Raw genomic sequence first — 55,348 nt, 5'->3', positions numbered from 1 at the left:
ACGCGCTTGCGCGTGAGCAGCTCGGGCGATTGCAGCTGGGCCAGCACGGTGGCCGCGCCGGGAAAGCCGCCTTCGCGCTCGCCACCTGCGCGGCGGACCTTCTGCACGGCCCAGTTCAGGGCGGCCTCGGCCGGGGTGGTGGTCGTGTCCAGATCGTTGCCGTACAGGCACAGGCCGGCTTCCAGGCGCAGCGAATTGCGCGCGCCCAGGCCCACGGGCCTGACTTCGGGCTGGGCCAGCAGGGCACGGGCAAAGGCCTCGGCGTGGCTGGCGGGCAAGGAGATCTCGAAGCCGTCCTCGCCGGTATAGCCGCTGCGCGTGATGTACAGCTCGGCCCCCTCCCAGTCGAAGTGGCCGCCTGTCATGAACACCAGGCCGGCCGTGTCGGGCAGCAGGCGCTCCATGGCGGCTGCGGCCTGCGGGCCCTGCAGCGCCAGCAGGCCCCGGTCGAACTGGGGCTCGATTTCACAGCGCTGGCCGATGCGGGCCTGGATGTGCGCCAGGTCTTCGTGCTTGCAGGCGCCGTTGACGATCAGGAACAGGTCGTCCTCGCGGCGCACGAACATCAGGTCGTCCAGAATGCCGCCCGCCTCATTGAGCAGCAGGCCGTAGCGCTGGCGGTGTTCGCCCAGGCCCAGCACGTCCATGGGCATCAGCGACTCCAGCGCGGCCCCGGCGTCGGCACCGCGCAGGCTGATCTGGCCCATGTGCGAGACATCGAACAGGCCTGCCGCCTCGCGGGTGTGCAGGTGCTCGGCCATCAGCCCCTGCGGGTATTGCACGGGCATGGAGTAGCCGGCAAACGGCACCATGCGCGCGCCCAGTTCCTGGTGCAGGTCGAACAGCGGGGTCCTGAGCAGATCGGTGGTGGAGGCAGCGGACAAGGAGGGCTCTCTTTCAGGCAAGGAACAAGGCATAACGCCATCCCGGTCCTCCGGGATGTGCTGCCCTGCTGTCCGCTTTACCTGAGAGATTCACCCGCACCTTCCATGCGTGGGGCTTGCTCCTTCGGTGGATGGGGCACACCGCCGTGCCCTGCATCTCTCTCCAGCTAGGAACGCCTGCGGCCGTGGCGGCAGGCGGTGCCAGTCCTTTTGCCTGAGCGTTCGGGGCGAACCCTGCGCCTTCGGCGGTGCCGCTGCCTGCGACCGTTGCGGCCGGGCGGGCACTCTCTCCTGACCGGCGCATTCTAGCTGCGGCCAGCGTCCGCGCGGCTTCGGGATTTCCGCGGGCCGGCTGCAACTCCATGCGCTTGCCTGCATGGATGCATTTGCAAATTGCATAACTGTCTAAAAAATCTCCTACATTGAGGTGCATCGATATATGAAATCTCGTGAGCGAGAAGGAAGAAGCGCACATGCAGCAGACGCTGGGAGACACATTGGCCTGGCCGGCACGTTACCTGCCGAACAAGGAAGCCCTGGTCGCGTGGGAGGGCGGCGAGCGCCGCGCCTGGACCTACGCCCAGCTCGATGCCGAAGTCAACCGCCACGCCCACGGCCTGGCCGAGCTGGGCATAGGCCATGGCGACGTGGTCGCGGCCTTTCTCTACAACACGCCGGCCTTTGTTTTCACCATGCTGGCGGCCGCGCGCCTGGGCGCCATCTTCAACCCCATCAACTACCGGCTGGCGGCGCAGGAGCTGGCCTTCATCCTCAAGGACGGCGCAGCGCGCGCCCTGGTCTTCGAGCACGAGGGCGGCGAGGTGGCCGCACGCGCCCAGGCCCTGCTCAAGGCCGAAGGCGGCGGCACTGGCGCAGGCATCGAGCACTGGATCTTTGCCGACGATGCCCCGGCCGACCCGCTGCCGGTCTGGGCCACGCAGCGCCTGTCCGCCCTGGCCAGGGGCCGCAGCAGCGCGCCGCCCCAGGCCCATGTGCGCGAGAGCGACCCCTGCATCCTCATGTACACCAGCGGCACCACGGGCCGGCCCAAGGGCGTGCTGCATACGCACCGCAGCAAGCTGGCGCACAACGCCCTCATGCACCAGACCATGCAGTTCACGCGCGACGACGTGGGCCTGGCCATGGCGCCGCTCAACCACACGGCCGAGCTGCACACCAGCTTTCTGCCGCGCCTGCAGGCCGGCGCCACCCAGGTGCTGCTGCGCCGCTTCGACGTGGCCGAGGCCTGGCGCCTGATCCGCGAAGAGCGCGTGAGCTTCTTCTTCGCGGCGCCCACCATGATCACCATGCTGCTGGCCGACCCCATCGCCTCGCCTGAGCAGGCGCCCGCGCTGAGGCTGGTGGAGTACGGCGGCGCCTCCATGGCGCCGCACCTGATCCGCGAATGGACGCGCAAGGTCGGCAGCGATCTGGTCCAGGTCTACGGCACCACCGAAATGGGGCCCTGCATGTCCGTCCTGCTGCCGCGAGAGCAACTCTCGCACGCGGGCTCGGCCGGGCTGCCCTCCATGGGCCATGACCTCATCGTGGCCCGCTTGCGCGAAGACAACGCCCCCACCGACCCGGCCGAGGCCTGCCTGCCCGGCGAGGTGGGCGAAATCCTCGTGCGCGGCCCCTGCATGATGGCCGGCTACCTCAACCGCCCCGACGCCAACACCCGCGCCCTGGCGCACGGCTGGTACCACACGGGCGACCTGGGCCACATCGACGACGACGGCTATCTCTGGATCCGCGACCGCATCGACTACATGATCAATTCGGGTGCCGAGAACGTCTATCCGCGTGAGGTGGAAGACGCGCTGGTCGAACACGCCGATGTGCTCGAGGTCGCCGTCATCGGCGAGGCCGACGAGCGCTGGGGCCAGATCGTCGCCGCCCACGTGGTTGCCAAGCCGGGCGCCACACCCACGGCCGAGGCGCTGGACGCCTTCCTGGTCCACGGCGACCGCCTGGCTGCCTACAAGCGCCCGCGCCGCTACCACTTCCGCGAGGCCCTGCCCAAGACGGCCAGCGGGAAGATACAGAAGCAGTTGCTGAGGGTGGTGGTGGCAGCCTGAGGCTGCGGCCTGCACTTACTTCTGTGTTTGCCCCTGCGCAGTACAGCACTGCGCCATCGAGTTGCGCAGCCACCGATGCATGGCATCCCCCTGCTTGCGCACATGCCAGGCCTGCTGGTAGGCGAACCGGGGCAGCTCCAGCGGAGGAGTGAAGCGGCGCAGCGTTTTGTGGCGGCGCAGGTCGCCAATGGCGCGGCTGCCCACGGTCAGCACGAGGTCGGTGCCTGCCAGCACCTCCAGCGCCGCGCTCCAGTGGGGCAGGGCCAGCACCACGCGGCGGCTCAGGCCTTGGGCGGCCAGCGCCCGTTCGATCTCCTCGCTGGCGTCGGGCCGCATGGCCAGCATGACGTGCGGGCGCTGCAGCCAGTCCTGCAGTGACAGCCCGCCGCGTGCCGGCAGCACGGCCTGGTCGGCCACGCTCACGAACTGTTCCTGGAACAGATCCTGCACCTCGATGCCCTCGGGCAGGTCGGGTACGTCGGGGAAGGGCCCCAGGGCCAGGTCCAGTTCGCCATCGGCCAGCTGGGCCAGCATCACCTCGCGCGTGGACTGGCTGATGGCCAGGTCCAGCCCGGGTGCGTGCTGGCGCAGATGCCGCATCAGCGGCGGGAGCACGATGCGCGATGCGTAGTCCGACAGCGCCAGCCGCAGCCGTCCGCGTGCGTGGGCCGGGTCGAACTCCGCCTGTGCCAGCAAGCCGTTGAGGCTGCCCAGCGCATCCGCCAGCGGTTGCACCAGGCCTTGTGCGCGTGCCGTCAGCGCCATGCGGCCGCCGCGCCGCACCAGCAACGGGTCGCCCAGATGTTCGCGCAGCTGCGCCAGCGAATGGCTCATGGCCGGCTGGCTCTTGTGCAGACGCAGGGCCGCACGCGTCACATGTTTTTCGGCCAGCAGGGCGTGCAGGGCCAGCAGCAGGTTGAGGTCGATCCGGCGCAGTTCATCCATGCCATGAATATAGACCGTGCACACAAACAATTTCCATCAACATGCTGGATGCGAGAGCATGCAGGCATCGATTGACAGAAGAAGAAAGGTCTTGCCGCATGACAGGTAAAAGCACATTCACCGCCCTTGCTCCCGTGGCCCTGGCGCTGCTGGCGGGGGCCATCCTGCCATTCCAGGCCGCCAGCAATGCCCTGGTGGGCCGTCTGCTGGGCCACCCGCTGTGGGGCGCGCTGGTCTCGCTGGCCGTGAGCGTCATGGTCGTGGTGCCTGCACTGTGGGTGCTGCGCGCGCCCGCTCCGGCCATGGCCCAGGCGGCAGCGGGGCCATGGTGGCTATGGATAGGCGGCGTGCTGGGTGCCATCTATGTGGCCAGTGCGGCGGCCGTTACACCCAAGCTGGGCGCAGGCGGCTTCCTGGTTTGCGTGGTGGCGGGGCAGATCGTGGTCTCGGTGCTGGTGGACCACTTCGGCCTGATGGGCCTGGGCGCACGGCCGGTCAATGCGACGCGCCTGGCCGGCGTGGCCTTGATCCTGGGTGGCGTGCTGCTGGTGGTGCAGGGCGGGACGGCCCGTGCAGCGGCGGCCCCATGAGCGCCACGAGCACGCACTGCTTCAGGGGCAAAGGCCCCGGCCTTGCCCGCGTCAGGCGGGCATGCCCGGCGGCACGGCGGCCGGCCTTGCCGCTGGCGGACATTCCTGGCAGGCATCTGCCGTGCCGGGCGGGAGCCGGCCCAGCCGGATGACAAAGCAGGCCCCGCCTCCGGCAGCCGGCTGGAAGAACGCGTCGCCTGCGTGCAGCCTGGCGATGCGCCTGACCACGGACAGGCCCAGGCCATGCCCGTTGACATGCCGGGTGGCGCTTGCGCGTTCATAGGGCTCGAAAACCTGTCCTGCCGCTTCGGGCGCAAGGCCCGGTCCCTGGTCGCTGACGGAAATCAGCAGGTCACCGGACGCATCGCAGCGGGCGGCCAGGGTGATGTCGCCCGCCTTGGCATATTTGATGGCGTTGCCGACAAGGTTGGAGATGGCGATGCGCACCAGGACAGGGTCGCATTGCCATTGCTGCGGGCCGTGTTCCAGATCCAGTTTCAGGCGATGCCGCCGGGACCAGCCGACGAGCTCTGCAGACTCCTCCAGGAGTTCATCCAATGGCGTCTGCTCCAGTTGCAGCCGGAACGCGCCCGCGTCCAGCCGGTCGTTGATCAGGCAGGTGTCCACCAGGGTCATCAGCCGGCGCGAGGCCCTGCGTATCTGGGACGCCTGCTCGATGAGGGAGTCCGCGTCCGTCGTCGGGAACGTCTGCAGCTCGGTCGCGGCGCCGTCCACGATGGTGAGCGGGGTGCGGAACTCGTGGTTGATCATGTTGAAGAACTGGCGCTGTTCCAGCCGCATCTCCCGCTCGCTGTGCAAGGCCGTCTGCAGGGCCTGCTGGGCCGTTTGCAGCTGTGCGGTGCGCTGCAGGACCTTGGACTCCAGCTCGCGCTCGGCCGCCTGGGCGCGTGACAGGGCCTGCATCCGCTCACTGCGCAGGGCGCGCTCCGCCACCCGCGTGCGGTTGGTCACCGCCATTCCCAGCAGGATGGCCTCGGAAACACGCCCGGCAAACCACAGCATCTGGGCCGATGGCAGCGCGACATCGGGCAGCAGGCCCTGGGTTCTCAGCAGGTTCAGGATGCCCAGGGCGGATGGCACGGCAAACGCCAGCGCGCCCGGCAGGTATTGCCACTGCCTTCGAACCACCAGCAGGTACAGCACGAAGACCGCACCGAACGATGTGGACACCAGGGCCGTGAACACCACGGCACGCGAGATCTGCGCATAGCCACCCAACAGTGCCATGCCCAGTGCGATGGCATTCAGCCAGGCCACCACGCTGAAGAGGTGCGCAGCCCAGATCCAATGGCGGCGGAACTCGAACAATTGGCTGAAAAACACCGTCGCCACCACACAGAAGCTGCAGTAGGCGATGGACAGCGCATGCTGGGGCTGGTCGGCGCCGGGCAGCCACAGGCCTTCGGGCCGGTAACGGAAAGCAGCGTAGGCAAAACCGGCTGCCAGGAGCGCGGCGCAAAGAATGTAGAGCCTTTCCCTGAGCCAGCACCACAGGATCAGGCTCATCAGCGTGATGGCCAGGGCCGAGCCCATGTACGCGTAAAGCAGCATGGCGGCCGGCGCCATGCTCCTGCCGGGAAAGACCGCGATGCCCTGGGCTGCCTGGGGGTTGGGCAGCCAGCGGGTGAGCAGTGCCAGAAGCGCTGCGGCTGCCAGGGCTTGCGCCAGCCATCGCATTGCAGAATCCGTTGGCCAGTGCCTCCGGCGGCCTTCGGTGGGATTGTCTTGGGTGTGGATCAAGGGGCCGATTGGTTGATGTGGCGAGCGCCCATGCATGCCCGACGTCAGGGTCAGTGCATGGGCGTGCACGTTTGCGGGAGGCATTGTGCACCGGCCGCCGTTGCGGGAAAGCGCTGCCGGGTGTCTGCGGATGCCTGCCGGGTGCCCCAATGCAACAGGCCGCCCCACTGCGGATAAGCGGGGCGGCCTGTAACGGGTTCCTGAGGGGATCACGCATCCGGGCGCTGGCGGTAGTCGGCGGGGCTGGGTGAATGGTTTTGCTGCGCCGGTAAGCGTGCTCCCATGCAGACAAGTGTGCGCGTTTGGCCTCAGAAAATGCTGCTTTATTTCTTCAAAACAGGCGTTGCTACAGAAAATTATTCTGCACCTGCCTGTTTTGCAGTAGATTGCCGGCCATGGACATCCTCGACAGAAAGATTCTTTCCGCCCTGCAGGCCAACGCGCGCGCCAGCCTGCAGGAAATCGGCGCGGCCGTGGGCCTGAGCGCCTCGCCCTGCTGGGCACGCATCAAGAAGCTGGAAGAGGCGGGGGTGATCGAGGGCTATACCGTGCGCCTGAACCCGCTGGCGCTGGGCCTGGGCGATACGGTGCTGGTGCAGGTCACGCTGGACAGCCATTCGGACAACACGCTGGAGAAATTCGGCGAGATGCTGGCGACCATTCCCGAGGTGGTGGAGGCGCACTTGGTCTCGGGCGAGTACGACTACCTGCTGCGCGTCGTCGTCAAGGACACGCGCGACTACGAGCGCCTGCTGCGCGAGAAGCTCTACAAGATCAAGGGCATTCGCCACAGCCAGTCCAGCTTTGTGCTGCGCACGCTGAAGAAGGCGGACCTGCCGCTGGGGGTCTGAAGTCCATGCCCTCTGGCCAGGCGCCGCCGCCCGCTCCCTACCGCGAACACTCCCCGCCGCCCGCCCTGCAGCCGCACTTCCAGTGCCTGTGGAGCAGCATCGTGGCCCCGGACTATGCCGGCGGTTTTCTCGTGGTGCCCGATGGCTGCGTGGACATCGTCTGCAAAGGCGGGCGGCTGCTGGCCGTGGGGCCTGACAGGGTGGCTGCGCGGCCCGCGCTCGTGCCGGGGTCCGAGGTATGGGGGGCGCGCTTCGGCCCCGGTGCGGCCAGCGCCTGGCTGGGCCTGCCCATGGACGAGATCGTGGGGCAGGCGGTGGAACTGGGCGATCTGCTGGGGCCGCGCGCGCGGGAGTGGTTGCATCGCATCAACGATGCGCAGCCGGGCGCAGGGCAGGCCGTGTTCATCCATGGACTGGTGCAAATGGGCCGCGACGCCCCGGAGCCCGACCGGCAGGCCATGGAGCTGTTCAATGTGGCGGCTGCAGACGGGCGGGACGAATCCGGTGTGCTGGCCGCGATGCGCGCGCAGCTGGACATGTCCGAGCGCAGCCTGCGCCGCCTGTGCCACGCGCAGTTTGGCTACGGCCCCAAGACGCTGGAGCGCGTGCTGCGCTTTCAGCGCCTGCTGGCCCTGGCACGGTCTGACCGGCAGGCAGGTCTTGCGGCCCTGGCGGCGGAGGCCGGCTATGCGGACCAGGCGCATCTGTCGCGCGAGGTGAGGGCGCTGTGCGGCATCACGCCCCGCGCTGCCCTGCAGCAACTGCTGGATTGAGCGGCCCGGCTGGCCGTTTTGTTCAAGATGCCCTGCCCCTGCGTGGCCGATGATGGCGGCCTACCGACATTCAATGGAGCATCACATGGGCATCAGGGGCAACAACCACCAGATCGACAACATCGAATTCAACGTGGCCGACATCGCACGCAGCAAGGCGTTCTACGGCGAGGCCTTCGGCTGGACCTTCACAGACTACGGGCCGAGCTACACCGAGTTCAGCGACGGCCGGCTGACGGGCGGCTTCACCACGGGCGAGGAGGTGCGGCCCGGCGGCCCGCTGGTCATCCTCTACGCCGACGATCTGGCCGAGGCGCAGCGCCGCGTGCAGGCGGCCGGTGCCGTGATCAGCCGCGCGGTGTTCGCGTTCCCGGGTGGCCGCAGGTTCCACTTCACCGATCCGGACGGCTACGAGCTGGCCGTGTGGTCGGCCGATGCCTGAAAGACGACAGCCCGCATCTGCGGGCTGTTTTCATGGGGACTGGGAGGGCGTCAGTCGACGTTGGAGCCCAGCTGCATGTCCTTGTACTTCACGATGTGCGTGCCCTTGACCAGGCGGTAGCCGCCCCAGATCAGCAGGAACAACGGCAGGCCGATATAGGTGGCGACCACGCCGGTCCAGTCGATGCGGTCGGCCATGAAGGCCTCGTAGTTCTGGCCCAGCGTGATCACCATGCACAGCACGAAGGCGAAGATGGGGCCGAACGGGAACCACGATGCACGGTAGGGCAGCCGGTTCAGGTCCAGGCCCTGGGCCTCGTAGCCCTTGCGGAAGCGGTAGTGGCTGATGGCGATGCCCAGCCAGGCGATGAAGCCCGTCATGCCCGACAGATTCAGCAGCCAGATGTAGACCAGCTGGGGGCTGAAGATGTTGGTCAGAAAGCACAGAGCAGCCACGACCGTGGTGGCCAGCAGGGCCATCGTGGGCACGCCGCGCTTGTTGACGTACGAGAACATGCGCGGCGCCATGCGCTGGCAGGCCAGCGTGTAGAGCATGCGCGTGGAGGCGTACATGCCCGAGTTGCCGGCCGACAGCACCGAGGTCAGCACCACGGCGTTCATCACGGCGGCGGCCGACAGCAGGCCCGCGCGCTCGAAGACCAGGGTGAAGGGGCTCACGCTGATGTCGCCCAGGTCGTTCTTGAGCAGTTGCGGATCGGTGTAGGGGATCAGCAGGCTGATGACCAGGATGGCCAGGACGTAGAACAGCAAAATGCGCCAGAACACCTGGCGCACGGCGCGGGGCACGTTCTTGGCGGGGTTCTCGGATTCGCCAGCGGCAATGCCGATCAGCTCCGTGCCCTGGAAGGAAAAGCCCACGATCATGGCCACGCCGATCAGCGCCGAGAAACCGCCTGCAAAGGGCGCATCGCCCTGGCTCCACAGGGCAAAGTTGCCCCAGATGCCTTCAGGCGCGCCGCCCCGCACGATGCCCAGGATCATGAGCACGCCCACGCCGATGAAGAGGATGACGGTGGTCACCTTGATGGCGGCGAACCAGTACTCGGCCTCGCCGAAGCCTTTGACCGAGATGGCGTTGAGGCCGAACATGATGGCCAGGAACAGGGCGCTCCACAGCATGCCGTTGCCGTCGGGGAACCAGTAGGCCATGACCAGCTGGGCGGCCACCAGGTCCACGGCAATGGTGACGGCCCAGTTGTACCAGTAGTTCCAGCCCAGCGCGAAGCCGAAGCCTTCGTCCACGTAGCGCGCGCCGTAGGTGGCGAACGAGCCCGAGACGGGCAGGTTCGCGGCCATTTCGCCGAGGCTGGTCATGAGGAAGTAGACCATCAGGCCCACGATCATGTAGGCCAGCAGGGCGCCGCCGGGGCCGGCCTGCGAGATGGTGGCGCCCGAGGCAACGAAGAGGCCGGTGCCGATGGAGCCGCCGATGGCGATCATGGACAGATGCCGCGCCTTGAGTTCGCGCCTGAGTGCGGTGGGAGCGGCGTTCTTGGAGTTGTCTGCTGCCATGGATGTGTCGATGGTTGGATCAGATCCCGCGTGGCCGCTGGCCGGCGCGGGGGCAGGAATGCAAAACAGGTGAAAACAAAAGAGCCGCGCTGTCGCGGCCCCATCAAGGTGCATGCACCACGAAAAGGCGTGATTGTCCGAGAACGCAGCCATCGTGGAAAGGCAGCAGTTTAATCTCCCTTCACCCGCATAAGCCGATCTGAATCAGCACCCACTGTGTGTGCGGCGCCACGCCAGCTCGGCTGGCCGCTGCCGCCTCACCACTGTGTCTGCGCCAGCAGCAGTTGTGCCAGTGCCTTGATGCGCGGCGAAGCCTGGCGCGTGCGCGGGTAGACCAGGGACAGCTCGCGGGTGCGGCCTTCGTGCTGGGGCAGCAGCCGCACCAGCCTGCCCGCCTGCAGGTGCTCGCGCACCGCGAACTCCATGACCTGGGCCACGCCCAGGCCGCCCAGCGAGCCTTCCACCAGCGGATCGCCGCTGTCGAAGGTCACGGTCTGCGGCGCCGGCCAGTCCAGCATCTCGCCGTTGCCCGCCAGGAACTGCCAGGGCACGCGCCGGCCCAGGTAGTGGTTGTAGACGGCCATGCAGCTGTGCTGTGCCAGCTCCTGCAGCGTCTGCGGCGTGCCGCGCGCCGCCAGGTAGGCGGGCGAGGCCACGGTCACCCAGCGCAGCGGCGGCAGGGCGCGGGCGATCATGCGGCTGTCTGCCAGCGGGCCGATGCGCACGGCCGCGTCAAAGCCTTCTTCCACCATGTCCACCATGCGGTCGGTGAAGCTGGTGTCGATCTGCAATTGCGGATGCTCGCGCAGCAACTGCCCCAGCAGCGGCACCAGCACGATGCGGCCCAGCATGGACGGCGCCGTCATGCGCAGCACGCCGCTGGGCGCGCAGCGCCGGTCGCTGACCAGCTGGCGCGCCTCCTCCAGCCCGGCGATCAGCGGGGCGCAGCGGTCCACCAGCGCGCAGCCGTCTGGCGTGAGCGACACGCTGCGCGTATTGCGGTGCAGCAGCCGCGTGCCCAGGTCTTTCTCCAGCTGCGCCACGGCGCGCGATATGCGGGACTGGCTGGTGCCCAGCAGGCTTGCCGCCTGGGTGAAGCTGCGGCTTTCGGCCACCTTGATGAGCAATTGAACGGCGTTGAGGTCCATGGCGATGGCAAGTTTGATTGATTCGATTTTGCATAAGAAAAATGAATATCTGATGTTTATCTTCAGAAATGCATTAATTAGGATCGCTCCCATGCTTGTGAACGACTCCCCCGCTGGCGCCCTGCGCCACCCGCGCGCCGCGCTGGCGCTGCTGTCCCTGTCCCAGTTGCTGATTGCGCTGGATGCCACCATCGTCTTCGTCGCGCTCGACGCCATGGGCCAGCAGCTGCAGATGGATGCGCACCACCTGCAATGGGTGGTCAGTGCCTACAGCGTGGCCTTTGGCGGCTGCCTGCTGCTGGGCGGGCGCTGTGCGGACCTGCTGGGCAAGCGGCGCATGTATGTGGCGGGGATGGCGCTGTTCGGCCTGGCCTCGCTGGTCGGCGGCTTCGCCTCCCAGCCCTGGCAACTGGTGCTGGGCCGCGCAGGGCAGGGCGTGGCAGGGGCGTTGCTGTTTCCGGCCACGCTGTCGCTGATCAATACCTTGTATGCGGCAGGGCCCGAGCGCAACCGCGCCCTGGCCGTGTGGAGCATGGCGTCGGCCGGCGGGCTGGCGGCCGGCGCGCTGCTGGGCGGCGTGCTCACGCAGACGCTGGGCTGGAACTGGGTGCTGTGGGTGCTGGTGCCCGTGGCCTGGCCGTGTGCCATGGCGGCGCTGCGCTTTCTGCCGCCCTCGGCCCGTACCGGGCCAGGGCTTTGATCTGGCCGGTTGCCTGAGCGTGACCGTGGGCAGCAGCCTGCTGGTGACGGCCCTGGTGCAAGGCCCTGAATGGGGTTTTGCCAGCGCCGCCACGCTGGGGACGCTGGCCGTGGCCATGGCGGCGCTGGTCCTGTTCTGGCGCATCGAGGCGCGCATCGCCTCGCCGCTGATGCCGCTGTCCCTGCTGCGCGTGCCCAGCCTGCGCTCGGCCATGCTGCTGACCATGATCTTCATGAGCAGCTTTGGCGTGCAGTACTACTTTCTGGCGCTGTACTTCCAGCAGATCTACGGCTGGAGCCCGCTGCAGGCCGGCCTGGCCTTCCTGCTGCCCACGGCGGTCTGCACGCTGGGCATCCGCTGGGCCGAACACTGGCTGCACCGCTCCACGCCGCGCGCCGTGCTGATGGGGGGCTGGGCCGCAGGCACCATCGGCCTGGCCTATATGGCCTGGGCACTGCCGCTGGGCGGCAGCTATGTCTGGCTGGTGCCGGGCTTTGTGGTGCTCAGCCTGGGCCAGGGCGCCAGCTGGACCGCCATGTGGGTGGTGGCCGGCCAGGGCGTGGCGGCTGCGCAGCAGGGCGTGGCCTCGGGCATTGCGGCCACGGCCCAGCAGGTGGGCGCGGCGCTGGGGCTGGCCCTGCTGGTGATGGTGGCCACGGCGCCGCTGGCCGGTATCACGGCGCCCGATGCGCTGCGCGAGGCCACGGCCCGGGGGCTGCAGCAGGCCGAATGGGGTGCCGCGCTGATCGCGCTGCTGGGGTGGGTGGTGTCGGCGGCCATGCGCCGCGCACCGGCAATCCAGTCCGTGCCGGGCGCGGAGCAGCCTGCCTGCTCGCCTTGAGGTCACTGGCCCGCAGTTACCATCTGCGGCTGCTTTGCACACCCCTCACCACCAACCCACATGGCAGAAACGAGCATCTCCAGCGACTGGGTCCGGCATTCGCAGCTGGGCGCAGGCCTGGAGCGCATCGAGGCCTACTTCGGCGGGCACGGCTATGCGCCCCACAGGCACGACACCTACGCGCTGGGCCTGACGCTGTCCGGCGTGCAGAGCTTTGCCTACCGCCGCAGCCAGCGGCACAGCCTGCCCGGTGGCGCCATGGTGCTGCACCCTGACGAATTGCATGACGGCCACGCGGGCACCGACGCGGGCTTTCGCTACCGCATGGTCTATGTGGAGCCGGCCCTGATCCAGCAGGTGCTGGGCGGCAGGCCCTTGCCTTTCGTCGAGGGAGGACTTTCGGCTGATCCCCGGCTCAAGGCTGCGCTGCTGCCCTTGCTGCAATGCCTGGACGAGGACCTTGAGCCGCTGGCACGCGACGATGCCCTCTACGACCTGGCGCTGGCCCTGGAGGCCGTGGCCGGTCGGCGCAAGCTCAGGCGTCTGCCGGACCTGGTGGCCGTGGAGCGTGCCCGCGCCTGCATCCATGATTCGCTGGAGCAGGGCGTAACCCTGGAGGCGCTGTCCCAGGCCAGCGGCCTGGACCGCTGGCGGCTGTGCCGGGATTTCCGCGCGCTCTACGGCACCAGCCCCTACCGCTACCTGAGCATGCGCCGGCTGGACACCGTGCGGCGCCTGCTGCTGGCGGGGCAGGGCGTGGCCGATGCTGCACTGCAGGCCGGCTTCTTCGACCAGAGCCACATGGCGCGCCAGTTCGCCATGGCCTATGGCGTGCCGCCCGCACGCTGGCTCAGGCGCCTGGGCGCGGCCTGAGCTGCACGATCGTGCAAGACCGCAGGGAAGGCGCTTCCTAGCATAGAGGCTTCACACGCTTTCATAAGGTCTGCCCATGACGTTCCCCGTTGAAAACCGCCCCTGCGAGGCCATCAACTTCCCCGACAAATTCAGCCGCTTCACCGGCCAGTGGAGCCCCCGCGTCGTCGCCGAGATGAACGACTACCAGTTCAAGATCGTGCGCGTGCAGGGCGAGTTCATCTGGCACTCGCATGCCGAAACGGATGAAGCCTTCCTGGTGCTGGACGGCGAGCTGCGCATCGACTTCCGTGATGGCCATGTGCTGCTGCGCCAGGGCGAGCTCTACGTAGTCCCCAAAGGCACGGAGCACAGGCCCAGCGCCGAGCGGGAAGCCCGCCTCATGCTGATCGAGCCGCGCGGCGTGCTGAACACCGGGGAGGAAGGCGGCGAGAGGACGGCGTTGAACGACGTGTGGGTTTAGCCAGCCCGTAGCCATCCCATGAACAAAGGGCGCCGCAGCGCCCCTTGTTTCCTGGAGTGCGGGGCGTTCAGCCCAGCAGCAGCGCGTCGTCTGCCAGCTTTTCGCCGCGCACTTTCTCGAACATTTGCAGCAGGTCGGGCACGTCCATGCGGGCGCGTTCCTCGCCGCTGACGTCGAGCACCACCTGGCCCTGGTGCAGCATCACCGTGCGCTCGCCCACGTCCAGCGCCTGGCGCATGCTGTGGGTGACCATCATGGTGGTGAGCTTGGCCTCGGAGACGATGCGCGCCGTCAGCTGCAGCACGAAGTCGGCCGTGCGCGGGTCGAGCGCGGCGGTGTGCTCGTCCAGCAGCAGGATGCGCGAAGGCTGCAGCGCCGCCATCAGCAGGCTCACGGCCTGGCGCTGGCCGCCAGAGAGCAGGCCGATGCGGTCGGTCAGGCGGTTTTCCAGGCCCAGGCCCAGGATGGACAGGCGTTCGCGGAAGTTGTCGCGCATCTCGGCCTTGACGGCGCGGCTCAGGCGGCGGAAGGTGCCGCGGCGCTGGGCCAGGGCCATGTTTTCCTCGATGGTCAGGTCCTCGCAGGTGCCCGCCATGGGGTCCTGGAAGACGCGGGCCACGCGTTCGGAACGTGCCCACACGGGCAGGCGCGTCATGTCCTGGCCGGCGATCTCGATGCGGCCCTTGTCCACGGACAGGTCGCCCGAGACGGCGTTCAGGAAGGTGGACTTGCCGGCGCCGTTGGAGCCGATGACGGTGACGAACTGGCCGTCGGGAATGTCCAGCGACATGCCGCGCAGCGCCCGCGTTTCGATGGGCGTGCCGGGGTTGAAGGTGATTTCGAGTTGTTGTGCGCTCAGCATGAGTGCAATCTCCGGTATTTCTTCGTTCAGTCGCTCAAGGCGTGGTGCTTGAACTGACGCGGTCCAAACTCAGGGACGCCGAGCAAGGGCCGCCCCGCAGCGATGGCGTCGTTCCCCTCCCTCGCGCAGCGAGTAGAGAGGGGGAAGCGGCATAGCCGCTCAGGGGGTGTCATTTCCTTTGCGCAAATTTGCGCTTCAGTTGGGGGATCACCAGGGCGACGGTCACCAGCAGCGCGGTGACAAGGTTCAGATCCTGGGCCTTGAGGCCGATGAAATCGCTGTTGAGGGCCGCTGCGATGAAGAAGCGGTACACGATGGCGCCCACCACCACGGCCAGCGTGGCCCAGACGATGCGGCGCGAAGGCAGGATGGACTCGCCCACGATCACGGCAGCCAGGCCGATGACGATGGTGCCGATGCCCATGGAAATGTCCGAGCCGCCCTGGGTCTGCACGAACAGCGCGCCGGCCAGGCCGACCAGGCCGTTGGAGATCGCCATGCCCAGCAGGATCATGGCGCCGGTGTTCACGCCCTGCGAGCGTGCCATGCGGGCGTTGGAGCCCGTGGCGCGGATGGCCAGGCCCCGCTCGGTGGCGAAGAACCAGTCCAGGCCCAGCTTGGCCAGCACGACGATGACGAACAGGATCACCGGGCGCATCACATAGTCGGCCACGCTGTCGGGCTGCAGCAGGGTGAACAGCGTGGTCTCGTTGATCAGCGGCACGTTGGGGCCGCCCATGATGCGCAGGTTGACCGAGTACAGCCCGATCATCATCAGGATGGAGGCCAGCAGGTCCATGATCTTCAGGCGCACATTGAGCCAGCCCGTGATCAGGCCCGCGACGGCGCCAGCGGCCGTGCCGGCCAGCGTGGCCAGCCAGGGATTGGTGCCTGTGGAAATCAGGATGGCGCAGACGGCGCCGCCCAGCGGAAAGCTGCCGTCCACCGTGAGGTCGGGAAAGCGCAGCAGTCTGAACGAGATGAAGACGCCCAGCGCCACCAGGCTGAAGATCAGGCCGATCTCGACGGCACCGAGCAATGAAAAGAGGGACATAGGAAGAGCGACAGGCGCGTGGGAACGGAAAACGACTTAAAAAAAGGGCAGGGCCATGTTGCCATGGCGCCTGCCACCGTGGGCGCACTGCCCGGGTTGGTCCCGGGCAGGCAAACCCCGGGTATTACTTGATCACCTGGGCGGCCGACTTGACCAGTGCGTCGGACAGCTTGACGCCCTGCTTCTCGGCGGCGCCCGGATTCACGAACAGCTCCATCTTGGTGCTGACTTCGGTCTTGAGGTCGCCGGGCTTCTCGCCCTTGAGGATGCGCACCACCATGCGGCCGGTCTGCTCGCCCAGATCGCGGTAGTTGATGCCCAGGGCAGCCACGGCGCCGCGCTTGACGGAGTCGGTGTCCGAGGCCACCAGCGGGATCTTGGCGTCCTGGCCGACCTTGACCAGCGACTCGTAGGCCGAGACCACGTTGTTGTCGGTGTTGGTATAGATCACATCGACCTTGCCGACCAGGCTGCGCGCAGCGCTGCTGACGTCCACGGAGCGGGGAGCGGCGGCTTCCACCAGGGTCATGCCCAGCTTGGGCAGCAGGGTCTTGAGTTCCTTGACGACCACGGCGGAGTTGGCCTCGCCGGGGTTGTAGACCATGCCCACGCGCTTGGCGTTGGGCACGACCTGCTTGACCAGCTCCATCTGCTTGTCCAGGGCCAGCAGGTCGGACACGCCGGTCACGTTGTTCTTGGAAGGCTCCCAGCTGGGCACCAGCTTGGCGGCCACGGGGTCGGTCACGGCGGAGAACACCACGGGCACGGTCTTGGTGGCGGCGACCACGGCCTGGGCCGAGGGCGTGGCGATGGCGACGATGGCATCAGGCTTGTCGCCGACGAACTTGCGAGCGATCTGCGCGGCCGTGCCGGTGTTGCCCTGGGCACTCTGGTACTGCCACTTGAGGTTCTTGCCGGCTTCGTAGCCTGCTTCCTTGAGCGCGGCCTGCACGCCGTCGCGCACGGCGTCGAGTGCAGGATGCTCGACGATGGCGGTCACTGCGACCGACTTCTCGTCAGCGGCGTGGGCGCCGCCCGCAATGGCGGAAATTGCCAGGGCCAGCGCGCCCAGGGGCGCCCAAGACAAGTGCTTCATACGTGTATCTCCAACGTGCTTGTGGTTGTTCCTGTTTGCTCAGCAGAAGGCCGCACAGGACGGTCGCGGCGCTTCGCGGCAAAGTCTACTGCAGCCGCCCTGTACGCCTTGGCGTTTGGACGACCCGGTTTTCACCTATAGGTTTGTATCTAAAAATTGGCATGAAATCTGCGGGGAATGCCCTAGGTGCAACTTTTTCATGCGTCTTGGACAGGTTTGGCGATGCAGGTTTGCGTCTTCAAGGGCCTGTTTTTGGCTTTGCCGTGCATTTTTATTGCGTGCGATGGCATTTCGGATGGCCTTCTATGCTTTCTGCACCGATGTTGCTTTGACGAGGCTCAAAGAAAAAGCCTGCACAAGCAGGCTTGGGCAGGCTTCAGAGAAGGGCCGGTGTGGCGCGCGGATCACATGCCCGCGTAGTTCGGCCCTCCGCCGCCTTCGGGCGTGACCCAGACGATGTTCTGCGTGGGGTCCTTGATGTCGCAGGTCTTGCAGTGCACGCAGTTCTGGGCGTTGATCTGCAGGCGCTTGCCGCCCTGGGCCGTGTCGTCCACGAACTCGTAGACGCCGGCCGGGCAGTAGCGCTGCTCGGGGCCTGCGTACTTGGCCAGGTTGATGGCCACGGGCACCGAGGCGTCCTTGAGCGTCAGGTGGGCGGGCTGGTCTTCGGCGTGGTTGGTGTTGCTGATGAAGACGCTGGACAGTCGGTCGAAGGTCAGCTTGCCATCGGGCTTGGGGTAGTCGATGGGCTTGCACTCGGCCGCAGGCTTCAGGTAGGCGTGGTCGGGCTTGTCGCGGTGCAGCGTCCAGGGGATGTTGCCCTTGAGCACGAACTGCTCGATGCCGTTCATCAGCGTGGCCGTGGTCAGGCCCTTCTTGAACCAGGCCTTGAAGTTGCGCGACTTGTTCAGCTCTTCGTACAGCCAGCTGTTCTCGAAGGCCTCTACATAGGCGCCCAGCTCGTCGCCCTGGCGGCCCGCGGCGATGGCGTCATAGGCGGCCTCGGCGGCCAGCATGCCGGTCTTGATGGCGGCATGGCTGCCCTTGATGCGGCTGACGTTCAGGAAACCTGCGTCGCAGCCCACGAGCGCGCCGCCCGGGAACACGAACTTGGGCAGGGACAGCAGGCCGCCGGCCGTGATGGCGCGCGCGCCGTAGCCCAGGCGCTTGGCCGGCTTGATGCCCTTGGACTCGTCGCCTTCCAGGTAGTAGCGGATGTTGGGATGGGTCTTCCAGCGCTGGAATTCCTCGAAGGGGCTCAGGTAGGGGTTGGCATAGTCCAGGCCCGTGATGAAGCCCAGCGTGACCTTGTTGTCGTCCAGGTGGTAGAGGAAGGCGCCGCCGTAGGTCTTGCTGTCCATGGGCCAGCCGGCCGTGTGCATCACGAAGCCGGGCTTGTGGCGTGCCGGGTCGATTTCCCACAGCTCCTTGATGCCCAGGCCGTAGCTTTGCGGGTCCTTGCCGGCGTCCAGCTGGTACTTGGCGATGATCTGCTTGCCCAGGTGGCCGCGTGAGCCTTCGGCAAAGATCGTGTACTTGGCGTGCAGCTCCATGCCCAGCTGGAACTCGCCCGTGGGCTCGCCGTCCTTGCCGATGCCCATGTTGCCGGTGGCCACGCCCTTGACCGATCCGTCCTCGTTGTAGAGCACCTCGGCGGCAGCAAAGCCCGGGAAGATTTCAACGCCCAGTGCCTCGGCCTGCTCGCCCAGCCACTTGACCACGTAGCCCAGGCGAACGATGTAGTTGCCATGGTTCTGGAAGCAGGCCGGCAGCAGGAAGTTGGGCGTGCGCAGGGCGGATTTCTCGCCCAGGAAGACCATGGCGTCATCGGTGACGGGCTGGGTCAGGGGCGCGCCCTTTTCCTTCCAGTCAGGGATCAGCTCGGTCAGCGCACGCGGGTCCATGATGGCGCCCGACAGGATGTGGGCACCGGGCTCCGACCCCTTTTCCAGCACGACGACGGAGACATCCTGGCCTTTTTCGGCCGCCAGCTGCTTGAGGCGGATGGCCGTGGCCAGCCCGCCGGGGCCGCCGCCGACCACCACCACGTCGTATTCCATGGCTTCGCGCGGCCCGTACTGGGCCAGGATTTCTTCGTTCGTCATCGGGGTGTCTCGCTTGGATATTGAAAAACAGGATGGTCGGCAGACCGAACGTTTGTTCGGTTGCAGCGCAAAAGCCGCAATGCGGTGGATTCTATGACGTGCTTGGACCCTGCCGTTGCTGATAGGTGACAGCGCGGGAATCCGCCCTGCTGCACAGTGACCGGGGGCTGCGGGGCATGGTGCCTTGCGGTGGCGCTACAACAAGGAGACTGCAGGCATGCGCATAGAGATTCCAGAATATAAAAAATGGGTTCACGAGATGCGATTCAAAGTGCGCTGGGGCGACATGGACGCCATGGGCCATGTCAACAACGCCATGTACTTCCGCTATCTGGAGACTGCACGCATCGACTGGATGGTTGAAGCGGGCATGGCGCCTACGCCGGGCGGGCAGGGGCCGGTCATCGTCAATGCTTTTTGCAACTTCCACCAGCAGCTGGCCTATCCCGACGAAGTACTGCTCAAGATGTACGTCAGCGACCCCGGCCGCACCACCTTCGAGACCTGGGGAACCATGGAACGCGTCTCCGAACCCGGCGTGATCTGCGCGGCCGGTGGCGGCACCGTCATCTGGGTGGACTTTCCCAGGCAGAAGGCCGTCGAGCTGCCGGGCTGGGTGCGGGAGATGGTGGGCGGCACGGCTGGCCCAGGTTGACTCAGGCTCGCCCGCTGTACCAGCCGACGTGTAGCCAGCAATGGCTGGCGGGGCTGGCCCGGTCCGGACGAACAAGCCCTTTGATGCAGGGTGCGCTGGGGTTTTTGTTCTGCCGCATTGCAGATCCATCGCAGCCCTGGGTAGCCCGGCGTGGCGGCCGGGCGCGACTTACGCAGCGGCCAACCGCTCCTTTGCCAGCCGCGTGCCTTCTGCCAGCGCTTGCAGCTTGCGCCACGCCACGTCGCGGCCCATGGGTGCGAGGCCGCAGTTCGTGCAGGGGAACAGCCGCTCCTTCGGCACGAACTCCAGCGCCTGGCCGATGGTGTCGGCCACCTCTTCGGGGGTCTCTACCACGTCGCTGGCCACGTCGATCACGCCGACCATCACGTCCTTGCCGGCCAGCAGCCTCATCAGGTCGGGCGGCACGTGGGAGTGGATGCACTCCAGGCTCACCTGGTCGATGCGGCTCTTGGCCAGCGCGGGGAACACCGTCTCGTACTGGCGCCATTCATCGCCCAGGGTGCTTTTCCAGTCCGTATTGGCCTTGATCCCGTAGCCGTAGCAGATATGCACGGCCGTCGTGCAGGTCAGGCCCTGCGCCGCACGTTCCAGCGCCTGCACGCCCCAGTCGGCGGCGTCCTTCATGTAGACGTTGAAGGCGGGCTCGTCGAACTGGATGATGTCCACGCCGTCGGCCTGCAGCGCCAGGGCCTCCTGGTTGAGCAGCTCGGCGAAGGCGAAGGCCATCTTCACCCTGTCGCCATAGAAGCGGTCCGCCACGGTGTCGACGATGGTCATGGGGCCGGGCAGCGTGAACTTCAGCTTCTTCCTGGTGTGCGCGCGTGCCAGTTGCGCCTCGAAGGCATGCACGCGTCCCTTCAGGCGCAGGGCCGACACCACCTGCGGCACCATCGCGTCGTAGCGGTTGTCGCGGATGCCCATCTTCACCTTGTTCTCGAAGTCGATGCCCTCGACCTGCTCCAGGAAGCCGTGCACGAAGTGCTGGCGCGACTGCTCGCCGTCGCACACGATGTCCAGGCCTGCGTCTTCCTGGGCCTTGATCCACAGCAGGGTTGCATCGGCCTTGGCCTGGCGAAGCGCATCGCCTTCGGCCTTCCACTGGGGCCAGAGCTTGTTGGTTTCAGCCAGCCAGGCGGGCTTGGGCAGGCTGCCGGCGATCGAGGTTTCGAACATCTGGGAATTCCTTCAAATCAAACAGGGGTATGGCGGGCGTGCTCCGGGACGGTTTTCCCGGCCCGCCACGGATTGGGTGCCATGGCAGGCATGGCGGCGGGTGGCTACAGGGCGAAATCGGCAGCCCATTGCTCAAGCACATTCTTGTACGGCTTGATGAAGTGCTGCTCTGCAAACTTGCCCTGCTTGACAGCCAACTGGCTGCGCTCTTCCCGGTCATAGACAATCTGCGTCGACGAGTAATCGTGATTCTTCAGGCTGGGTTGATAGAGCATCCCGGCTGCAGAATTCGCGTTGTAGATTTCGGGGCGATAAATCTTCTGGAAGGTCTCCATGGTGCTGATCGTGCCGATCAGCTCGATATTCGTATAGTCGTTCAGCAGGTCGCCGTGAAAGTAGAAGGCCAGTGGCGCAACGCCATTTGGAGGCATGAAGAAGCGAACCTGCATTCCCATCTTCTCGAAATACCGGTCGGTCGAGGAGAACTCGCTCTGCCGATACTCGATGCCCAGTATGGGGTGCCGGTTTCCGGTGCGCTGGTAGGTCTTGCTGGTGGACACGCTGATACAGATGACGGGCGGCTTGTCGAAGTGCTGCCTGTAGGTGCCTGAGCTGGAAAATTGCCTGAACAGCTTCCCATGCAAGTCGCCAAAATCATCGGGGGTGCCGAATTCAGATCGGTTGGCGTTGTACTCCGCAAGCACAACGCTGAAATCGTAGTCGCGCACGTAGGAGGAGAAATTGTTCCCTGCGATGCCGTCTATGCGCTTGTGGTTCTTCTTGTCGAGGATGCTGGTCTTCAATATCTCGATCAACGGAAACGCACCAAGGCCGTTTCTGGCGCCAATTCCCATTTCGACCGAGATGATCTCGAGCTCCACCGAGTAGCGATCTCCCGTGGGATTGTCCCAGTGGGCCAGGTCGTTGAAGCGGTTGTCAATCATCCTCAGCGTGTTGCGCAGGTTCTGCTGCCGGCAATCGCCACGGGCCAGATTGGCAAAGTTGGTGGTAATGCGCGTGCTGTCCGATGGTTGATAGTCTTCATCGAAACGAATGCGCTTGAGATGGAAGCTGAGTTCTTGGTTCATTGTGATCTGCGACCTGATTCATGCCCTTGCCGAAAACTGCGGGCAAGCAATAGGTGCGGATGTTATGGACGGCAATCGATGAAGTAAAGTGGTCTTATCTCATGAAACCATGAGCCTGGTTCATCAAAAGCCGGCAGGCCAGAGCGCATCCCGCTCAGCGCGGTGTAGCCAGTCGGTATCCGGGCCAGTTCCGACCGCGCCGCGGTCTTCAGGCTGACTGGCGCAGCACCAGCTTGGGCCTGGCCAACAACTGCTGGCGGGGCTGGCCCGGATGGGCCATGCGTGCCAGCAGCAAGGTGGCAGCCTGTTTGCCAAGCTCGGCGGGGCGCACGTCCACCGTGCTCAGGGGGGGATGGGAATGCGCGGCATCGAACACGTTGTCGAAGCCCATGAGCGCGAAGTCTTTGCCTGCGCGCAGTCCGTTTTCGTCCAGGGCAGACAGTGCGCCAAAGGCCACCAGATCGTTGTAGCAGATGGCCGCCTTGATGGCTGGCTGCGCGGCCAGCAGGCTGCGCATGGCGTCATGCCCTCCCGTGCGCGTGGGGCTGGCGGAGAAAACCAGGTCTTCATCGAAAGCCAGGCCCGCATCGGCAAAGGCGGCCCTGCAGCCGCTCAGGCGCTGCTCCAGCATCAGGCCGTCCAGCCCTCCCAGAAAACCGATGCGGCGATGCCCGGCCGCCAGCAGGTGGCGCGTGGCCGCCATCACGCCGTGGGCGTTGTCGGCGCCTGCGAAGTCGTAGCTTCCCTCGCCCAGCGTGCGGATCATGACCACCAGGGGAATGCCCCATGACTGCAGGTCCTGCGCCAGCGAGGCCGGCGTGTCCAGCGCCGGGCACAGCGCAATGCCGGCCGCGTTGTGCTCGCGCATGGTGGTCAGCACTTTTTGCTGGCGCTCCAGGCTTTCGCTGGTGTGGGCCATGAGCGTGATGAAGCCGGCATCGGCCAGCCTGCGCTCCAGCCCCGCCAGCACCTCGGCAAAGAAGGGGTTCATCAGGTCGTTGATCACGACACCGACCATGTTGGACGACTGGCGCCGCAGCTCTCCGGCGCGGCGGTTGTAGACGTAGCCGAGCTGCGCTGCCGCTGCACGCACGCGCTCCGATGTCTCGGCCGGAATCAGGGGGCTGCCCTTGAGCACCAGCGACACCGTTGATTTGGAGACCTGGGCCGCAGCCGCCACGTCAAGGATGGTCACGGCGCGCACGGAAGGGGGCTTGTTCATCATGGTTCGGTGTTTTCCCTGGGTCGGCGCGATTGTGCTTGATCTTCTTTTGGAACGTTCCAATAATCAATTAGAACGTTCCAATAGAAATCATCAATACAGGGAGGGGGACCATGAGCGAGGTCGGTTGGGGATTGATAGGGGCCAGCACCATTGCTGCCGATCACATGATCGGTGCCATCCGCGCGCAGCGCGGGCACACGGTGGCGGCGGTCGCCAGCCGCAGTGCAAAGCGCGCGGCGCAGTTTGCTGCCGAGCAGGGCATTGCCCGCGCCTACGACTCGGTGCCCGCCATGCTGGCCGACCCGTCAGTCCAGGTGGTCTACGTCAGCTCCGACAACGAATTGCGCCACGCCCAGGTCCTTGCTGCGGCAGCGGCCGGCAAGCATGTCCTGTGCGAGAAGCCATTGGCGCTGACCGTGCAGCAGGCGCTGGACATGGTGAGGGCATGCCGGGCCGCAGGCGTGGTGCTGGGCACCAATCACCACCTGCGCAACGCGGCAACGCACCGCAGGATGCGCGAGCTGGTGCGCGATGGCGCCGTGGGCCAGCCGCTGTTTGCGCGCGTCTTCCACGCCATCGAACTGCCGCCCTCTGTGCAGGGCTGGCGGCTGGAGCGGCCCGAGGCCGGTGGCGTGATCCTCGACATCGGCGTGCATGACGTGGATGCGCTGCGCTTCATCCTGGGGGCTGAGCCGGTGGAGGCGGTGGCGCTGGAGCAGCAAGGACCGCTGTCCCGCAACGGCGTGGCGGACGGCGTGATGGCCGTGCTGCGGCTGGACAACGGCGTGCTGGCGCAACTGCATGCGGCATTCACCGTGGCGCATGCGGGAACCGGCATCGAGATCCATGGCACCTCGGGCTCGCTCATCGGGCGCGATGTGATGACGCAGCGGCCGGGCGGCGAGGTGCTGCTGCGCAATGGGGCCGGCGAGCAGTCCATTGCCGTGGAGCACCACGGTCTCTACGCGCATGGGGTGGCCACGTTCTGCGCCGCCCTGCGCGGCGAAGGCCTGCCTGCCGCCACCGGCGAGGACGGCGTGCGCTCGCTGGCGGCGGCGGTGGCCATGGCCCAGGCCTGCCGCACGGGCCGGGCCGTGCCCATAGCCAATCCCCTTGCACGGGAACGGGGGGCGGCCGCATGAGCAAGCACATCACCGCCGCACAGGCTGCAGCCTTGCTGCGCGACGGCGACATCGTCAGCGTGAGCTCGTCCAGCGGGCTGGGCTGCCCCGACAAGGTGCTGGCCGCCATTGGCGAGCGCTTCGAACGCGAGGGTGCTCCGCGCAACCTGACCACGCTGCACCCGATTGCGGCCGGCGATATGTACGGCATCAAGGGAATGGACCATCTGGCCCGGCCCGGGCTGCTGTCGCGTGTCCTGGCCGGCTCATATCCCAGCGGCCCGTCCTCGCTGCCCATGCCTGCGATCTGGCGCATGGTGGTGGACAACCAGATCCAGGCCTACAACATCCCCAGCGGCATCCTGTTCGACATGCACCGCGAGGCGGCTGCGCGGCGCCCGGGCGTGCTGACCCAGGCGGGCATGGGCACCTTTGTCGATCCCGCACAGCAGGGCTGCGCGATGAACGAGCCGGCCAGCCGCCATCCGGTAGTGCGCCTGCAGCATTTCGACGGGCGCGACTGGCTGTTCTTTCCCGCTGTGGCGCCCGACGTGACCGTCCTGCGCGCCACCACGGCCGATGAGCGCGGCAACCTGGGCTATGAGCACGAAGGCGCGCTGCTGGGCGCGCTGGAGCAGGCGATGGCCGCACGCAACAACGGTGGCATCGTCATCGCCCAGGTCAAGCGCATCGTCAGGGCCGGCCACCTGAGGCCGCACGATGTCCGCGTCCCCTGCCATCTGGTGGACCATGTGGTGGTCGATGCCGATCAGTGGCAGACCACACAGACGGTGTACGACCCGGCCATCAGCGGGGAGGTTGCGCAACCGCTGTCCGGCTTCGAGCCCCAGGCCTGGGGGCCCGAGAAGGTGATTGCGCGCCGCGCCGCCATGGAGCTGGCGCACGGGCATGCCGCCAACCTGGGCTTTGGCATTGCGGCCAATGTGCCGCGCATCCTGCTCGAGGAGGGCCTGCATGGCGAGGTGACCTGGGTGATAGAGCAGGGCGCCGTCGGCGGCATGCCGCTGCTGGGCTTTGCCTTTGGCTGCGCGGCCAATGCCGATGCCATCGTGGCCTCGCCCCAGCAGTTCACCTATTTCCAGGGCGGGGGCTTCGATGTGACGCTGCTGTCCTTCCTGCAGGTGGATGGCGATGGCAGCGTCAATGTCTCGCGGCTGGGGGCCAGGCCCTATCTGACGGCCGGCTGCGGCGGCTTTGTGGATATCACGGCCCATGCGCGGCGCATCGTCTTCTGCGGACTTTTCACGGCCGGCGCCAGGCTGCGCGTGGGCGACGGGCGGCTGGACATCCTCGAGGAGGGCGGCACGCGCAAGTTCGTCGGCACGGCCGAGCACATCAGCTTCAGCGGCCTGGTCGGGCGCCAGCGCGGGCAGCGGGTGCGCTATGTGACCGAGCGCTGCGTCATCGACCTCGAAGACCAGGGACTGGTCGTGCGCGAGATCGCGCCCGGCGTGGACCTGCAGCGCGATGTGCTGGAGCAGGCCGGCATGGCGCTGCAGGTGGCGCCCGACCTGCGGCGAATGGATGAGCGCCTGTTCCACGATGCGCCCTTTGGCCTGGCCCTGCAGGCCCGGGAGGTCCGCCGTGGCTGAGACCCTGGTTCAACTGGTGCGCCAGGGCCCCGTGGCCCAGGTCACGATAGACCGGCCCGCACGGCTGAACGCGCTGACCCCCTGCATGCTCGACGCACTGGAGCACATGGCGCGCGAGATCGAGGCCGATGGCGCCATCCGTGCCGTGGTGCTGACCGGCCGTGGCGACAGGGCCTTTTGCGCGGGCGCCGACATCCATGCCTGGGCCGCGCTGCAGCCGCTGGACATGTGGCGGCAGTGGGTGCGCCGTGGCCACCAGGTGTTCGACCGCTGGGCGCGGCTGCGCCAGCCCGTGATTGCGGCGCTCAACGGCCATGCGTTCGGCGGCGGGCTGGAGCTGGCCATCACCAGCGATGTGCGCATCGCCGTCGATACGGCCCAGTTCGCGCTGCCAGAGGCATCGATCGCCACCTGTCCCGGCTGGTCCGGCTCGCAGCGGCTGGTGCGGCTGATCGGCCCCGGCCACGCGAAGTACCTGGCCCTGGGCGGCGTGCGGCTGTCCGCCGATCAGGCGCTGGCCTGCGGGCTGGTGCATGAACGGGTGCCGGCCAGCGAACTGGGCCTGCGCGCTGCTGCGTTGGCCCACGACATGGCAGGCCAGGCGCCCGTGGCACTGCAGCTGACCAAGCAACTGATCAATGCCGCCGCCGGCGAAGACGCACCCGCCGCACTGGAAGCCATGGCCGCAGCCCTGGCCGCGAGCACGGCCGATGCAGCCGAAGGCCTGCTCAGCTTCAAGGAAAAGCGCGTGCCGCGCTACCTGGGCCGCTGAATCTGCGCCGACCTGCCGACCTGCTGATTCGCCGTCCCGCCCTTGCCCCCTGAACCCCCCAAGGAGACCGCCACCATGACTGCCGCGAACCCGCCTCCAGCCCATGCACCTGCAGTGAATGCAGGGGCCATGGCCGGCCTCATCCACAGGCCCCCGTTCCATGGCCGGCTGCTCATCGATGGCGCCTGGACCGATGCGGCCGACGGCGCGACGCTGGAACGCCGCTCCCCGGCCCACGGCACCGTGGCCAGCATCCATGCGCGGGCCGGGCGGGCCGATGCCGCGCGTGCCATTGCCGCAGCACGCCGCGCTGCGGACCACGGGCCCTGGCCCCGCATGAGGGGGGCGCAGCGCGCCAGCGTGCTGCGTGCCGTGGCCGAATGCCTGCTGGACCGCAGGCAGGAATTGGCGCGTATGGAGACGCTGGAGACCGGCAAGCCGCTGGCCCAGTCGCTGGACGAGGTGGGCGCGGCAGCCGACCTGTGGCACTACGCCGCCGCACTGGCGCGCAACCTGCATGGCGACAGCTATGACACGCTGGGCGAGCAGACGCTGGGTGTGGTGCTGCGCGAGCCGCTGGGCGTGGTCGGCATCGTCACGCCCTGGAACTTTCCCCTGCTCATCGTCAGCCAGAAGCTGCCCTTTGCGCTGGCCGCCGGCTGCACGGCCGTGGTCAAGCCGGCCGAGGAAACATCGGCCACCACGCTGATGCTGGGCGAGATCCTCATGAACGCCGGCCTGCCGCCCGGTGCCGTCAACATCCTGCCAGGCGGCGGTGGCGCTGTCGGCGAGGTCCTGGCCGCGCACCCGGACATCGACATGCTGTCCTTCACGGGCTCCACGGAAACAGGCCGGAAGGTGGCCGCAGCATCGGCGCAGACGCTCAAGAAGCTGTCTCTGGAGCTGGGCGGCAAGAACCCCCAGATCGTCTTTGCCGACTGCGACTTCGAGGCGGCCGTCGATGCCACAGTGCTGGGCATGCACTTCAATGCCGGCCAGTGCTGCAACAGCGGCAGCCGCGTGCTGGTGCAGGCGGCCATCGCCGAGCGCTTCGTGGCCGCCGTGGCCGAGCGCGCTCGGCAGGTGCGCGTGGGCGATCCGCTGGACCAGGGCGTGCAGGTGGGCGCCATCACCACGCAGCGCCAGCTGGACGCCATCCTCACCCACATCGAGGCCGCGCGCCAGGCCGGCGCCCGCGTGGTGCTGGGCGGCGGCCGCATGGCGCGCCCGGGCCTGTATGTGGAGCCCACGGTGCTGGCCGGCGTGACGCCGGACATGGCCATTGCCAGGCAGGAGGTCTTCGGGCCCGTGCTCGCGGTGCTGGTCTTCGAGGACCTGGACGATGCCATCGACCTGGCCAACGCCACGCTCTACGGCCTGTCGGCCGCCGTCTGGAGCCGTGACTTCAGCACCTGCCTGGCGGCGGCGCGGCGCATCAAGGCCGGCACGGTCTGGGTCAATACCTTCCTCGAAGGCCATGCCGAGCTGCCTTTCGGCGGCTACCGCCGAAGCGGCCTGGGCCGAGAGCTGGGCCGCCGTGCCGCCGAGGACTACACCCAGGCCAAGACCCTGCACATGCACCTGGGTGCGCGCAGCCACTGGTATCTGCCCATCCACGAAGGAGACACGGCATGAAGCGGCCACTGACTGCCATGGCGTTGGCCATGGCCTTTGCCACACCGCCGGCCGCCATGGCCGGGCAGAGCGTCGAGGTCCTGCACTGGTGGACCGCTGGCGGCGAGGCCGCCGCGCTGAACCTGCTCAAGAGCGGGCTGGAAAAGCAGGGCGTGCGCTGGAACGACATGCCCGTGGCCGGTGGCGGCGGCGAGGCGGCCATGACGGCGGTGCGCGCCCGCGTGACCTCGGGCAACCCGCCCACGGCGGTGCAGATGCTGGGCTTCGACATCCTGGACTGGGGCGGCCAGGGCGTGGTCGCCGACCTGGATGCCCTGGCCGCGCGCGAGGGCTGGGACAAGAGCGTGCCGCAGGAGGTGCAGAAATTCTCGCGCTACCAGGGCCGCTGGATCGCGGCGCCGGTCAACATCCATTCGACCAACTGGCTGTGGGCCAACCGGCAGGTGCTGGCCCAGGCGGGCGTGACGGCCGAGCCAGCGAGCTTTGACGAGTTCATCGCGGCGGCGCGCAAGGTGCGCCAGGCCGGCTTCATCGCCATCGCCCATGGCGGCCAGCCCTGGCAGGAGGCCATCGTGTTCGACAGCGTGGCCCTGTCCACGGGCGGCGCCGACTACTACCGCAAGGCCTTCATCGAGCGCGATCCGGCCACCATCCGGTCGGCGACCACGCGCAAGGTATTCCAGCGCATGGCGCAGATCCGCAGCCTGGTGGACAAGGATTTTTCAGGGCGCGACTGGAACGTGGCCTCGGGCATGGTCATCGCCGGCAAGGCGGGCTTCCAGATCATGGGCGACTGGGCCAAGGGCGAGTTCCTCAACGCCGGCAAGCAGCCCGGCAAGGACTTTGCCTGCTACCGCTTCCCGGGCACCCAGGGCATGGTGGCCTTCAGTTCCGACCAGTTCGTGATGTTCAGGCTGTCCGACGCGGGCAAGGCGGCCGCTCAGCGCAAGCTGGCGGCCGCCATCATGGAGCCGGCCTTTCAGTCGGCGTTCAATGTCGTCAAGGGTGCGGCGCCTGCGCGCCTGGACGTGGCGGATACGGCCTTCGACGAATGCGGCAAAAAGGCCATCCGCGACGTGGCCGAGGCCGATGGCCGGCGCAGCATGCTGGGCTCCATTGCGCTGGGCCATGCGACGGCCGCATCGGCCAAGAACGCCATCTATGACGTGGTCACGCGCCACTTCAACGGCCAGATCGACGATGCCAGGGCCGTGGCCGAGCTGGCCTCGGCCCTGGCCGACTGATGGAGCACCCTGCCATGAAGGCCGGCTGGCTCCCCAGGCTGCTGCTCAGCCCCAGCGTGCTGCTCACGCTGGTGTGCGTGTACGGATGCATTCTGTTCACGGTCTATCTGTCGTTCACGGCATCGACCCTGCTGCCGCGCCATGAATGGGCCGGCACCGCTGCCTACACGCGGCTGCTGGGGCTGGAGAACTGGAAGATCTCGGCGAACAACCTCGCGGTGTTCGCCAGCCTCTACATCGCCATTGCCATGGCGCTGGGCCTGGTACTGGCCATCCTGATCGACCAGAAGATCCGCGCCGAGGCCGTGCTGCGCTCCATCTTCCTGTACCCCATGGCCCTGTCCTTCATCGTCACGGGAACGGCGTGGAAATGGCTGCTCGACCCCGGCGTGGGCCTGGAAAAATCCATGCACCTGCTGGGCTGGCAGGGTTTTGCGTTCGGCTGGATCAAGGACGGCGACATGGCCATCTACTGCGTGGTCATCGCCGCCGTGTGGCAGACCAGCGGCTTTGCCATGGCCCTGTTCCTGGCGGGCCTGCGCGGGGTGGACTCCGAGCAGATCCATGCGGCGCGGCTCGATGGCGCGCGCACCTGGCAGGTCTACTGGCGCATCATCCTGCCGCAATTGGGGCCGGTTTTCGTATCGGCCTTCGTGATCCTGGCGCACATGGCCATCAAGTCCTATGACCTGGTGATTGCGCTGACCAATGGCGGGCCCGGCCGCTCGACCTGGCTGCCCTCGGTGTTCATGTACCAGTACTCGTTCACCCGCAACGAGATGGCCGTGGGCGCGGCCAGCTCGGTGCTGATGCTGCTGGCCGTGGGCGCCATCGTCCTGCCCTATCTCTGGGGCGCCATGCGCAGCGCAGGAGGTCGCCATGACTGAGCTGCGCACACCCTGGTCCGTGACACGGCGGCTTCAGCCCTGGCGCGTGCTGCTGTATGCGGCGCTGGTCCTGCTGGCGGCGGTCTTCCTGCTGCCGGTCTATGTGATGCTGGCCAATTCGTTCAAGCCGCTCGACGAGATCCGCAGCGGCCACCTGCTGGCGCTGCCCGGCCAGTGGACGCTGGCGCCCTGGCGCAGCGCCTGGAGCACGGCGCAGATCGGCGTGCAGGCCACGGGGCTGCGGCCGTTCTTCCTCAATTCCTTCCTGGTGGCCGTGCCATCCGTGCTGCTGTCCACGGCCCTGGGCGCGCTCAACGGCTGCATCCTGACCCAGTTCCGTTTCCGGGGGGCGGACCTGCTGTTCGGCGCCATCTTGCTGTCGGTCTTCATTCCATTCCAGATCGTGCTGATCCCCATGGCCAAGATGCTGGGGGCGCTGGGCCTGGCGGGCAGCCTCAAGGGCCTGGTCTTCGTCAACACGGTGTACGGCATAGGCTTCACCACGCTGTTCTTTCGCAACTACTACGCGGCCTTCCCGGCCGAGCTGGTGCGCTCGGCGCGCATGGATGGCGCGGGGTTCTTCGGGCTGCTGTGGCGCGTGCTGCTGCCCAACAGCCTGCCCATCGTCGTGGTGGCCGCGATATGGCAGTTCACCAGCATCTGGAACGAGTTCCTGTTCGGCGCCTCGTTCAGCGATTTCAGCTCCTACCCGCTGACCGTGGCGCTGAACAACCTGGTCAACAGCAGCACCGGCGTCAAGGAATACAACGTCCACTTCGCGGGGGCGTTCATCGCGGCCTTGCCGACGCTGGCCGTGTACCTGGTGTCGGGCCGGTTCTTCGTGCGCGGGCTGATGGCCGGCGCCGTCAAAGGCTGATGCCCAGCATCTTGCAGTGAGGCATTCCATGGCATTCCTTGATCTCGACCGCATCCACAAGCGCTTCGGCGCGGCCAGCATCCTGCAGGACATCAGCATTGCCGTGCAGGAGGGCGAATTCCTGGTCCTCGTCGGCCCGTCGGGCTGTGGCAAGAGCACGCTGATGAACATCATCGCGGGCCTGGAGCCGCCCAGCGGCGGCCGTCTGGCGCTGGGCGGCCGCGACATCACCCACGCGGCGCCGGCCGAGCGCGACATCTCCATGGTGTTCCAGTCGTATGCGCTGTACCCCAACATGACCGTGGCGGGCAACATCGGCTTTCCGCTGGAGATGCGCAAGGTGGACAAGTCGCGGCGCCTTGAGCGGGTGCAGGAGGTGTCCAGGCTGCTGCAGATAGAGCACCTGCTGGGGCGCAAGCCGCGCCAGCTGTCGGGCGGCCAGCGCCAGCGCGTGGCCATAGGGCGGGCGCTGGCGCGCGAGCCGCAGCTCTACCTGTTCGACGAGCCGCTGTCCAACCTCGATGCCCAGCTGCGCGTGGACATGCGCGCCGAGATCAAGAAGCTGCATCAGCGCCTGGGCGCCACCATCATCTATGTCACGCACGACCAGATCGAGGCCATGACCCTGGCCACGCGCATCGCCGTCATGAAGGGCGGGGTGCTGCAGCAGCTGGGCACGCCGCAGCAGGTCTACAACCGGCCGGCCAACACCTTTGTGGCGGGCTTCATGGGGTCGCCGCGCATGAACCTGCTGCCTGCGCGCGTGGGTGAGGGGGCGGGTGAGGGGCAGGGCGGTCCCTTCCTCGATATCGGCGGCCAGTCCCTGCCCCTGCCGCAGCCGCTGGCCACCGCGCTGCAGGGCCATGCGGGCAGCGAAGTCATTGCCGGCATACGTGCCGAGGCCGTGGGCCTGGCGCCCGAAGGCGTGCCGGCCGCCCCTGGCCAGGGCCTGGCCGAGGCCCGCGTCGAGCTGCTGGAGCCCACCGGATCGGACACGCTGGCCCTGCTGAAGCTCGGTGGCCATGCGTTCACCGCGCGGCTGCCGCCCGATGCGCCGTTGCGCGCCGGGGACAGGGCACGCCTGCTGATCGACCTGTCTCGGCTGGTCTGCTTCGATGCCGCCACCCAGGCGCTGATCGCATGACCGCCATGGCGCACAACGGGCTGGACTGCGATGTGCTCATCATCGGCTCGGGCGTGGGCGGCTCGGCCGTGGCCCTGCAACTGGCGGACAGCGGTGCGAGCGTATGGGTGCTGGAGCGCGGCCCGGTGCTGCCGCGCGAGGCACAGAACTGGGACATCGAGGCCGTCTTCGCCGAAAGACGCTACCAGACCGACGAGGTCTGGTACGCCAGCGGGCGGGCGTTTCGGCCCGGCATGTTCTATTTCGTGGGCGGGCACACCAAGTTCTACGGCACGGCCATGCTGCGCTTTCGGCAGCGCGATTTCGAGGCGGTGGAGCATGAGGAGGGCATCTCGCCCGCCTGGCCGCTGCGCTATGCCGATCTCGAACCCTGGTATGCCCTGGCCGAGCAGCTGTTCGGCGTGCGCGGCCAGGGCGGCGCCGACCCCACGGAGCCGCCGCGCAGCACGGCCTATGCCTATCCCCCGGTGCCGCACGAGCCGCTGCTTTCGCGCATCGAGCAGCGCTTGCGTGCCCAGGGCCTGCGGCCGTTTCCCATGCCCTGCGCCATCGACCTGGGACCGGGCGGACACTGCCGGCGCTGCGCCAATTGCGACGCCGTGCCCTGCATGGTGGGGGCCAAGGGCGATGCCGAAACCTGCCTGCTGCGGCCTGCGCTGGCGCACCGCAATGTGCGGCTGCATACCGGCGTGCGCGTTCAGCGCCTGCTCACCGATGCGGGCGGGCGGCGCGTCGTCGCGGCGGAGGTGGTGGACCGCGGCGTGGCGCGCCGCATCACGGCGGGGCTGTTCGTGCTCAGTGCCGGCGCCATCAACTCGGCGGCCCTGCTGCTGCGCTCGGCCAATGCGCGGCATCCGCGCGGCCTGGCCAATGGCAGCGACGTGGTGGGCCGCCACTACATGACGCACAACACCACGGCCCTGATGGCATGGCACCCGTTCAGGCGCAACCGCACGCGCTTTCCCAAGACGCTGGCGCTGCACGACTTCTATTTCGGCGACGGCGCGGGCGGCCCGCCGCTGGGCAGCCTGCAACTGCTGGGAAAGATCCGCGAGCCCATGCTGCGTGCCGCCCTGCCGGGCACCCCGAGGTGGCTGCGCAGCGCGCTGGCCGAGCGCAGTGTGGACTGGTACGCGCAAAGCGAGGACCTGCCCCACCCCAGCAGCCGCGTCACGCTGCGCGCAGACGGAGCCATCGACCTGCACTGGCACCGCACCAACCTGCGCGCCCACCAGCGTTGGGTGGCGCGCTGCGCCCAGATACTGCGCGGCACCGGCTACCCGCTGGTGCTGTCGCGCGGCTTCGGCACCGAGGTGGTGTCGCACCAGTGCGGAACGGTGCGCCTTGGGAGTGATCCGGCCACCTCGGCGCTGGACCCGCAGTGCAAGGCCTGGGAGCTGGACAACCTGTATGTGGTCGATGCGGGATTCTTCCCGTCCTCGGCCGCCGTCAACCCCGCGCTGACCGTGGCTGCCCAGGCCCTGCGCGTGGGCAGTCACCTGCGTCACCACCTTCAGGAGCTGCTGCCATGAATCCGCAATCGACGGCACGGCGCCCCGTGGCCCTGGTCACCGGCGGCAGCCAGGGCATAGGCGCCGCCATTGCGCTGCAACTGGCGCACGACGGCTTTGACGTGGCCATCACCACGCTGCAGGACGATGGTGCCAGTGACGGCGCCAGCGTCGCGCAGATCCAGGCCTGCGGCGCGCGTGCGCTGCGTGTGCGCGGCGACCTGGCCGACGTGCACGACCACGCTCGTGTACTCGATGCGGTCTGCGCCTGGGGCGGTGTGCCGTCCTGCCTGGTCAACAACGCAGGCATGGGCTCGCCGCGCCGCGGCGATCTGCTGGACATCCGCGCCGAGGACTTCGACCGGGTGATGGCCACCAACCTGCGCGGCAGCTTCTTTTTCACGCAGGCCGTGGCGCAGCGCATGCTGGCTGCGCCTTCGGGCGCTGCGCGGTCCATCGTCACCGTGTCCTCGGTCAGCGGCGAGATGGCGTCGGTGGAGCGCGGCGAGTACTGCCTGTCCAAGGCCGGCCTGGGCATGCTGACGCGCCTGTTCGCGCTGCGCCTGGCGGCGCACGGCATTGGCGTGTTCGAGCTGCGCCCCGGCATCGTCCGCACGGCCATGACGGCGGGTGCTGCCGATCGGTACGACGGGCTGATCGCTGCGGGCCTTGTGCCCATGGGCCGCTGGGGCCGGCCCGAGGACGTGGCGCAGGCCGCCAGCGCGCTGGCCAGCGGCAGGCTGGCGTTTGCGACGGGGTCGGTGCTGCATGTGGATGGCGCGCTCTCCATCGCGCGGCTGTGAGGACGATGACCATGGACAGCTATGACTACATCATCACGGGCGCGGGCTCGGCCGGCTGCGTGCTGGCCAACCGGCTGAGCGCCGACCCCTCGGTGCGCGTGCTGCTGCTGGAGGCCGGGGGCTGGGACTCGCATCTTCTGTACCACTGGCCTGCGGGCTTTGCGCGCATGACCCGGGGCCGGGGCTCCTGGGGATGGCAGACCGTGCCGCAGCGGCATCTGAACCAGCGCGTGCTGCGCTACACGCAGGCCAAGGTCATCGGTGGCGGCTCGACCATCAACGCCCAGCTGTACACGCGCGGCGCGCCGGCAGACTATGACGACTGGGAGCGCCTGGGCGGCGCCACGGGCTGGTCCTGGCGCGACGTGCTGCCGTACTTCAAGCGTTCGGAGAACAACCAGCGCTTTGCCAACGAGTACCACGGCTACGGCGGCCCGCTGGGCGTGTCCTGCCCCGTCAGCCCGCTGCCCATCTGCGAGGCCTTCTTCCAGGCCGGCCAGGAAATGGGCATGCCCTTCAACCCCGACTTCAACGGCGCCGCGCAGCAGGGCCTGGGCTACTACCAGCTCACGCAGTGGAATGCGCGCCGTGCGTCGGCGGCCACGGGCTTCATCGATCCGGTGCGCATGCGCCGCCCCAATCTGACCATCCAGCTGCAGACCCAGGCGCTGCGCGTGCTGGTGCAGGGCCGGCGCGCGGTTGGCGTGGAGGCGGTCTCGGGCACCAGCCGCACGCCTTTCAGCGTGCACGCCAGCCGCGAAGTCATCGTCTGCTCGGGCGCCATAGGCTCGCCCAGGCTGCTGATGCACTCCGGCATAGGCCCTGCCGACCATCTGCGCAGCGTGGGGCTGGCGCCTGTGCATGACCTCCCTGGTGTCGGCTCCAACCTGCAGGACCACCTGGACCTGTTCGTGATCGCCGAATGCACGGGCGACCACACCTACGACAAATACCAGCGCCCCTGGCACGCGGCCTGGGCGGGCCTGCAGTACCTGCTGCTCAAGAAAGGGCCGGCCGCCTCCAGCCTCTTCGAGACCGGGGGCTTCTGGTATGCCGACCCCGATGCGCTCGCGCGCTCGCCCGACATCCAGTTCCATCTGGGGCTGGGCTCGGGCATAGAAGCCGGAATGACCGGGCTGGAGAACGCGGGCGTGACGCTGAACACGGCCTACCTGCGCCCCCGCTCGCGTGGCACGGTCCGGCTCGCGGATGCAGACCCGGCGTCGGCGCCATTGATCGATCCCAACTACTGGGCCGACCCCCATGACCGGGCCATGTCCATCAAGGGCCTGCGCCTTGCGCGCAAGCTGCTGTGCCAGCCAGCGCTGCGGCGCTACGTGCACGGCGAGGTATTGCCGGGCGGACATCGGGACAGCGATGCCGAACTGTCTGACTACGCCTGCGCCCATGCCAAGACCGACCACCATCCCGTGGGCACCTGCCGCATGGGCCCCGAGCACGATCCGGACAGCGTGGTGACGCCGCAACTGCAGCTCATCGGCATGGAGGGGCTGCGCGTGGCCGATGCGTCCGTGATGCCCTTCATCCCCTCGTGCAACACCAACGCTCCCACCATCATGGTGGCCGAGAAGGCTGCCGACCACATCCTCGGCCGACTGGCGTGAGGCAGGAGACCCCCATGCAGATCCTCCTTCCCCGAAGCGACGGCCGTCTCGTGCCACTGGCCATGAAGGCCAGTCCCATCGCTCCCGCGGGCCCGGCCCCTGCCTTCAACCGCAGCGTCTATGCAGCGGCCCATGTGGTGATCGACCCGTTGGCAACCACGCATCCCTGGGATGGCCCGCCTGCCATCGATTGGGAGGCGACGCTGGCCTTCCGCGAGCATCTGTACCGCCTGGGCTTCAAGGTCGCCGAAGCCATGGACACGGCCCAGCGCGGCATGGGCCTGGACTGGCCATCGGCACGCGAACTCATCCAGCGCAGCGCGCGCCATGCGCGGGCAGTGGGCGGCCAGCTGGCCTGCGGCGCGGGCACCGACCAGCTGGCGGCGCAACCCGGGGTCACGCTGGCACAGGTCGAGGGGGCCTACCGCGAGCAGATGGATGTGGTGCAGGCCGAAGGCTGCCCCGTGGTCCTCATGGCCAGCCGCGCCCTGGTCCAGGCCGCGCGCGGCCCGCAGGACTATCTGCAACTCTATGACCGGCTGCTGGACGCTGCCGACCAGCCCGTGGTGCTGCACTGGCTGGGCGAGATGTTCGACCCTGCGCTGCGCGGCTACTGGGGCAGTACGGACCTGGTGCAGGCCCTTGATACCGTCGCCGCGCTGATCGCAGCGAAGGCGCCCAAGGTCGAAGGCATCAAGGTATCGCTGCTCGATGCGCAATGGGAGAGGGCGCTGCGCCGCAGGCTGCCTGCGGGCGTGAAGATGTACACGGGTGACGATTTCCACTACGCCGAACTCATGGCCGGCGATGGGACGGCAGCCGGTGAGGGCGGCCACTCCCACGGCCTGCTGGGCATCTTCGACCCCATCGCCCCGGTGGCGGCCGTGGCGCTGGCCGAACTGGCCCAGGGCCGCAGCGGGCGCTTCCGGGAACTGCTGGATCCCACGGTGGCGCTGTCGCGCGAGATTTTTTGCGCGCCCACGCGGCACTACAAGGCAGGCATCGTGTTCCTGGCCTGGCTCAATGGCCACCAGAAGCACTTCTCCATGGCCGGCGCAATGCAGTCTGCACGCGGGGCCGTGCACTTTGCCAAGGTGTTCGAGCTGGCCGATGCCTGCGGTGCGCTGGCGGACCCGGAACGGGCCAGCGCGCGCATGAAAAGCTATCTGTCGGTGGCCTGTGGCGTCGAGGCTTGAAGCAGGATTGCCCGGATCTTGCCCCGTCTTCCCCAGGCCGGCAGCTCATACCGCACTCACTCCACGCTCACACCAGGCTCACACCAGGCTCTGGGATTCATCGCATCCTGGGTGCAGCATCGGCTGCAGCCCGAGCATCAGATCAAGGTTCTGCACCGCCGCGCCGGCGGCGCCCTTGCCCAGGTTGTCGAACACGGCGGTCAGCAGCACCTGCTGCTCCTGCGGCTGTCCGAACACCGCGAGCCGCATCCGGTTGCTGCCATTGAGCGCGCGCGGATCGAGCCGCTGCGCATCGGCGTCCTCCTCCAGGGGTTGCAGCTCGATGCAGGGCTGGCCCTGGTACCTCGCGTGCAGGGCAGTGTGCAGGCTGCGGGCGGTCACACCAGCGGGCAGCAGCCGCAGATGCAGGGCGATGGTCAGCACGATGCCTTGCCGGTAGTGGCCATAGGCCGGCACGAACACCGGCGCATGGGCCAGGCCGGCATGCTGCTGGATCTCGGGCACGTGCTTGTGGTGCAGTCCCAGGCCATAGACCTGCAGGGGCACGGCAGTGGCGGCGGCAGCGCCCTCATGGTCCAGCAGCCCTGCGCGGCCCCGTCCCGAGTAGCCCGATACCGCGTGAATGGCCAGCGGGTAGTCGGGGGGCAGCAGGCCCGCGTCGATCAAGGGCCTGAGCAGTGCCAGCGCACCTGTCGGATAGCAGCCGGGATTGCTGACGCGCCGGGCATGGGCGATGCGTTCAGCCTGGCCTGCCTCCAGTTCCGGCAGGCCATAGACCCAGCCCGGAGCGGTGCGATGCGCAGAACTCGCATCGATCACGCGCACGCCGGGCCGGCGCACCAGCGCCACGGCCTCGCGCGCAGCCTCGTCCGGCAGGCACAGCAAGGCGATGTCGCAGTCGTTGAGCGCCTCGGCCCGGTGCGCCGTGCTTTTGCGCTGGTCGGCCGGCAGCTGCAGCAGGCGCAGGTCGGTCCGATCCGCCAGCCATTCGCGCACCTGCAGGCCGGTGGTGCCTTGGTCGCCATCGATGAAAACAAGAGAGGTCATGGGTTGCTCCGATTGGGTGTGGAGCGCATGGTGCAGCGCCTGCCGCATGCAGGCCAGTTGAATCTGACAAACTACGGATTCATGATTCCTGAATTGCTGGCAACCTGGGACACCGCACCATGCGCGAAATCAATCTGGACCGTCTGCGCACCCTGCTGACGGTGGCCGACCTGGGCTCGTTCGCCGCCGCCGCCAAGGTGCTGCACCTGGCGCCGCCCACGGTGACGCTGCATGTGGCGCAGCTCGAAGAGCGTCTGGGAACTCGTCTATTGCACCGCGCACCGGTCGGCGTCACCGCCACATCGGCGGGCAGCCTGCTGATAGACAAGGCGCGCCAGCTCCTGGCCGAGGCCGATGATCTCCTGCAGACCGTGCAGCGCCAGATCGCCACGCGCGGGGGCCGCGTGCGCCTGGGCGCCTCCACCGGCGCACTCGCGCACCTCTTGCCCCAGGCGCTGGAAACCCTGGCCGCCCGGCATCCCGAGATCGATGTGCAAGTGGCGGTGATGACCAGCGAGGAAGCCCTGGCGCGCCTGGCTGCCGGCAGCCTGGACATCGGCATCGTTGCCTTGCCGCAGCCCGTGCTGCGCGGGCTGCAGGTGCAGGCCTGGCGCCAGGACCCCGTGCTGGCCTTCATCCCGGCCGCCTGGAAGCCTCCGCGGCACATCACGCCCGCCTGGCTTGCAGCCCGTCCGCTGATCGCCAACGACCGTGGCACCCGGCTGTCGCGCCAGACTGCTGAATGGTTTGCCGCAGGCGGCGCCCGGCCGCAGGCACGGATCGAGCTGAACTACAACGACGCAATGAAGAGCCTGGTGGCGGCGGGCTACGGCGCCGCGCTGCTGCCCCATGAGGCCGGCGCACCGCAGCCTGACGCCCGCATCACCACGCGGCCCCTGCGGCCGGCACTGTCAAGGGCGTTGGGCATCGCGCATCGCAAAAGGCCGGATGACGACGCGACGACGGTGACGATTGAGGTTTTGATGGGGATGCGGGGGCGTTGACTTTGCTGATTGATGCCTGATTGACAGCAGGAATCAATAGAGCCGATGAGCGGACTGGAATAAACCTCGGCTTCATCCCAGTCCGTTTCGGTGCCTTGTTGATGCGATGGCACCATCACCGGCTTGACACTACGCTGGAATGAAAACGCCTATCGCGTCAACATTTGTGCCGGAACGACCAAAGAATCCACCCGCTGCTTCAGCAGGAATGGGGCCGAAGGGTTTCCCTCCGTCGCCTCCGTAGGGGCCGTAGGACTTCTTGTTGGTGGTAATGGTCAGGGAATCAATTCGACTTCCGCTTCGCCCTTGTATCGTAACGATGTGCTCGTTGCTGCCAAACTCGATCACAGTTTCTTCGCCGCCCCCGCCACCATGGCGTGCACCAGTGAGCTGTGTTCCGTCTGTCAGAAGCCATGTGGTTTGGATGGCATCGACTCTGGCTCCGTGCCTGATCGAAATCCTCACAATTCGAACCACTTGGGTCAGATCATCGGAAAATTCATCTCCACCCTGACCGCCGACTTGTTGACTTTTCTTGTAAGGCATATAGATCTCCGTTGTCAATCGCCCTTGGTTTTTTGGCTTCTACGGGGCGATGTTCATAGAAGCATAAGGCTCGAAAGCCAGAAGCTGGATTCAATGATTGGCCGAATGGCGACAATGGTTGTAGTGCGCTTCCAATGCAAATGAGGTGCGGTCGACAAGAGCACGCTCTGACGTTCATTGACCAAACGATCCCTCAGAAATGCGCGAAGTCAACACGATTTGATTTCTGGATATCAATAGCGGTACATCCGGTTTTTCGTCCTGTCATTGCGATCGCCATGGCAATATTTGCCACTGCCATCATCAGAGGTCTTCAGGCCATTCATTGCTGGCGTTTCATTCTGTCACATTGAATAAGCGGCGTCCATCGGAAGTTGGCAATTCAATCATTGGATTGAGAATGGCTTCTTCTTTTCAATGGTGGTGGTGCATTCTGATTGCATCAAATAGCTGCTGTACACACATTGCTGCCATTGCTCTCATTGCTCTCATTGCACCCATTGCAGCAATTGATGGCGGTGTGCGGTGGCAGTCTTGATAAAGCCGACAAGTTCGGACCACAGATGAGCAACCGCAAAGAGGCAAGTCCGCCATCGCGGCTCATGCACAGGCGCTGCCGACCCGAACCGGGCCTTCACCAGGTGCACCAAAGCAGGCCGCAGTGTCCAGGCTCCAGGCTCCCCGACATGATGGAAGTGCCGGGTTTCTTCAGACAGCCAGCGAGTCGGCAGGGGGCTTCGACCTGATATCAGGGACCTGCAGTTTTGCCACTTGACCTTCAACTCAACTTGAAGCTTAAGCTCCTTATCCTCTCATCACACAAGATGCTGCAAGGATCGATATGCAAACCATTTTGGGCGCCAATGGTCAGATCGCTGTGGAGCTGGCGCGCGAGCTCCACCGCAACTACACCCAGAACCTGCGCCTGGTCAGCCGCAAGCCGCGCAAGGTGAACGATACGGACGAGCTGGTGTCCGCCGACCTGATGAATTCCGCGCAAACCCTGGAGGCCGTGCGTGGCAGCGAGGTCGTGTACTTCACCGCTGGCCTGCCACCAGACACCGAGTTATGGGAGGGGCAATTTCCTGCCATGCTGCGCAACGCGCTCGATGCCACGCGGGCAGCGGGGGCCAAGTTTGTCTACTTCGACAACACCTACATGTACCCGCAAACCGCGCAGCGGCAGACCGAGGAAACCGCCTTTGCCCCGGTGGGCCGCAAGGGGCGCGTGCGCGCCTTGATGGCCGAGATGGTGCTGGCCGAGATGCAGCGCGGCGATATCCCCGTCGCCATTGCCCGCGCGCCAGAGTTCTACGGCCCCGGCAAAACCCAAAGCATCACCAACACCCTGGTGATCGGCCCGCTCAAGGCGGGCCAGAAGGCCAAAGTGCCGGTGCGTGACGACAAGCTGCGCACCCTGATCTGGACGCCCGATGCAAGCCGCGCCATGGCAGCCATTGGCAATGCGCAAGATGCGTATGGCCAGACCTGGCATCTGCCTTGCTGGGACGAGCGGCTGACCTATCAGGCCTTTGTGAACCTGGCGGCTGCAACCTTTGAGGTTGAGCCGCGCTACAAGGTACTGAGCCACCTGGCCATGGTGGTTGCTGGCTGGGTCTCCAAGCCCGTGCGCGAACTGCGTGAACTGCTGCCACGCTACGCGCACGACAATGTGTTTGATTCGTCCAAGTTCAAGCGCCGCTTTCCCGACTTTGCTGTCACCAGCTACGCACAGGGCCTCAAGCACATCGCGCAGGAGTCATCATGAGCACGCCACGTATCTTGCATGTCGTCACCAATGTCGCTCATTACGACGACCCTGCGCACGCCACAGGGCTGTGGCTGTCGGAGCTGACCCATGCCTGGGATGTGTTTGCTGCGCAAGGGTATCTGCAGCAACTGGTGAGCCCGCTGGGTGGCGCCGTACCGCTGGAGCCGCGCGCACTCCAATGGCCGCACTTCGATGCTTCGGCCAAAGCCTGGCTCGATGATCCCGCGCGCATGGCCCTGCTGGCGAACACTGCGGCACCTGCCGATATCGATGCGAACGATTTCGATGCCATCTACTTCACCGGAGGGCATGCGGTGATGTGGGATTTTCCCGATAGTGCGGGGCTGCAGCGCATCACACGCAGCATCTGGGAGCGAAGTGGCATCGTTGCATCGGTTTGCCACGGCTACTGCGGCCTGCTCAATACGCAGCTCAGCGACGGCTCTTTGCTGGTCGCGGGCAAACGGGTCACGGGTTTTTCATGGACGGAAGAAATCCTGGCCGGAGTGGCCCGGTCCATGCCCTACAACGCCGAGCAGGAAATGAAGATGCGCGGTGCGCGCTATCAAAAAGCCTTGCTGCCTTTTATGTCGTATGTGGTGGCCGATGGCCGCCTCATCACCGGGCAAAACCCGGGGTCGGCCAAAGCGACTGCAAAGCAGGTGGTGCAGGCTTTGGCAAGGCGCTAGGGCCACGTTCCAAACTGCCGAAGGCCTATGCCGCGCTTGCCCGCTTCTTGTGTCCGGTGCGCATGAGCTTGCCCATTTTTTCTTCGGCCGCTGCTTCAGAGGCCAGGGATTCGGATTGCTGGGCCAGTACATGGGAGAGCACACGGCGTGCGTTGTCATGGCAATCCATGTTGTCTGGCCGCGCTTCAATATCGGACAACAAAGCCTGCAACTGCTTTTTGCTGGCCTGCAGCTTTTTCTCCATGGCCTTGATATCGGCAATTTTTTGGCGCAGCGCGCCCACGACGGCCTCATGGTCCCAGCCTTGCAGGCCGGGCGGCAAGAGTGCACGGATTTCATCCAGGCTGAAGCCCACGCCCTGCGCCATTGCAATCAGCTCCAGCATCTGCACCATCTCAGGCGGATAGCTGCGGTAGCCATTCAAGCCACGCTCAGCCGCTTGCAGCAGGCCGCTTTGCTCATAAAAACGAATGCGTGATGTGGACAGGCCTGTGCGTTTGCTCAGTTCGCCAATGTTCATACGTGACCTCGGCAGGGATGCCTTGACCTTCAATAAGACTTGAAGCTTATCGCATTCGCAAGCCCTTCGCTCCAGCGGCAATTTGCGGCGAGTGCAACGTGCAAGCGAGGCAACCTGACGCAGCTCGGTCAGCCGCTGACCAGCCTGCACGCCTGCTTTGACTGCCGTGGCTACCGTATCTGCCGGGTGTCATGGCCCCGTGGAAGCCGCCGCTTGCGCAATAGACCCCTGCGCGCGAACTGTATGGATGGACAGTAGAATTTCGGGCTCGATAGTTTCCACAAGGGAAGGGTCTGGACATGTCCGCAGAACTCGAACAAGAAGTCGTCTCAATCTTCGAAGACCGCCTTTGGCATCACAACGGCTGGGAGGCCCGCGTCATCAAGAATGAAGACGACGATGGCTGGGCCGTTGCCATGACCCAGGACGGCCAGGCGGAGCCAAGCCTGGTCGGCCCGTGGACCATGGGCCGCGACAAGAAAAATCCCAAGCCGCTGGACGTTTCCGCCTTCAACACGCTCGTGAAGACGGCGCACGAGGTGATGCGCCGGCATGAGCAGCATCTGGCAGCGCAGTTGCACAAGGATGTGCAGATCGTGGTGGGCGGGTCACGCGTGACCGTCTCTCTGGATATCGAGCCCGATGAGGACAATCCCAGCGCCACGCTCACCGCCACTGCCGCCGACGGCAGCGAGCTGGCCAAGGTGGGAGTCAGGCCGGACCATCAGCTCACCCGGACGTCTGCGCAAGCTTGGGCAGAGGCAAGCTACCCCCGTCCCAGCGAGGACTGAGCCGCGGGCAAGGCCGGGGAATCGGGGGGGGGCTGTTTCACAGCTGCCTTCCAGGGCGGATATGCGGATATGCGGCTTTGCGGCTTTGCCACACGCTCTAGATGTGCAGCATGGCCAGCCCGCCCACGCCAAGGCCCAGCGCTGCCACGCCGAGCATGGCGTATTCCAGCCATTTCTTCTTGGTCAGCAGCGCGATGGCTGCAAGGGCAATGGCGACCTGCAGCGCGGTGGTGGCCTGCGCCCAGCGGTGATGCAGGTGCATCTGCATCTCTGACTTCTCGTCCCATTGCCGGGCCTCTGCTTCGAGGCGGTCGGCATCGCGCTTGATGTCGTCCTTTTCCTTTTCGTAGCGCTCCACCTTGGCCTGGTAGGCCGCCCGCCTGTCCTCCGTGGTCGCCAGATCACGCGCGAACTCGGACAGCGATTGCTTGGTGCTCTTGGCCTGGAAGAAGGCCCACTGGTTGGCCGCTTCGGTCTTCTTGATGGCTGCGTCGTTCTTGTACAGCCCGGCATTGGCCTGGGTGGCGCCGCCCATGTACGCGAAGATGGCGCCCACCGTGGCGATGACTGCCGTGCACATGGCGATCTGGTTGGTCAGGCTGCCGCCGCCGATGCCGTGGTGGGCGGTTTGGCCATGCTCGCCCTGGGCAGCATGTTCGAGTTCGTGATCGTGTGGGCCGTGGACGTGAAAGCCGCCGGAAGACATAGGTGCCAATTCCTTGATGCAATGGGGTGGCGCATTATGGGGCCGGCCTGGCGGCAATCCAGGGCTCCCAGGATGTGCGGGCGCATGGCCCGCTTGGAGGTCAGCGCCTTGGCTGACGGCCTGCAGATGGGGGAGTGGGATCAGGCGGCAGTCGCGCGGTGCGGCAGCGCTGCGAGCAGTATTTGACCTCGTCCCAATCACGTGCCCATTTTTTGCGCCATGTGAACGCAAGACCGCAGCACGCACACAGCTTGGAGGGCAGGTGGGGCTTCTTGTGCATGGCGCGGGCGTTCCTGCAGTTCAGCGCGTCAGCGTGGCCAGGGCGCGCCGGGCCAGCGCCCGTCCGCTGAGCCAGGCGCCTTCGACGCCTGCGCCGCACATCCAGTCGCCGCACAGGCCCAGGCCCGCAGGCGCGTCCCACCAGCAGCGGTTGACCAGGTGGGGTGCCGGCAGCGCATAGCGCCAGCGGTGGGCAGTGACGCGCAGGCCGCCTGGCAGAGAGTCGGACAGAGAGCCGGCCAGGGCCTCGAATGCCTGCAGCAGTTGCCCGGCCACGGATTCAGCGTCCGATTCGATGTGATCCTGGCTCCACCGTGCACTGGCATGCAGTACCCAGGTCTGCTGCCCTTGCTGCCCTTGCCGCCCTGGCTTGGCGCTGTCGCGTGCCACCCAGCACAGCGGGCCATCCGTGATTTCTGCCGCATCCCAGTCCAGCGGCAGGGGGGCGTCGGTGCGGAGCATGGCCACCCAGCAAGGCTGCATGCGTGCGCTGGCGGCCAGTGCCGCAGCATAGGGCGAGACCGGCTCCAGCAAGGCTGCCGCCTGCGGTGCAGGCACTGCCAGCACCAGGGCGCAGTATTCCGGCCCCATCTGCCCTTGTTCGGCACAGTGCACTGTCCAGCGGGCAGGCCCGTGCTGCAAATGCTGCACCGTGGCCTGCAGGTGCAGCCGTACGCCATGCCCCTGCTGTCCAAGCCGCTGGACAAGAAACGCTGCGGGAGAGGTCATGCGCGGCACGCCCACCCAGCGGTCGGGGCCTGCCTCTGCGGGCACCGCGTCTGTGCCCTGCAGGCGCACTGCGCGCGGACGCCAGGCGGCGACAACGCCGTGCTGCTCCCACTGGCGCACCTCCTGCACAAACTCCGGGTCCTGGGCTGCAAACGATGGGGCGCCGTGATCGCACTGCCACGCACCCTGCGGATCCTGCGCGCGCCGTGTGCTCATGCGCCCGGATGGGCCTCGGCTTTTCTCGAAGATATCCACGCGGCAGCCAGCCTCGGCCAGCAACTGTGCGCAGGCCAAACCCGCCATTCCTGCGCCGATCACCGCGACGGGGGGCAGGCTGTTCACAAGGCCTCCTGGCTGCGCGCTTCCTGGTGGCGCTCATGGCTGACCCAGATCAGCGCGCCGGTATCGACGCCCAGTTCCCCGGCCTTGGCGACGATGGATTGCAGCGTCTGCGGGGGCAGTTTCGGCTCCCTGGCCAGTATCCAGCAGTACTGCGTGTCCGGCCCGAGGACCAGCGCCCAGCGGTAGTCAGGGTCCAGGGCGGCCACATGGTAGCCGCCGTAGAACGGGCCGAAGAAAGAGACCTTGAGCGAAGCCGTGTCCGGCTTGCCCGTGAACAGGGCCTTGCCGACGGCGCGCTGCCACTGGCCCCGGGGCACGGAAAACCCCCGGTTCACCACCTTCACGCTGCCGTCTGCCTGCGGCGTGTACTCGGCGGTCACATCGGTCATGCCCCGCTCGAAACCATGGTCCAGCCGCGCCAGTTCGTACCACAGGCCCTGGTAGCGCTGCAGGTCGAACGGTGAGACGGGCGTGACCGAGCCTGGCGGGCGCATGCTGGCGCAACCGCTGGCCAGCAGGCCGGCGCCAAGGGTCGCTGCCAGCAGGGTGCGCCGCCTGGCGATGAAGACGGGGCGGGGGGCGGGAAAGTTCATGCGTATGTCCTTGATGTTCTTGTCGTCTGCCGCCATCGGGCGACCAGCGGTTGCAGATCCGTGAGATGGCGCACCGGCGTGATGCCCGTGACAGGGTTGGAATAGAGCGCCGGGCATGCTCCACCGGCCCACAACTCGATGGCCGGCGGCAGGTGGCTGCGCAGCTCGCCCAGGCAAGCCTGCGCCATCGCTCCGTTGTGGGCGCTGCTGAAGCTCAGCCCCACGATGTCGGCGCGATGCGCCCGCGCGGCCTGTGCCACGTCACCGATGGGCGTCTGGGTGCCCAGCGATACGCAGTTGCAGCCTTCCAGGGCCAGCAGGGCTTCGACCATGAGCAGGCCCAGTCCATGCATCTCCTGCGGCAGCGTGGTCAGCAACACCTTGGGCGCGGGCGGCGGGGAAGGCGGGATGAGCGAGGCGATCGCCTGCCTCAAGACGCCGGTGAGCACCTCGGTGTACAGGTGCTCTTCGAACACTTCAAAACGCCCCTGTGCCCAGAATTCACCGACCGCCGTGGTCAGCGGGGCCACGAGCGTGGTCACGAAACCGGCCAGGCCCATGCGCGACTGGGCCAGGCTCAGGCAATGCCTGAGCTGGGCGGGATCATGGGCGGCAATGGCGTTGAGCATGGGTGCGAAGCGGTCAGAGTCTGCTGCATTCTCTGAATTTGTCCTGGACAAATTCATGGCTGGCGAGGTGTCGGCGCGGGCCAGCAGCGCCTGCAGGCCGTCCAGATCCACGCCCATCAGCTTGCTGGGGCGCAGCCCTGTATCCATGAGCCGCCGGATCAGGGTCAGTTGTCGAACCTGGTCTGCCGGGTAGCGGCGATCGCCTGCCGAATCCCGTTCAGGCCTTGGAAAGCCGTAGCGTCTTTCCCAGACACGCAGGGTGTCCTTGGCAAGTCCGGTCTCGCGTTCGACGGCCGAGATGGGCAGCCCGGGGCCAGGCGCCAAAGGCAGGGGGTCAGAAAGTGGCGTCATTGATCTGAAGGGAACAAAACGTCCGGCCATGGCCGGAATGTTTTGAGGGATTTTGCGAATTGTCTAGGACAAAAATATGTTTTGTCCAATATATTACATAGAGAAACAAAGCACAGGCCCGCTGGCCGCCACCCGGCAGCCGCTGGCGCGAGTGCTCTGTAGATCCCGGCCAGGAGATGACTGCCCCAGGCGCAGGCGAGGCTTGACATCGTGATCGCCGCGCCCGTGTGCAGTCTTTCCGGCTACGCAGTCCGTACCGATGATCATCATGAATTTGTCCAACTGGCCACTGGCCCGCCGTCTCGCAGCTGCCTTCGCATGCGTCATCGCCATTTTTCTTCTTGTCATCGCGCTGGCCGTGAGCAGCCAGGCCCGGCTCAAGGAGGCCCAGCAATGGAACGAGCACACCTTCAAGGTGATGTCCCAGGGACAGCGCATGCTCACGGGCATGGTCAACATGGAGACGGCCTCGCGGGGCTATCTCCTGTCGGGCGACTCCCGTTTTCTGGCCCCCTGGGATGAAGGACTCAAGGAGTTCGAGGCCTCCTGGCAGGAGGCCGTACGCCTGACCGAGGACAACCCCGCCCAGCAGCGCCGGCTCGACGGTATCCGGCTGCGCCATCGTGAATTCGTTCAGGCGGTGCAGCCGCTGCAGGCGCTGCGGCGGCAAGTTCAGGACGGCACGGCGACGGTCGAGGATCTGGTTCGCGAGTTCTCCCTGGGGCGCGAGAAGGCGGCCATGGATGGGCTGCGCGCACTGCAGGCGGACCTGGTGCGGGAGGAGGAGCAGCTCATGGCCGAGCGCCTGACACGCACCGAGTCGCTGGCGGCAATGACGCTGGCGTTCGAGCTGGGGGGCGCGCTGGTGGCCGTCGTGCTGGCCGCCTTGCTGGGCACCTGGGTCACGCGCTCCATCACCGGCCCCATCGGCCGGGCCATCCAGGTGGCACGCGCGGTGGCCTGCGGGGATCTGACGCAGCGGGTGGAGGCCACCACCCACGATGAAGTGGGGACCCTGCTGCGCAGCCTCGGCGAGATGAGTGATGCGCTATCGCAGGTCGTGGCCGTCGTGCGCAGCGGCAGCGAATCCGTGGCAAGTGCAAGCACCCAGATTGCCCAGGGCAACACCGACCTGTCCTCGCGAACCGAAAGCCAGGCCAGCGCGCTTGAACAAACTGCGGCCTCCATGGAACAGCTCGGAGCGACCGTGACCCAGAACGCGGATGGCGCGGGCAAGGCCAACGCGCTCGCGCAGCAGGCCAGCGGCGTGGCCGGGCAGGCGGGCGAGGTGGTCACCCAGGTCGTGGACACGATGAAGGGCATCAGTGAAAGTTCGCGCCGCATCGCCGACATCATCAACGTCATTGACGGCATCGCGTTCCAGACCAACATCCTGGCGCTGAACGCTGCGGTGGAGGCTGCACGAGCCGGTGAACAGGGCCGCGGCTTCGCTGTAGTGGCCTCCGAGGTCCGCAGCCTGGCCGGCCGCAGCGCGGCGGCGGCCAAGGAGATCAAGGCCCTGATCTCCGACAGCGTCGAGCGGGTCGAACAGGGCTCTGTGCTGGCCGACCGCGCGGGGGGCACCATGGCTGAAGTGGTGATGAGCATACGCAGCGTCACCGACCTCATGGGCGAGATCAGCGCGGCTTCTGCCGAACAACGCAGCGGCGTGGCACAAGTGGGCGAGGCGGTCACGCAGATGGACCAGGCGACGCAGCAAAACGCGGCCCTGGTGGAGGAAATGGCGGCGGCAGCCACGAGCCTGCGCCAGCAGGCGCATGACCTTGTGCAGTCCGTGAGCGTTTTTCGCCTGGGGCCTCAGGCGCAGGGTTGAGGCAGGGTTGGCGCAGGGGTGAGGCAGGGTTGATGCACCGGGTGAAGACACGGTGCGGGACCCTGGGAGAGCGGGCCCCTCTACAGGAGCCGGAGCATCAGCCGCTGCTGCCGTCCTGCCCGGGGCACCGGCCGGCGTTCAAACAGTTGCGCCATGGCCCGGGAGGGCCGGAGCCCGCAGGTCGCGCCATCCGGTTTTCCGAACGGCGCCTGCATTTCATTGTTCGGATTTCCGTTCCACCTTATGCATAAAAGTAAGGTCGATATAGGCGAATCAAGCAGTTAGCGCGCGGCGCAGGTGCCGGATGCGGCTGGCACGGTCTGTGCACTGTCAGGCGCAGGCCACGTGCGTCGTGGTTGTGTGTGCAGGGAGACAAGCCCGTCTTCGCAATGGCATCCGGCAGAGGCCCGGGGGCTGCGGCGGACCGGGCTCGCTTGCAAGACCGAAATACGTCCAACGAAAAAATCCGCATGAAATTCAATCGCTTGACCACCATGGTGCTCGTGGCCATGGTCCTCGGCGTGCTGGTGGGCTATGCCTGCAACAGCTACGCGCCCACGCCCGAGGCCGCCAAGGAAATCGCCAGCTACTTCGGCATCCTCACCGATGTCTTCCTGCGCATGATCAAGATGATCATCGCGCCCCTGGTGTTCGCCACCCTGGTGTCGGGCCTGGCCAACATGGGCGACGCCAAGGCCGTGGGCCGCATCGGCGGCCGCGCGCTGGGCTGGTTCATCGTGGCCTCGTTCTGCTCGCTGGCCATCGGCCTGATCTATGCGAACGTGCTGCAGCCCGGCCATGGCCTGAGCGTGGCCCTGCCGTCGTCGGCCGAAGGGCTGAACCTCAAGACCTCGGCGCTGAACCTCAAGGACTTCATCGCCCACGTGTTCCCCAAGAACATCTTCGAGGCCATGGCGACCAACGAGGTGCTGCAGATCCTGGTGTTCGCGCTGTTCTTCGGCATTGCGCTGGGCAACCTGCACAACCAGGCCGCGCGTTCCATGGTGGGCCTGATGGACGAAGTGGTCCACATCATGCTCAAGGTCACCGACTACGTGATGCGCTTCGCCCCCGTGGGCGTGTTCGGCGCCGTGGCCGGCACCATCACCATCCATGGCCTGGGCATGCTGTCGGTGTTCGGCAAGTTCATGCTGTGCTTCTACCTGGCCCTGGCCACGCTGTGGGTGCTGCTGATCGTGGCCGGCTACGTCGTGCTGGGCCGTGACATCTTCCGCCTGCTGAACCTGATCCGCGGCCCGCTGCTGGTGGGCTTTTCCACGGCCAGCAGCGAATCGACCTATCCCAAGCTGATGGAGCAGCTGGAGAAGTTCGGCATCAAGCCGCGCATCATCGGCTTCGTGCTGCCGCTGGGCTACTCGTTCAATCTCGATGGCTCCATGGTCTACACCACCTTCCTGGCCATCTTCATCGCCCAGGCCTACGGCATCGACATGACACTGACGGCCCAGATCACCATGCTGCTGGTGCTGATGGTCTCCAGCAAGGGCATTGCCGGCGTGCCGCGCGCCTCGCTGGTGGTGGTGGCCGCCGTGCTGCCCATGTTCGGCCTGCCCGAGGCCGGCATCCTGCTGATCCTGGGCATCGACCATTTCCTGGACATGGGCCGCACGCTGACCAATGTGCTGGGCAATGCCATTGCCACGGCCGTGGTGGCCAAGTGGGAAGGCGCGGTCGATCCGAATGCCACCACGGACGACGACGAGTCGCTGCTGCCCATGGAGCACTCCCAGGAAGGGCGGCCCGCTGTCTCGGCCTGAGGCCCAGGCGGCGCTGGGGGGCACTGATAACATTGGTGCCTTCACCATGCCCGCCCGCCGCCCCCTGCGCCAGCTCATCCTGCTTTTGCTGTGGCTTGCCCTGAGCGGGCTGAGCGGCTGGGGTGCGTACCTGATGGCGCAGCGGCTGGGCATCGCCGATCTGCGTGCCACGGGCATGCACCGGCTGGAGCTGTACGGCGCCAGCCTGCAGCGCGAGATCGGCAAGTACGCCTTCCTGCCCGACGTGCTGGCACTGGAAGGCAATGTGCAAAGGCTGCTGGCCGAGCCCGGCGACGAGCAGCTCACCAACCGCGTCAACGCCTACCTGGAGCAGCTCAACGACCGCGCGGGCACGCTGACCGCCTACCTGGTCGATGCGCGCGGCCATGTCGTGGCCTCCAGCAACTGGCGGCGCTCCGACAGCTACATGGGCGAGGACCTGAGCTTTCGCCCCTACTACCGCACGGCCATGGCCACGGGCAGCGCGCGCTTCTTCGGCATAGGCACCACGCGCGGCGAGCCCGGCTACTACCTGGCCTCCACCCTGGGCGACGACACCCACACGCTGGGCGTGGCCGTGGTCAAGGTCAGCCTGGACCAGCTGGAGCAATCGTGGTCCACGGTGGAGGCGCCCGTGCTGGTGGGCGACGAGAACGGCGTCGTCATCCTGGGCACGGTCTCCGACTGGAAATTCACCACCTTGCGCACGCTGGACGAGGGCACCCGCGCCGCCTTCGACCACACGCGCCAGTACAACCGCCGCGCGCTGGAGCCGCTGGGCCTGCAGGTGCTGCGCGACCTGGGCCAGGGCGCGCGCCTGGTGCGCATTGCCCGCCATGGCGAGGAATCGCCGGGCTCGGTCTACCCGGTCAGCGGCCGCTTCCTGGCCCAGTCGCGCCAGCTGCCGGGCACGCCCTGGACGATCACCGTGCTCTCGCACCTGGAGCAGGTCGACCAGCTGGCCCAGAGCCGCGCGCTGGCCGCGGCCGTGGGCGCGGCCTTTGTGCTGCTGCTGGCCATGATGGTCAACGAGCGCCGCCGCCACCTGCGCGACCGGCTGGCCGCGCGCGAGGCGCTGCAGGCCGCGCACGACGAGCTCGAGCGCAAGGTGGAGCAGCGCACGGCCGACCTGTCGGCCGCCAACGAGGCGCTGCAGGCCGAGGTGGCCGAGCGCACCCACGCCGAGGCCACGCTGCGCGCCGCCCAGGACGAACTGGTGCAGGCCGGCAAGCTGGCCGTGATAGGCCAGCTGTCCACGGGCGTGGCCCATGAACTCAACCAGCCGCTGACGGCGCTGCGCACCCTGGCCGGCAACAGCCAGCGCTTTCTGGAGCGCGGCGATACCGAAACCACGCGCGTGAACCTGGAGCGCATGGCGCAGCTGGCCGACCGCATGGGCCGCATCACCGGCCAGCTGCGCAACTTTGCGCGCAAGTCCAGCGGCGCCAGCCAGGCCGTGCCGCTGGCGCGTGCCCTGGACAATGCGCTGGCCGTGCTGGAGTCGCGCGTGGCCGAGACCGGCGCCCGCATCCTGCGCGATGACGGCGTGCCCGAGGCCGTGGCCTGGTGCGACCGCAACCGCATCGAGCAGGTGCTGATCAACCTGATCAACAACTCCCTGGACGCCATGCGCGGCCAGCCCGCGCCCTGCCTGGAGCTGGCCTGCGCCGTGGCCGATGGCCGCGCCCAGGTCACCGTGCGCGACCACGGGCCGGGCCTGAGCGAAGCGGCGCAGGCCCATCTGTTCCAGCCGTTTTTCACCACCAAGGAAGAGGGCGTGGGCCTGGGCCTGGGGCTGGCGCTGTCGGCCGGCATCGTGCGTGAATGCGGCGGCACGCTGACGGGCAGCAACCATCCGGGCGGCGGCGCCGTCTTCACGCTGAGCCTGGCCCTGGCTCCCTCCACACCCTCTGCCGACACACCATGACCGACGCCCTCAAAGTCCTGATCATCGAGGACGACCCCGACATCGTGCTCGGCTGCGAGCAGGCGCTGCAGCTCGAAGGCATCGCCTGCGAAAGCGTGGGCAGCGCCGAGCAGGCGCGCCGGCGCCTGTCGCGCGACTTCGCGGGCATCGTAGTCAGCGACATCCGCCTGCCGCGCATGGACGGCATGGCCTTCCTGCGCGAACTGGTGGCCATGGATGCCGAGCTGCCCGTGGTGCTGATCACCGGCCACGGCGACATCTCCATGGCCGTGCAGGCCATGAAGGACGGCGCCCAGGACTTCATCCAGAAACCCTTCGCCCCCGAAACCCTGGTCGGCGCCGTGCGCCGCGCCCTGGAGCGCCGGCGCCTGGTGCTGGAAGTGCGGGCGCTGCGCCAGCAGCTGGACCAACGCGACAGCCTGGAGCACCGGCTGATAGGCCGCGCGCCCAACATGCGCCAGCTGCGCCAGATGCTCACGGGGCTGGCGCAAAGCGCGGCCGATGTGCTGATCCAGGGCGAGACCGGCACGGGCAAGGAACTGGTGGCGCGCTGCCTGCACGAGGCCAGCGCGCGGCGCGATGGCAACTTCGTGGCCGTCAACTGCGGCGGCCTGCCCGACACGCTGTTCGACAGCGAGATGTTCGGCAGCGAGGCCGGCGCCTATACCGGCGCGGGCAAGAAGCGCATCGGCAAGCTGGAGCACGCCAGCGGCGGCACGCTGTTCCTGGACGAGATCGAGAGCATGCCCGTGCCCATGCAGATCAAGCTGCTGCGCGTGCTGCAGGAGCGTGTGCTGGAGCGCCTGGGCTCCAACACCCTGATCCCCATCGACTGCCGCGTGATCGCGGCTACCAAGGTGGATCTGCTGGAATTGAGCCGGCAAGGCCTGTTCCGCGCCGACCTCTACTACCGCCTGAACGTGGCCACCGTCTCGCTGCCGCCGCTGCGCGAGCGGCGCGAGGACGTGCCGCTGCTGTTCGAGCATTTCGCGCTGCAGGGCGCGGCGCGCCACCAGCGGCCCGTGCCCGAGCTGACCACCGCGCGCGTGCAGCAGTTGCTGGGCTATGACTGGCCCGGCAACGTGCGCGAGCTGCGCAACGTGGCCGAGCGCACGGTGCTGGGCATCGAGACCGGCTCGCCCCCCTTCGGCCAGCCGGCCGGCACCACCGCGCAGGACACCGCGCCCCGGCCGCTGTCCGCCACCGTCGAGGCCTTCGAGCGCGCCCTCATCGCCGACGCCCTGCGCCGCCACGGCGGCAGCCTGGCACGCACGGCCGAAGCCCTGGGCAGCCCCAAGACCACGCTGCACGACAAGATCCGCAAGTACGGGCTGGATGGGTAGGCACCCTCAACCCCGCTCCCCGAACTCCACGCTTTCGCGCGTCCAGTGCCGTGCCTGCTCGCTCAGGCTCAGTCCCAGGCCGGGGCGGGTGGGCACGAGCATGCGGCCATTGGCGATTTCCAGGCGTTCGTTGAACAGCGGCGCCAGCCAGTCGAAGTGTTCCACCCAGGGCTCGTTGGCGCAGGTGGCGGCCAGGTGCACATGCAGCTCCATGGCGAAGTGGGGCGCCAGGCTCAGGTGGGCCAGTTCGGCCTGGGCCGCGATCTGCAGGAAGGGCGTGATGCCGCCCACGCGCGGCGCGTCGGGCATGAGGAAGTCGGCGCTGCGGTGGCGTATGAGATCGCCGTGCTCGGCGGCGCTGGTCAGCATCTCGCCGGTGGCGATCGGCGTGTCGAAGCGCGCGGCCAGCGCGGCATGGCCTTCGTGGTCGTAGGCGTCCAGCGGCTCCTCGATCCAGACCAGGTTGAATTCCTCGAAGACACGGCACATGCGCTGGGCCGTGGGGCGGTCCCATTGCTGGTTGGCATCGACCATGATGGGCGCGGCATCGCCCAGGTGGGCGCGCATGGCCTCCACGCGCCGTATGTCCAGCGCGCAGTCGGGCTGGCCCACCTTGAGCTTGATGCCGCCAATGCCGCGCTCCAGCGAGGCGCTGGCGTTGCGCTTGAGCTCATCGAGCGGCGTGTGCAAAAAGCCTCCCGAGGTGTTGTAGCAGCGCACGGATTCGCGCTGCGAGCCCAGCAGCTTGGACAGCGACAGGCCCGCGCGGCGCGCCTTGATGTCGTACAGCGCCACGTCGAAGGCCGCGATGGCCTGCACGGCCAGCCCGCTGCGGCCCACGGAGGCGCCGGCCCAGCACATGCGCGTCCACAGCCGCGCAA

Annotated in this window: 51 protein-coding genes and 2 riboswitches (2 of these 53 only partly in view); of the genes, 30 read left to right on the top strand and 21 right to left on the bottom strand. The window is 67.1% G+C overall.

What is annotated here, in order from left to right; all coding sequences use genetic code 11:
- Positions 1–917, bottom strand: the 5' portion of a protein-coding gene (gcvT, locus tag ACF8O7_RS24045) for a glycine cleavage system aminomethyltransferase GcvT (RefSeq protein WP_392444432.1). It extends 250 nt beyond the left edge of the window; 917 of the gene's 1,167 nt are visible here — the first part of the coding sequence; it begins with the start codon at positions 915–917; the stop codon falls past the left edge of the window.
- Between the two features lie 25 nt (positions 918–942).
- Positions 943–1,061: riboswitch (glycine riboswitch) on the bottom strand.
- A gap of 15 nt (positions 1,062–1,076) precedes the next feature.
- Positions 1,077–1,188: riboswitch (glycine riboswitch) on the bottom strand.
- A 169-nt stretch (positions 1,189–1,357) separates the two neighbouring features.
- Here gcvT and ACF8O7_RS24040 point away from each other — a divergent pair.
- Positions 1,358–2,962 carry a fatty acid--CoA ligase gene (locus ACF8O7_RS24040; RefSeq protein ID WP_392444514.1) on the top strand — a complete coding sequence of 535 codons (1,605 nt, stop codon included), beginning with the start codon at positions 1,358–1,360 and terminating at the stop codon, positions 2,960–2,962.
- A gap of 15 nt (positions 2,963–2,977) precedes the next feature.
- Here ACF8O7_RS24040 and ACF8O7_RS24035 read toward each other — a convergent pair whose 3' ends face one another.
- Positions 2,978–3,907, bottom strand: a complete 930-nt coding sequence (locus ACF8O7_RS24035) for a LysR family transcriptional regulator (RefSeq protein ID WP_047327482.1) — start codon at positions 3,905–3,907, stop codon at positions 2,978–2,980.
- A gap of 98 nt (positions 3,908–4,005) precedes the next feature.
- Here ACF8O7_RS24035 and ACF8O7_RS24030 point away from each other — a divergent pair, with 98 nt between their 5' ends.
- Positions 4,006–4,497 (top strand): DMT family transporter, encoded by a 492-nt coding sequence (locus ACF8O7_RS24030; RefSeq protein ID WP_016446326.1) that lies wholly within the window; start codon positions 4,006–4,008, stop codon positions 4,495–4,497.
- A gap of 51 nt (positions 4,498–4,548) precedes the next feature.
- Here the strand turns inward: ACF8O7_RS24030 and ACF8O7_RS24025 are convergent, their stop codons facing one another.
- Entirely contained in the window at positions 4,549–6,195 is a 1,647-nt protein-coding gene (locus ACF8O7_RS24025; RefSeq protein WP_126312579.1) for a sensor histidine kinase, read from the bottom strand.
- 458 nt (positions 6,196–6,653) lie between these two features.
- Here ACF8O7_RS24025 and ACF8O7_RS24020 point away from each other — a divergent pair, with 458 nt between their 5' ends.
- The 3 genes from ACF8O7_RS24020 to ACF8O7_RS24010 all read left to right on the top strand — a co-directional run bounded on the left by ACF8O7_RS24020 (position 6,654) and on the right by ACF8O7_RS24010 (position 8,324).
- Entirely contained in the window at positions 6,654–7,109 is a 456-nt protein-coding gene (locus ACF8O7_RS24020) for an Lrp/AsnC family transcriptional regulator (protein WP_012206124.1), read from the top strand.
- Positions 7,110–7,114: 5 nt separating this feature from the next.
- A complete protein-coding gene (locus ACF8O7_RS24015) occupies positions 7,115–7,882 on the top strand; it encodes a helix-turn-helix domain-containing protein (RefSeq protein WP_126312580.1) in 768 nt (255 codons plus the stop codon).
- Between the two features lie 85 nt (positions 7,883–7,967).
- Entirely contained in the window at positions 7,968–8,324 is a 357-nt protein-coding gene (locus tag ACF8O7_RS24010) for a VOC family protein (protein WP_074922933.1), read from the top strand.
- A gap of 50 nt (positions 8,325–8,374) precedes the next feature.
- On the opposite strand, the gene ACF8O7_RS24005 is transcribed toward ACF8O7_RS24010, so the two are convergent.
- A complete protein-coding gene (locus ACF8O7_RS24005) occupies positions 8,375–9,856 on the bottom strand; it encodes an amino acid permease (RefSeq protein WP_047216913.1) in 1,482 nt (493 codons plus the stop codon).
- Between the two features lie 257 nt (positions 9,857–10,113).
- Positions 10,114–11,004 carry a LysR family transcriptional regulator gene (locus tag ACF8O7_RS24000; protein ID WP_392444429.1) on the bottom strand — a complete coding sequence of 297 codons (891 nt, stop codon included), beginning with the start codon at positions 11,002–11,004 and terminating at the stop codon, positions 10,114–10,116.
- 91 nt (positions 11,005–11,095) lie between these two features.
- On the opposite strand from ACF8O7_RS24000, the gene ACF8O7_RS23995 reads away from it, so the two are divergent.
- From ACF8O7_RS23995 to ACF8O7_RS23980, 4 genes are all read left to right on the top strand, one after another.
- Positions 11,096–11,704 carry an MFS transporter gene (locus ACF8O7_RS23995; protein WP_392444427.1) on the top strand — a complete coding sequence of 203 codons (609 nt, stop codon included), beginning with the start codon at positions 11,096–11,098 and terminating at the stop codon, positions 11,702–11,704.
- 25 nt (positions 11,705–11,729) lie between these two features.
- Positions 11,730–12,545 carry an MFS transporter gene (locus ACF8O7_RS23990; protein WP_392444425.1) on the top strand — a complete coding sequence of 272 codons (816 nt, stop codon included), beginning with the start codon at positions 11,730–11,732 and terminating at the stop codon, positions 12,543–12,545.
- A 60-nt stretch (positions 12,546–12,605) separates the two neighbouring features.
- The gene (locus ACF8O7_RS23985; RefSeq protein ID WP_126312582.1) at positions 12,606–13,418 is read left to right on the top strand and encodes an AraC family transcriptional regulator; all 813 of its coding nucleotides are present in this window, start codon (positions 12,606–12,608) and stop codon (positions 13,416–13,418) included.
- Positions 13,419–13,494: 76 nt separating this feature from the next.
- The gene (locus ACF8O7_RS23980; protein WP_016446317.1) at positions 13,495–13,881 is read left to right on the top strand and encodes a cupin domain-containing protein; all 387 of its coding nucleotides are present in this window, start codon (positions 13,495–13,497) and stop codon (positions 13,879–13,881) included.
- A 67-nt stretch (positions 13,882–13,948) separates the two neighbouring features.
- Here ACF8O7_RS23980 and ACF8O7_RS23975 read toward each other — a convergent pair whose 3' ends face one another.
- From ACF8O7_RS23975 to ACF8O7_RS23960, 4 genes are all read right to left on the bottom strand, one after another.
- Positions 13,949–14,743 (bottom strand): ABC transporter ATP-binding protein, encoded by a 795-nt coding sequence (locus ACF8O7_RS23975; protein WP_016446316.1) that lies wholly within the window; start codon positions 14,741–14,743, stop codon positions 13,949–13,951.
- Between the two features lie 169 nt (positions 14,744–14,912).
- Positions 14,913–15,797, bottom strand: a complete 885-nt coding sequence (locus ACF8O7_RS23970; RefSeq protein ID WP_034366175.1) for an ABC transporter permease — start codon at positions 15,795–15,797, stop codon at positions 14,913–14,915.
- Positions 15,798–15,921: 124 nt separating this feature from the next.
- A complete protein-coding gene (locus ACF8O7_RS23965; RefSeq protein ID WP_016446314.1) occupies positions 15,922–16,893 on the bottom strand; it encodes an ABC transporter substrate-binding protein in 972 nt (323 codons plus the stop codon).
- A 404-nt stretch (positions 16,894–17,297) separates the two neighbouring features.
- Positions 17,298–18,998: an electron transfer flavoprotein-ubiquinone oxidoreductase gene (locus ACF8O7_RS23960; RefSeq protein WP_126312583.1), complete on the bottom strand. Its 1,701-nt coding sequence runs from the start codon at positions 18,996–18,998 to the stop codon at positions 17,298–17,300.
- A 217-nt stretch (positions 18,999–19,215) separates the two neighbouring features.
- Here ACF8O7_RS23960 and ACF8O7_RS23955 point away from each other — a divergent pair, with 217 nt between their 5' ends.
- Positions 19,216–19,653, top strand: a complete 438-nt coding sequence (locus ACF8O7_RS23955; RefSeq protein ID WP_016446312.1) for a thioesterase family protein — start codon at positions 19,216–19,218, stop codon at positions 19,651–19,653.
- 168 nt (positions 19,654–19,821) lie between these two features.
- On the opposite strand, the gene ACF8O7_RS23950 is transcribed toward ACF8O7_RS23955, so the two are convergent.
- The 3 genes from ACF8O7_RS23950 to ACF8O7_RS23940 form a co-directional block, all read right to left on the bottom strand.
- On the bottom strand, positions 19,822–20,847 hold the full coding sequence (locus ACF8O7_RS23950) for a methionine synthase (RefSeq protein ID WP_061287957.1): 1,026 nt from the start codon (positions 20,845–20,847) through the stop codon (positions 19,822–19,824).
- Positions 20,848–20,951: 104 nt separating this feature from the next.
- Positions 20,952–21,935 (bottom strand): DUF1852 domain-containing protein, encoded by a 984-nt coding sequence (locus ACF8O7_RS23945; RefSeq protein WP_016451520.1) that lies wholly within the window; start codon positions 21,933–21,935, stop codon positions 20,952–20,954.
- Between the two features lie 208 nt (positions 21,936–22,143).
- On the bottom strand, positions 22,144–23,160 hold the full coding sequence (locus ACF8O7_RS23940; RefSeq protein WP_061287958.1) for a LacI family DNA-binding transcriptional regulator: 1,017 nt from the start codon (positions 23,158–23,160) through the stop codon (positions 22,144–22,146).
- Positions 23,161–23,270: 110 nt separating this feature from the next.
- Between ACF8O7_RS23940 and ACF8O7_RS23935 the strand changes: the two genes are divergently transcribed.
- From ACF8O7_RS23935 to ACF8O7_RS23880, 12 genes are all read left to right on the top strand, one after another.
- Entirely contained in the window at positions 23,271–24,302 is a 1,032-nt protein-coding gene (locus tag ACF8O7_RS23935) for a Gfo/Idh/MocA family protein (protein WP_061287959.1), read from the top strand.
- Positions 24,299–25,894, top strand: a complete 1,596-nt coding sequence (locus ACF8O7_RS23930) for an acyl CoA:acetate/3-ketoacid CoA transferase (RefSeq protein WP_046985419.1) — start codon at positions 24,299–24,301, stop codon at positions 25,892–25,894. Before ACF8O7_RS23935 ends, ACF8O7_RS23930 begins: the two co-directional genes overlap by 4 nt.
- Positions 25,887–26,666 carry an enoyl-CoA hydratase/isomerase family protein gene (locus ACF8O7_RS23925; RefSeq protein WP_043791169.1) on the top strand — a complete coding sequence of 260 codons (780 nt, stop codon included), beginning with the start codon at positions 25,887–25,889 and terminating at the stop codon, positions 26,664–26,666. Before ACF8O7_RS23930 ends, ACF8O7_RS23925 begins: the two co-directional genes overlap by 8 nt.
- 75 nt (positions 26,667–26,741) lie before the next feature.
- The gene (locus ACF8O7_RS23920; RefSeq protein ID WP_016446305.1) at positions 26,742–28,301 is read left to right on the top strand and encodes an aldehyde dehydrogenase family protein; all 1,560 of its coding nucleotides are present in this window, start codon (positions 26,742–26,744) and stop codon (positions 28,299–28,301) included.
- Entirely contained in the window at positions 28,298–29,545 is a 1,248-nt protein-coding gene (locus tag ACF8O7_RS23915; RefSeq protein WP_016451526.1) for an ABC transporter substrate-binding protein, read from the top strand. The genes ACF8O7_RS23920 and ACF8O7_RS23915 overlap by 4 nt, the downstream gene beginning before the upstream one ends.
- Before the next feature lie 14 nt (positions 29,546–29,559).
- The gene (locus ACF8O7_RS23910; protein ID WP_016446303.1) at positions 29,560–30,432 is read left to right on the top strand and encodes a carbohydrate ABC transporter permease; all 873 of its coding nucleotides are present in this window, start codon (positions 29,560–29,562) and stop codon (positions 30,430–30,432) included.
- Entirely contained in the window at positions 30,425–31,309 is an 885-nt protein-coding gene (locus ACF8O7_RS23905; RefSeq protein WP_016446302.1) for a carbohydrate ABC transporter permease, read from the top strand. Before ACF8O7_RS23910 ends, ACF8O7_RS23905 begins: the two co-directional genes overlap by 8 nt.
- 28 nt (positions 31,310–31,337) lie before the next feature.
- The gene (locus tag ACF8O7_RS23900) at positions 31,338–32,453 is read left to right on the top strand and encodes an ABC transporter ATP-binding protein (protein ID WP_392444421.1); all 1,116 of its coding nucleotides are present in this window, start codon (positions 31,338–31,340) and stop codon (positions 32,451–32,453) included.
- Positions 32,450–33,985, top strand: a complete 1,536-nt coding sequence (locus ACF8O7_RS23895; protein ID WP_392444420.1) for a GMC family oxidoreductase — start codon at positions 32,450–32,452, stop codon at positions 33,983–33,985. The genes ACF8O7_RS23900 and ACF8O7_RS23895 overlap by 4 nt, the downstream gene beginning before the upstream one ends.
- Positions 33,982–34,767, top strand: coding sequence for a 3-ketoacyl-ACP reductase (locus ACF8O7_RS23890; RefSeq protein WP_016451528.1), 786 nt, complete (start codon positions 33,982–33,984; stop codon positions 34,765–34,767). The genes ACF8O7_RS23895 and ACF8O7_RS23890 overlap by 4 nt, the downstream gene beginning before the upstream one ends.
- 11 nt (positions 34,768–34,778) lie before the next feature.
- Entirely contained in the window at positions 34,779–36,392 is a 1,614-nt protein-coding gene (locus ACF8O7_RS23885; RefSeq protein WP_043791180.1) for a GMC family oxidoreductase, read from the top strand.
- A 14-nt stretch (positions 36,393–36,406) separates the two neighbouring features.
- The gene (locus ACF8O7_RS23880; RefSeq protein ID WP_046239203.1) at positions 36,407–37,588 is read left to right on the top strand and encodes a dihydrodipicolinate synthase family protein; all 1,182 of its coding nucleotides are present in this window, start codon (positions 36,407–36,409) and stop codon (positions 37,586–37,588) included.
- A gap of 78 nt (positions 37,589–37,666) precedes the next feature.
- Here ACF8O7_RS23880 and argC read toward each other — a convergent pair whose 3' ends face one another.
- Positions 37,667–38,635 (bottom strand): N-acetyl-gamma-glutamyl-phosphate reductase, encoded by a 969-nt coding sequence (argC, locus tag ACF8O7_RS23875; protein ID WP_275822892.1) that lies wholly within the window; start codon positions 38,633–38,635, stop codon positions 37,667–37,669.
- A gap of 119 nt (positions 38,636–38,754) precedes the next feature.
- Between argC and ACF8O7_RS23870 the strand changes: the two genes are divergently transcribed.
- Complete coding sequence (locus ACF8O7_RS23870) at positions 38,755–39,639, top strand: LysR family transcriptional regulator (protein ID WP_126312591.1); 885 nt, start codon at positions 38,755–38,757, stop codon at positions 39,637–39,639.
- A gap of 129 nt (positions 39,640–39,768) precedes the next feature.
- Here ACF8O7_RS23870 and ACF8O7_RS23865 read toward each other — a convergent pair whose 3' ends face one another.
- On the bottom strand, positions 39,769–40,185 hold the full coding sequence (locus ACF8O7_RS23865) for a jacalin-like lectin (protein WP_074922946.1): 417 nt from the start codon (positions 40,183–40,185) through the stop codon (positions 39,769–39,771).
- A gap of 841 nt (positions 40,186–41,026) precedes the next feature.
- Between ACF8O7_RS23865 and ACF8O7_RS23860 the strand changes: the two genes are divergently transcribed.
- Complete coding sequence (locus ACF8O7_RS23860) at positions 41,027–41,953, top strand: NAD-dependent epimerase/dehydratase family protein (RefSeq protein WP_034366705.1); 927 nt, start codon at positions 41,027–41,029, stop codon at positions 41,951–41,953.
- A complete protein-coding gene (locus ACF8O7_RS23855) occupies positions 41,950–42,645 on the top strand; it encodes a type 1 glutamine amidotransferase domain-containing protein (protein WP_310044069.1) in 696 nt (231 codons plus the stop codon). The genes ACF8O7_RS23860 and ACF8O7_RS23855 overlap by 4 nt, the downstream gene beginning before the upstream one ends.
- Positions 42,646–42,670: 25 nt before the next feature.
- Here ACF8O7_RS23855 and ACF8O7_RS23850 read toward each other — a convergent pair whose 3' ends face one another.
- A complete protein-coding gene (locus tag ACF8O7_RS23850) occupies positions 42,671–43,165 on the bottom strand; it encodes a MerR family transcriptional regulator (protein WP_046239206.1) in 495 nt (164 codons plus the stop codon).
- 299 nt (positions 43,166–43,464) lie between these two features.
- On the opposite strand from ACF8O7_RS23850, the gene ACF8O7_RS23845 reads away from it, so the two are divergent.
- On the top strand, positions 43,465–43,956 hold the full coding sequence (locus ACF8O7_RS23845) for a hypothetical protein (RefSeq protein ID WP_392444417.1): 492 nt from the start codon (positions 43,465–43,467) through the stop codon (positions 43,954–43,956).
- 97 nt (positions 43,957–44,053) lie between these two features.
- Here ACF8O7_RS23845 and ACF8O7_RS23840 read toward each other — a convergent pair whose 3' ends face one another.
- The 5 genes from ACF8O7_RS23840 to ACF8O7_RS23820 form a co-directional block, all read right to left on the bottom strand.
- On the bottom strand, positions 44,054–44,662 hold the full coding sequence (locus tag ACF8O7_RS23840) for a DUF4337 domain-containing protein (protein ID WP_012206105.1): 609 nt from the start codon (positions 44,660–44,662) through the stop codon (positions 44,054–44,056).
- A 100-nt stretch (positions 44,663–44,762) separates the two neighbouring features.
- Positions 44,763–44,942 carry a DUF2256 domain-containing protein gene (locus ACF8O7_RS23835; protein WP_013801983.1) on the bottom strand — a complete coding sequence of 60 codons (180 nt, stop codon included), beginning with the start codon at positions 44,940–44,942 and terminating at the stop codon, positions 44,763–44,765.
- Between the two features lie 20 nt (positions 44,943–44,962).
- Positions 44,963–46,012, bottom strand: a complete 1,050-nt coding sequence (locus tag ACF8O7_RS23830) for an NAD(P)/FAD-dependent oxidoreductase (protein WP_126311515.1) — start codon at positions 46,010–46,012, stop codon at positions 44,963–44,965.
- Positions 46,009–46,641, bottom strand: coding sequence for a lipocalin family protein (locus tag ACF8O7_RS23825; protein ID WP_047327458.1), 633 nt, complete (start codon positions 46,639–46,641; stop codon positions 46,009–46,011). The genes ACF8O7_RS23830 and ACF8O7_RS23825 overlap by 4 nt, the downstream gene beginning before the upstream one ends.
- The gene (locus ACF8O7_RS23820) at positions 46,602–47,585 is read right to left on the bottom strand and encodes a MerR family transcriptional regulator (protein WP_392444415.1); all 984 of its coding nucleotides are present in this window, start codon (positions 47,583–47,585) and stop codon (positions 46,602–46,604) included. Before ACF8O7_RS23820 ends, ACF8O7_RS23825 begins: the two co-directional genes overlap by 40 nt.
- Before the next feature lie 259 nt (positions 47,586–47,844).
- Here ACF8O7_RS23820 and ACF8O7_RS23815 point away from each other — a divergent pair, with 259 nt between their 5' ends.
- The 4 genes from ACF8O7_RS23815 to ACF8O7_RS23800 all read left to right on the top strand — a co-directional run bounded on the left by ACF8O7_RS23815 (position 47,845) and on the right by ACF8O7_RS23800 (position 54,467).
- Positions 47,845–49,419 carry a methyl-accepting chemotaxis protein gene (locus ACF8O7_RS23815; RefSeq protein ID WP_016446286.1) on the top strand — a complete coding sequence of 525 codons (1,575 nt, stop codon included), beginning with the start codon at positions 47,845–47,847 and terminating at the stop codon, positions 49,417–49,419.
- Between the two features lie 470 nt (positions 49,420–49,889).
- Positions 49,890–51,197, top strand: a complete 1,308-nt coding sequence (locus tag ACF8O7_RS23810) for a dicarboxylate/amino acid:cation symporter (RefSeq protein ID WP_016446285.1) — start codon at positions 49,890–49,892, stop codon at positions 51,195–51,197.
- 46 nt (positions 51,198–51,243) lie between these two features.
- Complete coding sequence (locus ACF8O7_RS23805) at positions 51,244–53,124, top strand: ATP-binding protein (RefSeq protein ID WP_016446284.1); 1,881 nt, start codon at positions 51,244–51,246, stop codon at positions 53,122–53,124.
- Positions 53,121–54,467, top strand: coding sequence for a sigma-54 dependent transcriptional regulator (locus ACF8O7_RS23800; RefSeq protein WP_016446283.1), 1,347 nt, complete (start codon positions 53,121–53,123; stop codon positions 54,465–54,467). Before ACF8O7_RS23805 ends, ACF8O7_RS23800 begins: the two co-directional genes overlap by 4 nt.
- A gap of 6 nt (positions 54,468–54,473) precedes the next feature.
- Here ACF8O7_RS23800 and ACF8O7_RS23795 read toward each other — a convergent pair whose 3' ends face one another.
- Positions 54,474–55,348, bottom strand: the 3' portion of a protein-coding gene (locus ACF8O7_RS23795; protein ID WP_126311511.1) for a mandelate racemase/muconate lactonizing enzyme family protein. It continues 283 nt past the right edge of the window; 875 of the gene's 1,158 nt are visible here — the last part of the coding sequence; its start codon lies off the right edge, out of view; it ends in the stop codon at positions 54,474–54,476.

Source organism: Delftia sp. WSY_16 (assembly GCF_043104415.1).
Taxonomy (GTDB): domain Bacteria; phylum Pseudomonadota; class Gammaproteobacteria; order Burkholderiales; family Burkholderiaceae_C; genus Comamonas; species Comamonas tsuruhatensis.
The sequence above is the reverse complement of the archived record's forward strand: the minus strand, read 5'-3'. Positions and strand labels throughout refer to the sequence as shown.

Excerpts from the sequence above, each read along its gene's own strand:
- ACF8O7_RS23910 (WP_016446303.1), top strand. The coding sequence starts at position 29,560 with ATGAAGGCCGGCTGGCTCCCCAGGCTGCTGCTCAGCCCCAGCGTGCTG.
- ACF8O7_RS23835 (WP_013801983.1), bottom strand. The coding sequence starts at position 44,942 with ATGCACAAGAAGCCCCACCTGCCCTCCAAGCTGTGTGCGTGCTGCGGT.
- ACF8O7_RS23905 (WP_016446302.1), top strand. The coding sequence starts at position 30,425 with ATGACTGAGCTGCGCACACCCTGGTCCGTGACACGGCGGCTTCAGCCC.
- ACF8O7_RS23915 (WP_016451526.1), top strand. The coding sequence starts at position 28,298 with ATGAAGCGGCCACTGACTGCCATGGCGTTGGCCATGGCCTTTGCCACA.
- ACF8O7_RS24035 (WP_047327482.1), bottom strand. The coding sequence starts at position 3,907 with ATGGATGAACTGCGCCGGATCGACCTCAACCTGCTGCTGGCCCTGCAC.
- ACF8O7_RS24015 (WP_126312580.1), top strand. The coding sequence starts at position 7,115 with ATGCCCTCTGGCCAGGCGCCGCCGCCCGCTCCCTACCGCGAACACTCC.
- ACF8O7_RS23865 (WP_074922946.1), bottom strand. The coding sequence starts at position 40,185 with ATGCCTTACAAGAAAAGTCAACAAGTCGGCGGTCAGGGTGGAGATGAA.
- ACF8O7_RS23995 (WP_392444427.1), top strand. The coding sequence starts at position 11,096 with ATGCTTGTGAACGACTCCCCCGCTGGCGCCCTGCGCCACCCGCGCGCC.
- ACF8O7_RS24005 (WP_047216913.1), bottom strand. The coding sequence starts at position 9,856 with ATGGCAGCAGACAACTCCAAGAACGCCGCTCCCACCGCACTCAGGCGC.
- ACF8O7_RS23935 (WP_061287959.1), top strand. The coding sequence starts at position 23,271 with ATGAGCGAGGTCGGTTGGGGATTGATAGGGGCCAGCACCATTGCTGCC.
- ACF8O7_RS23985 (WP_126312582.1), top strand. The coding sequence starts at position 12,606 with ATGGCAGAAACGAGCATCTCCAGCGACTGGGTCCGGCATTCGCAGCTG.
- ACF8O7_RS23930 (WP_046985419.1), top strand. The coding sequence starts at position 24,299 with ATGAGCAAGCACATCACCGCCGCACAGGCTGCAGCCTTGCTGCGCGAC.
- ACF8O7_RS24000 (WP_392444429.1), bottom strand. The coding sequence starts at position 11,004 with ATGGACCTCAACGCCGTTCAATTGCTCATCAAGGTGGCCGAAAGCCGC.
- ACF8O7_RS23825 (WP_047327458.1), bottom strand. The coding sequence starts at position 46,641 with ATGGCGGCAGACGACAAGAACATCAAGGACATACGCATGAACTTTCCC.
- ACF8O7_RS23945 (WP_016451520.1), bottom strand. The coding sequence starts at position 21,935 with ATGAACCAAGAACTCAGCTTCCATCTCAAGCGCATTCGTTTCGATGAA.
- ACF8O7_RS24040 (WP_392444514.1), top strand. The coding sequence starts at position 1,358 with ATGCAGCAGACGCTGGGAGACACATTGGCCTGGCCGGCACGTTACCTG.
- ACF8O7_RS23845 (WP_392444417.1), top strand. The coding sequence starts at position 43,465 with ATGTCCGCAGAACTCGAACAAGAAGTCGTCTCAATCTTCGAAGACCGC.
- ACF8O7_RS23815 (WP_016446286.1), top strand. The coding sequence starts at position 47,845 with ATGATCATCATGAATTTGTCCAACTGGCCACTGGCCCGCCGTCTCGCA.
- ACF8O7_RS23965 (WP_016446314.1), bottom strand. The coding sequence starts at position 16,893 with ATGAAGCACTTGTCTTGGGCGCCCCTGGGCGCGCTGGCCCTGGCAATT.
- ACF8O7_RS24010 (WP_074922933.1), top strand. The coding sequence starts at position 7,968 with ATGGGCATCAGGGGCAACAACCACCAGATCGACAACATCGAATTCAAC.
- ACF8O7_RS23980 (WP_016446317.1), top strand. The coding sequence starts at position 13,495 with ATGACGTTCCCCGTTGAAAACCGCCCCTGCGAGGCCATCAACTTCCCC.
- ACF8O7_RS23955 (WP_016446312.1), top strand. The coding sequence starts at position 19,216 with ATGCGCATAGAGATTCCAGAATATAAAAAATGGGTTCACGAGATGCGA.
- ACF8O7_RS23800 (WP_016446283.1), top strand. The coding sequence starts at position 53,121 with ATGACCGACGCCCTCAAAGTCCTGATCATCGAGGACGACCCCGACATC.
- ACF8O7_RS23885 (WP_043791180.1), top strand. The coding sequence starts at position 34,779 with ATGGACAGCTATGACTACATCATCACGGGCGCGGGCTCGGCCGGCTGC.
- ACF8O7_RS23895 (WP_392444420.1), top strand. The coding sequence starts at position 32,450 with ATGACCGCCATGGCGCACAACGGGCTGGACTGCGATGTGCTCATCATC.
- ACF8O7_RS23960 (WP_126312583.1), bottom strand. The coding sequence starts at position 18,998 with ATGACGAACGAAGAAATCCTGGCCCAGTACGGGCCGCGCGAAGCCATG.
- ACF8O7_RS23940 (WP_061287958.1), bottom strand. The coding sequence starts at position 23,160 with ATGATGAACAAGCCCCCTTCCGTGCGCGCCGTGACCATCCTTGACGTG.
- ACF8O7_RS23920 (WP_016446305.1), top strand. The coding sequence starts at position 26,742 with ATGACTGCCGCGAACCCGCCTCCAGCCCATGCACCTGCAGTGAATGCA.
- ACF8O7_RS24025 (WP_126312579.1), bottom strand. The coding sequence starts at position 6,195 with ATGCGATGGCTGGCGCAAGCCCTGGCAGCCGCAGCGCTTCTGGCACTG.
- ACF8O7_RS23950 (WP_061287957.1), bottom strand. The coding sequence starts at position 20,847 with ATGTTCGAAACCTCGATCGCCGGCAGCCTGCCCAAGCCCGCCTGGCTG.
- ACF8O7_RS23880 (WP_046239203.1), top strand. The coding sequence starts at position 36,407 with ATGCAGATCCTCCTTCCCCGAAGCGACGGCCGTCTCGTGCCACTGGCC.
- ACF8O7_RS23975 (WP_016446316.1), bottom strand. The coding sequence starts at position 14,743 with ATGCTGAGCGCACAACAACTCGAAATCACCTTCAACCCCGGCACGCCC.
- ACF8O7_RS23855 (WP_310044069.1), top strand. The coding sequence starts at position 41,950 with ATGAGCACGCCACGTATCTTGCATGTCGTCACCAATGTCGCTCATTAC.
- ACF8O7_RS23810 (WP_016446285.1), top strand. The coding sequence starts at position 49,890 with ATGAAATTCAATCGCTTGACCACCATGGTGCTCGTGGCCATGGTCCTC.
- ACF8O7_RS23840 (WP_012206105.1), bottom strand. The coding sequence starts at position 44,662 with ATGTCTTCCGGCGGCTTTCACGTCCACGGCCCACACGATCACGAACTC.
- argC (WP_275822892.1), bottom strand. The coding sequence starts at position 38,635 with ATGACCTCTCTTGTTTTCATCGATGGCGACCAAGGCACCACCGGCCTG.
- ACF8O7_RS23870 (WP_126312591.1), top strand. The coding sequence starts at position 38,755 with ATGCGCGAAATCAATCTGGACCGTCTGCGCACCCTGCTGACGGTGGCC.
- ACF8O7_RS23850 (WP_046239206.1), bottom strand. The coding sequence starts at position 43,165 with ATGAACATTGGCGAACTGAGCAAACGCACAGGCCTGTCCACATCACGC.
- ACF8O7_RS23860 (WP_034366705.1), top strand. The coding sequence starts at position 41,027 with ATGCAAACCATTTTGGGCGCCAATGGTCAGATCGCTGTGGAGCTGGCG.
- ACF8O7_RS23900 (WP_392444421.1), top strand. The coding sequence starts at position 31,338 with ATGGCATTCCTTGATCTCGACCGCATCCACAAGCGCTTCGGCGCGGCC.
- ACF8O7_RS23890 (WP_016451528.1), top strand. The coding sequence starts at position 33,982 with ATGAATCCGCAATCGACGGCACGGCGCCCCGTGGCCCTGGTCACCGGC.
- ACF8O7_RS24030 (WP_016446326.1), top strand. The coding sequence starts at position 4,006 with ATGACAGGTAAAAGCACATTCACCGCCCTTGCTCCCGTGGCCCTGGCG.
- ACF8O7_RS24020 (WP_012206124.1), top strand. The coding sequence starts at position 6,654 with ATGGACATCCTCGACAGAAAGATTCTTTCCGCCCTGCAGGCCAACGCG.
- ACF8O7_RS23820 (WP_392444415.1), bottom strand. The coding sequence starts at position 47,585 with ATGACGCCACTTTCTGACCCCCTGCCTTTGGCGCCTGGCCCCGGGCTG.
- ACF8O7_RS23970 (WP_034366175.1), bottom strand. The coding sequence starts at position 15,797 with ATGTCCCTCTTTTCATTGCTCGGTGCCGTCGAGATCGGCCTGATCTTC.
- ACF8O7_RS23805 (WP_016446284.1), top strand. The coding sequence starts at position 51,244 with ATGCCCGCCCGCCGCCCCCTGCGCCAGCTCATCCTGCTTTTGCTGTGG.